The organism is Streptomyces sp. 130 (assembly GCF_007096885.1).
Classification (GTDB): domain Bacteria; phylum Actinomycetota; class Actinomycetes; order Streptomycetales; family Streptomycetaceae; genus Streptomyces.
The window spans coordinates 1-57,671 of sequence record NZ_VJNO01000003.1; the positions used below are offsets into that span (position 1 = coordinate 1).

The window sequence follows — 57,671 nt, forward strand, 5'->3', positions numbered from 1 at the left end:
GTTCCTCTTCCCCACGAACAGAGCAACGAGCATCTGAGCTGACAGTCACACCATCAGCCGACTTCTGTTAGGACCTCTTAGCCGTCCACCCCGTTGGCGTGCGCGTCAGAGCGCGCCGAGTGCCTGACTGATGGCATCGGCGGCCTCGATGACCTCGCGCACGAGGGCGGGGCGCTGCCCCTCGGTGCCGGAACCGTCCCCGAGCACCGAGGTCGGGCCCCAGAGCGAGATGGCGGCGACGATCTCCCCCGAAGCGTCACGGACCGGCGCGGCAAGGGACGCGCGGCCCAGGGCACGCTCCTCGGCCTCGACGGCGTATCCGGTGCGCCGGACGGTCTCGATCTCGGCGTCGAGGAGGTCGTGGCTGGTGGTCGTGTACTCGGTGTGTGCGTCGAGCGGGTCCCCCAGGAGCCTGCGGCGCTCCTTGGGGGCGATGCCGCCGAGCAGGCATTTGCCGATGCTCGTGGCATGCAGCGGGGCAGTATGTCCGGCCTGCGTATAGGACTTCGGGGCGCGCGTGCCCTCGAAATTGCACAAGAACATCAGCTCGCCGCCGCGGCGTACGGCCACATTGGCCCCCAGACCGGTGCGGGTGGCGAGGCCCTGGAGCACCATGCGCGCGGCCCGGTGCACGGGGTGGCGGTTGGTGGCGGTGGCGGCCAGCGGGAGAAGGCCGAGGCTGAGGCGGTAGAGGTTGCTGACCGGATCGCGTTCGACCATGTCGAGGCGTTCCAGGGTGGACAGCAGGCGGGAGGTGGTCGAAGAGCCCAGACCTGTGAGCTCGGCGACGTCGGAGACCCGGAGTTCGGGCCGGCCGCCGTCGAGTGCGCGCAGCACCGAGACCGCTCGTTCGACGCTCTGGTTCGTCGCTGCATCAGTCCCACGCGTAGCCATGCCCCTCCTTGCTCTGCAAATGCCTTGCACATTCTGCATCAGCATATCGCGCGTGATTGGCGCCCGTACCTGGAATCAGCGATCGTGGCGGTTCCTGCCCTGCGGGTCGGAGACATCGGCGGCATCACGGAACCGCCAGGTCACAGAGCGGGAGCCCGCGAGCGCCTCGGCCCGGCGGATTCGGCCGTACGGCAGGCGGTCAAACGGTGGGGCCAGGCACCACGGGGTCCACCCGCGACAGGAACTGTCGCTGGGCCTCCTCGAGAGCCGCCGTCTCGGCCGGCTCGCCCGGGTGGTCGAAGTGCCCCGCTCGCAGAACCAGGAGTTCGCGCGGCCCGGCCAGCGCGTTGTGCACCGCGAACTGTCCGGGCGGGGGCACATGGGGATCGAACACGGCTGCGCCCACGTGTACGGGGATCTCGATGTGCCGGGCCGCCGTCGCGGCGTCGAAGTACGCAAGGACATCCAGCACCGAGGGGTCCTCGGCGAACCGCGTTCGGACCGACTCGCCGCTGCCCGTGCACGGAAGTGTCACCCGCAGCGGATGATTGCCGAAGGTGGGCACCGTCAGGCCGGCGGCCCGGAAGCGGTCGTCCCACGGGAGCGCCAGCGCTCCGATGCCGCCGCCGAAACTCGTGCCCAGGTACGTCATCCGTCCAGCGGTCTCGGGCACCAGAAGCCGCAGCGCGGTGGCCGCGCACCAGACGTCCGCCACGCACCCGCCGATGAGGTACGACTCCCGGGCGCCGATGCCGTGCAGGACGTGCCCCGCCGAATGCGAGGGAACGCCGGGCAGCAGGCTCCGCGTTCCGAGCCCGCGCAGGCAGGGCCAGATGGTCGCGGTCCCGGGCGGGGACTGCCAGGAGTCCGGGGCCGTCCGGCCGCCGTATCCGTGCGTCGAGACACAGCCCTGGGTGACCCGGCCGTCGACGGGGACGGTCAGCCACCCACCGATACGGACGCCGTCGGTGGACGTGTACGAAACGTCGGCGACCCGCACGCCGTCCACCGTGGTCCAGGGGCCCTCGATCCGGGGCGCCGTGTCGACGCGCAGCGCGCTCGCGTGGCGCTCCCGCCAGAAGTCGGCGAAGTCATCCGGTCCTGACGGCGCCTTCACCGCGAGGAGGCGCGGCAGGGCGTAGCCGTGGGTGGGGTCGAAGGGGAAATCGTGGGGCAGCGAGCCGAGTTCGTCAGTATGCGTCGGAAGTGGAGGGGTGGACACGTTCTCTCCTGATTCGGTGTGCGAAGTGAGCAGTGCGTCTGCCCGGACGGGTTCTCGGCGCGACGTACCCCGCTGTGTCGACGCCCAGCACCTGCTACGGACCCCCCGCCCGTCGGCTCGACGGTCACGTTCCGCTGGGCGAGGTGGTCACGGGCAGCTGTTTCGATGCTTCGGAGACCGGGACGCCAACGGCCCGTCGTTCGATCTCCTGGCTCGGGCCGGACGGGCGCATCGCGGCTCCGTCGCCGGACATCAGCACGAGGATTTCCCGGTGCCCGTCGGCTGAGTCCCCCTCGCGATCATCGTCGCCCGCGCGACCATACGGTGATCGGCCTGCGCCTTGCAACAGGCTGCGGCTCGGTGCTCAGGCCGGTTCCGGGCCGGGTCCTCGCTGTCGGGTGGGTCCACGAGCGGGTTGGTGAACGTGGGGGCCCGCAGAGGCCGCCGCGCGCGAGGGACCGGTCAGGACGGACATGAGCAGGCTCACCAGCAGGGCTGACAGCAGCGCCGCGGCTCTTCGCCGGAAGCTGCTGGGACGGCCTGCCCGCATGGAAGCCTCCCTGACGTCGGGGCAGCGGGCGGGCGGTCACCGCTGGTAGAAGGTGGCGTCGGCCCGGTCCGGGGTGGTGGCCGGCGGCTGGGTGCGGAGCAGGATGTGGGCATGCCGGATGTAGCGGCCGGGGGTGGCGGAGGACTCGTAGGAGACGCCGGCCGGATCGGCGAGGCCGAGGCGTTGGTGGAAGCTCGCGTCGTTCCTGAAGGCGGCGCTTCCATCGTTGCGGTCGACCCACACCTCGCCGTTGCCGCGGGTGTGCAGGTAGTAGCCGGGGAAGTTCACCGACTCCAGCGAGACGGTGCCCGAGCCCGCGAGGCCGGAGACGGTGCGGAACTGGGAGTCGGCGAGGTCGGTCACGTCCGGTTCGAGCCTGGCCCGGTAGTCGTAGTGCCGGACGTAGTGGTCGAGGTAGTTGTACGAGGACAGCCGAACAGGGGCGACGCCGTCGGCGACCGGGATGCCGAAGTTCGGTGTGCCGTCGGCGTTCCAGTACAGCTCTTGGACACGGGTCCGGCGGTTGGGGTCGTTCAGCGGGGCGCCGGTGATGTCCTTGTAGGAACGATCGTGGTAAACGAGGATGTCGCTCCTGCCGTCCTCGGAAACCGTGAACTGGTTGTGGCCGGGGTCGTATTGCGAGGTGGCGACGTTGCTGGTGAAGACCGGTGTGGGGCTCGCTGGTCCAGGAAGCCGGGTTCAGCAGGTCGGTGGAAGCGGACGCGGAGAGCAGCGCGAGGCAGTATCGGGAGTCGGTGGCGGAAGCTGAGTAGCTGAGGAACACCTTGCCCCCGTACTGGATCACGGCCGGGCCTTCGTTGGCCTTGTACCCGGCCGTCTCCCAGCCGTCTGCCAGTCGTAGATGGACCGGGACAACCGGACGGGGGTTCCCGTGATGGTCCACCAGCCCCTCACCACCGTCGACGCTGCCCTGCTCCGGCACAGCGAAGAACACGAGATAGGCCTGATGTACGGCTGCAGCGGCGACCTCGGACTGGACGGCCTCGACATGTACGCCCGCCCCGCCAGAGCCGGCGACACCGTCATCAGCGAAGCCCGCTTCTGCCGGAAGGACTGGGAGAACCACGGCTGGAGATTCTCTGAGCCCCGGGGTCGTGCTGGCCGCCCGATCGTGTGGACGTCCCCGTCGCTGCTGTTCAGCGTCAGAAAGCTCAGCGGCGCTGCTGCAGGCATCTTCGTCCGTGCTCAGCCGTGTCCGCGCGGTATGAAACCCCTATGGGCCAGCGGGCTGGACGAGGCCTCGGGCTGCGGGGCGCGAGACCAGCCATGGGCGTGCATCGTTTCGGTCTCACAGTCCTCGACCAGCTGGGGCAGTGCCCCGGGGTCGCGGCCGGCGTCCCGGTACCACCGGACAGACGCGCGAGCGGCAGAGCGGCCGGCGTCACAGGCCGAGCGGAACTTCAGCCAGTCGACTTGGCAACCCAAAACACTCTGACCTGCCACGAACCTCGGCCGCACGAGTCATGCTTTCCGGCCTTCTCGGAGAGATGCGCGGCTGAGGCCGGCGGCTGTGAGGGAGAGAGCCACTGCTGCCACGGCCGTGGTCATCGCTGTTGTGCTGCCGCGCTGTTCCACCAGGGTGCCGACGACGACCGGGGCTAGCGAGGCGGCCCCTGTGGCGGCGAGTACCACGACGCTGATGACGCGTCCCTGGATATGGGCCGGGGGGGTGGTCGAGGCGAGGCGGCCGAAGAGGAGGGAGTTGACGGCCGGAGCCAGGAAGAGGCCTGCCGCGAGCGGGGCCACCATCAGGAGGGAACCGTTCAGCACGGAGCTCGCCACGAGCAGGGCCAGCAGCGTGCTGATGGCCGTCAGCAGCAGGTGGTGGAAGGGCAGCAGCCGCTGTATGCGGACCGCGCAGAGTGCGCCCAGCAGGCCACCGATCGCGATGCAGCCCCGGGCCAGACCGAGCTCCTTCGGGCTGTGGCCGGCGTCGGCGAGGGTCAGTACGGCCGAGAACTGCGCGCCGGTCAGCGCAAAGTTCACCGGCGCCGCCACGAGGATGACCGAGTGGAGGTAGGGACTCGTCAAGATCTGGCGCAGGCCCTCGATCGTGTCGTGGCGGAGCGACGTCTCGGCGCTTTCAGTCTGGTTCGGGTGGGAGGGCTTACGGATGCAGGAGACCGCCAGGAGCAAGAGCAGGTAGCTCAGGGCGTCGAAGGTCCGCCAGCCGCTGGACTGCGTCCCCGTGTCCGTCCAGCGCGGCGTAGGCACGCAGCTCCTCGACTCGGCCGCCTGCCGCACCATGGGCCGTCGCGGCGGTGGTCGGCCCGGATCCGGCCGGCGAGGAGCACGGCGGCCTCCTCGTCGCGGCCGGCAAGGGTGGCGACATCGACCAGTGCGGTGGCGAGCTCCCAGTTGTCGACGTGGGGCACGGGAAGTCGGAATGCCTCCTCGGCGCGGCCGTGCCGGGCGAGTAGCCGTGTGTAGGACTCCGGAGCCATCGGAAGCCCGGCTTCCATGCGGGTCCGAACGATGTCGATCGCCTCGTCGGCGCGGCCTCAGCTCTCCAGCAGTTCGGCGGTCGCTTCGACGCCTGTCCACCATCCCGTGGCGGTGTATGGGGCGAGCACCTCCAGCGCGTCGGCCTGCCGGCCCCGCTCCCCAGCCGCCGCGCCCACTCAAGCGCGCAGAATCGCTCCCCCGTCCGGCCCATTCCTCGACCACAGTCGCATGGCCGTGGTCGAGAAGGCGGAAGGCCAGTTCCGGCGGCATGCAGCCGGACCGCGTCCGGGTCCGGGTCCGGGCCCGGGTCGGGTAGTCCAGATCAGCAAAGTCCACGGCCGCGAACCATAACGGTCGCGTCTGTACCCGGCGTAGACGTCGATCCCGGAGCGGTCCGTTGCTCAGGTGCGAGCCGAGACGAACTTCACGAGAGCGTCCGCTGCGGGACCGGAGGAGGCGGGGTTCTGGCCGGTGATGAGGAGGCCGTCCTGGACGACGTAAGGCTGCCAGTCCGCCTGCTTGGTGTAGTGGCCGCCGAGCTTTCTCAGTTCGTCCTCGACGAGGAAGGGAACGACTTCGGTGAGCTGGACGCCTTCCTCTTCCGTGTTCGTGAAGCCGGTGACCTTCCTGCCCTGTACGGCGCACGTGCCGTCCTCGTTTCGGGTGTGGCGCAGTACGCCGGGAGCGTGGCAGACCAGGGCGATTGGCTTGCCGGCGCGCAGGGTGGTCTCGATCAGGCGGGCGGAGTCCGCGTCCTCGGCGAGGTCCCACAGGGGGCCGTGGCCTCCTGGGTAGAAAAGGGTGTCGTAGTCGTCGGCGTTGACGGAGCCGAGGCGGATGGTGTTTGCCAGGGCTGTCATGGCTTCGGTGTCCGCTTCGAATCGGCGCGTCTGGTCGGTCTGGGCGTCGGGCTCGTTGCTCTTGGGGTCCAGCGGCGGTTGGCCGCCCTTCGGGGAAGCGAGGGTGATCTTCCACCCTGCCTCCTTGAAGCGGTAGTAGGGGGCGGCGAGTTCTTCCAGCCAGAAGCCGGTGGCACGGCCGGTGTCGCCGAGCCGGTCGTGTGAGGTGAGGACGACGAGGACCTTCATGATGATGTTCTCCTCAAGAGGATGCGAGTCTGAGTAGGCGAGCCGTGTTCGCGTCGTCGCGAAGAACTCGGTCACGGCCCGGTACCGGGCAGCACGAGCCGCCCGTGTTCGGAGAAGCCGAGGGAAGCCAAGGGGCAACTGGCTGCCCTCGACACTGTGGGGAGGGGGCATGCCTTGAGCGCGCTCTGGATCCCCGCGTTACGGGCTGTGGGCAGCGCCGGACATTCCCATGCACTCCGTTGCCCGTACCTACCAGGGCGCGTTCCATGACCTTCGGTCTTCCAGCAGTACACGCCTCGCTGTACCCGTCTTCGCCGCGCTCGACACCTTGCACTACGCGACTGGTCTACTCAGGTAGCGGGCGCGCCCGCAGGGCCACGGGGGCGAGCTGAGTATGGCAACGCCCATAACCGCCGCACATTCCCAGTGCTCGGCGCAGCCAGAGTCCACGGCCACCGATACAGTCCGACTTGTCACTCAAAGCAACGATCGAGCCTTGACACCTGGTTTCTCACGGCCGGAGGCGCGGGGCCCATGGGTCGTCGCAATCCTCAGGAGCGGGCTGGTCGGGGTGGAGCGGCTTTCGTGCGCAGTGGTGCAGTCCGGCTTCGCCGGATCTGCTGGCGGCGGCTATTCAGGGCAGGGCGTCCATGGTGTGAGCGCGCCCGTAGGTGCTGAGGTCGTCGGACGGTGCGCAGGTCGTCAGGTACGGGTTCGTGGGTGAGGCAGAGCCAGCCGATTGCGGCGGCCAGCTGGAATTCGGGCGCCTGCACCCGATCGCGCCAGTGTTCGCGCAGCCATCCGATGGCCGGGGGACGGGGGTTGGTTCGGGCGGCTTCGGCGGTGGCCAGGAGCAGGGCGGCACCCTGACGATGGGATGGTGCTCGGCCGCGAGCCGGGCGTGGAAGGAGGAGCGGACCGCGGGGTTGAGGTTTTGGGCGGTGGCCAGTGTGTAGGCGGCGTGGATGCGTATCGAGGGGTCGGGGTCGCCGAGGAGGGGCTGGAGGAGAGGAATGTCGGCGGTGATCGCGGCCCGGGCTGCGGTGATGGACCAGCCGGCAGGGTAGCCGGTCACCTCGACGCCGTAGCCGTCGTACGGGTTGCTGTCCTGGGTGTCGGCGCGGTGGAGCAGCGGTTCGTCGCGGGAGGCGACGCCGAAGTGGCCGGCGCCTGCCGGGGCGGAGGCTTCCGCGAGCACGTCGGCGCGGTAGGGGTGGCGGGCACCGGCGGCGATGCGAATCAGGAACGGCATCGCGAGAACGGCCGCAGCCCGCACGTCATTGGCGCACATGCCAGCCACAACGCCTCTGCTGGTACGACCACGGCAGTGGTTGCTGTGCATCAGGTGAATGGCTTCCCTGATACGAGGACCCTCCGGGAAATGCTCCCAGGGAACCTGGCATCGGGTCCGAACACGACGTGCGGCGGCGCCCAGCATGGCCCGGACCGCGCACCGCCCTCTTGCTCGCAAGGCGGTGAAGCAGGCCGTCTCTGTAGACCCCGCCGCACCTTCACCCGGTACGCCCTGTGCGCTCCTGGCCCTCGGGCGCCGCGGGATCAGTTCAGAGGCGCGGGAGGCGGGGTGCCGTAGAAAGTGAGCGGCGGCCAGCCCTTGGACTGGGCGAGCGCGGACAACGCCTGGGCCACCTCGAGGGGGGTGATGTCCTGGGCGGACGGGTAACCGTTCGGCTTGTCCACGCGGACCTTGAAGCTCATCTCCATCATCAGGTCGCTTTCGGCCATGGAGTGGTCGGCCCGGAACTCGGTGCCGTCCATGAACTCGACGGGAGCCGTGCCGGACTCGGACGCCGACGCCTGTGTGGCCTTCGCCGCCGTGGCGGTTTCGTCCCGGCCGGCGGCCTCTGCCGTACCGGCGGTCGCAAACACCGCACCGGCCGCGGCTGTCCCCGTATATCCCAGCAGTGACCGTCTGGACATCTGCGACATGATCCCCTCCTCCTGTCCGGTTCCCGGCGGTCGGGAACCGAAGTCGATCATAAGAACGAATGTCATGCGGTGGAAGGGACTTCGCATTCTTTGGGACCAAGGATGCGGGCGACGGCCTCCCGCGATGCCACCTGCGGCCCCCGCACACCAGACGCCAACCTGACCGGCCTCCCCACGGCCTCGAACAACCGCTCATCCGGCTGGGAGACGCCGGACGGAAGGCGGGCAGGCCTGGAGGCGATCGGGGAGCCGTACTCCGGTGAAGACATCCACCAGGCGACGGGGCCGGCCGGCCTTGCTGCCCCGACGCTTCAGCCAGCCACCGACGGCGGCGTAGCCGACCGCGCAACAGAACTCCACGGCGATATATGCGGCCCCGAGAATCAGTAGAGGAGCAGCGATAATCTCGGCGTCACTCGGCAGGAACTGAGGACGAAAAACCGCAAAGAGAATAAAAGCTTCGGGGTTGGACGCAGCTACCAGGAACTCCTGCCGAGCAAGAGCCCACGCCCCACGCGCTTTCCCTCCGGGTCCGATCGACCGGGCCGGCCGTCCTCGTCTGGTCGGGCAGGCGCGGGTCGCCCGCGTAAGGCAGTGACGATCGTGCGCAGCCCGAGCCAGAGCAGGCAGGCCACGCAACACCACTTCACCACGTTGAAGGCCACGGCGGACGCGGTGAGCACAGCGCAAAGGCCCGCCGCCACCGCCACCACCGTCAGGACGAACGCAGCGAAACGGCCTGCGCGGAAAGCTGACCAAGCTCGCCGACCGCGGCTGGCTGCACAAACTGCCCGACGGCCGGTTCACCGTCCGCCCATTGACCCTGGCGGGAGCGCGAAAGGCGGCGCCTGGGAGCGTAACTGCAACGCCCCGGCGGCCGTTGGGATTATGTGACGAAAACCAAAGACCGGGCCGGGGGCGCCGTGTCCCTGGTTTACCAGTGCCGCCTGCCGCTGTCCACGCGCACCCTCATGGCCGGCGGTAACGACATCTCCGCCACCACCGTGCGCCGCTGGCGGACGAGCTGATCGGCCTGCTGGCCGCGAAGGCCCCACGCCTGGACCTCGCCCTGAAGAAGATCGCCCGGCGGGGCGGCGAGGTCGTCCTGATCGACGGCACCCTCATCCCCACCCAGCGCCGCACCGGGAAGGCGAACCCGCCGAACTACTCCGGCAAGCACCACCGTCACGGCCTGCACGTCCTCGCCCTGACCGACGAGGAGGGCCGGCTGATCGGATATCCGCTGCCCGGCCCGGCCGCACCCACGACGTCACCGCCGCCCGCCGCGACCACCTGCTGGCCCACTTGCGCGCCGCCGGACGCGTCCCCGTCGAACGCGGCTTTGCCCACCTGAAGAACTGGCGGACCCTCACCAAGCTCCGTACTGACCCCGCCCGCGCCACCCACCTGTTTCGCGCGCTGCTCGTCCTGACGAACATCGAGGCCACTACGGACCGTTGATGACTACCGCAGGTAGCCCACGATCAGCACATGCCCCCGGATCAGCGTCACCGGGCTGGGATCGGCTGAGTGAGATTCACCGGGTTGCCGTCAGGGTCCTTGATGTGGGCGACGCGCTGTCCCCACGGCATGTCGTTGGGGCCTCCGTTGACCGAGCCGCCGAGCGCTTCAACCCGGGCGAGCGTCTCGTCGATGTCGTCGACACCGATGCTGAGCAGGATCCGCGACGCCGCCCCGGTCCCCGGGTTCGCCTTGGCCACCAGCCCGAGGTCGGTGTCACCGATGCGCAGGCCGAGGTAGAAGGCGGCGCCTTCCTCCGGTACCCGGAAGATCTCCTCAGCGCCGAACAATTTCGTATAGAAGCCGAGCAGAACGTTCTGGTCGGCAGTCAGGATCACGGGCTGGATGGTGGACATGGCACTCCTGTCGAGAACGGTCGTGTCGCTGGGTAGACCATTCGAGGACGGTGAACTCATCGGCAGAACCACCCCGCCGGACGATCTACAACACAGACTGCCGCCCACGATCAGCACGAGCACCCCGAAATGAGGTCACGCCACCCCGCTGACCAGCCACTTCAAGATGGCGGAGCTTCAGTGATTATGTACATACACGTAGCCGTCAGAGCCCGTGGTTCCCGCCTCGAACCGCCGTCCGACTGCTTCCTGCCACGATCCAGCCGAAAACATCGACATCGTCGAAATTGGCGTGCTCGGCGAGCACGACACGCCCCGCACCCCGGGCGGGAGGACATGCCCCGGCTGCCTCCGAGGTGACCGGCACGCGGCTCATGCCAGCTCGCAAGGCAGCCTGCACACCCGCTGGGGCATCCTCCACGACCGTGCACACTTCCGAAGAAACTGACAAACTACGGCCGGCCTCTGGAACACCGCTGGATCCGGCTTCCCTCGTGCCACGTCCTCCGCCGAAACTCGCACGGGAAAGAGGTCGGACAGTCCGGCTGTAGCGACCATCGCGTCGATCACCGTACGAGAGGAGCCGGACGCCACGGCCAGCTCGAATCCGGCACGCCGCAAGCGCTCGGCGAGTGCCACCATGTGCGGATGCACCTTGACCGACTCACGCACCGCTTGGAGATAAAGCGGTTGCTCAGTTCCAGCAAGTGCCCAGCGGAAGCTTGCACGTCCCGCTCGGCGACGAACGTTTCCCACATGTCCTTCATGCTGGTGCCGATGAAACGTGCATGATCGGCAGCGGTGAAGCCTTCATATCCCATACAGGTGAGCGCTTCTCGCTCTGCGAAAAAGTAGGCGTGACTGCTGTCGATCAAGGTCCCGTCCAGATCAAATAACACAGCACGTTTCATGTCCGCAGCATGCCGCCCGCGCGCAAGTTCGAAAGGGAGTGGACTGGCACCACTCGTCGGCCTTGCCGGAGCCCTCCACGAGGGCCGATATGCCGTCGCTCAGGACATCACGACCTCACACAACCCCGGAGTCAACGAAGGCCGCATAACCGACGTCAAACAGCAGGAACGCATCATGGCCGGACGAGCCAGCAGACCGCTCGAACCAGCATCCGTCCATCTTGACCAAAGGGGTAGGCTCCCGACACCGCCCGGCGCGGTCAGTTGTGTGCGGTGCCAGCCATTCGCGCCGAAGCTCCGTCGCGCGGAGGCCCTCGCAGAGCCTCGGGCCACTGGCCGTTCCGCGTCCCTGAACAACCCGCGAGCCGCCGTCATCGCAGCAGCAATTCCGCGAGGGCCGTGGCGGTGGCGTCGTCGAGGGGCGCGTGGCCGAGCAGGAAGCGGTACCAGAAGACTCCGTAGATCTGGTCGACCATCAGGTCGAGGTCCCGCCCGGGGTCCAGTTGGCCGCGCTCCCGCCCCCGCTCCAGCACTTCCCGTAGGGCCGCGCGACGGCACTCGGTGAACTCCCGCATGAGCGCAGCCAGTTGAGGGTCGCGCGCCGCCTCCCGGGCCAATGTCCGCAGCGCCGGGCCCACGGGGGGGCGCTGGGCCCCGGCGAAGGTGGCGGCGACGACCACCTGGAGGTCGCTCCGCAGGTCCCCGCGGTCAGGGGCGGATACGGCCTGCTGGGCGCTTTCCGCCAGAGCCTCCAGGAGCACGGCACCCTTGGAGGGCCACCAGCGGTAGAGCGTCTGCTTGCCGACCCCGGCCGCCCGCGCGATGGTCTCGACGGTGACGGGGGCGCCGTCGCCCTCGCCGAGCAGCCGCAGCGCGGCGTCGAGGATGGCCCGTCGCGCCGCTTCGTTGCGCCGGCGCCCGGTGTGGGGCCGCACCTTGCCCGTGCCCGCATTCGTGTTCTTGTCCGCTTCCGTTTCCGCCATGACGCACATCCTTTCCGAGTTCCCGAGCTCGAACCACTTGACGAGACTGACGGTCTCGACAAGAATCACCTTACCGAGACCGACGGTCTCGTCAACCCTTACGGAAGACCGAAGACAGGCATGAACGACAACCGCGCACAGCGCTTACGGAGGACCGCCATCATGGCCACGGACCACACGCCCGCCCCCCGCGTCGTCGTCATGGGGGGCAGCTCCGGCATCGGCGAGGCCACAGCACTCTTCGCCGCGACAGGGGCGGAGGTGACGATCACCGGCCGCTCGCAGACCCGCTTGGACGAGGCGGCGACCCGTATCGGCGGCAAGACGCTCACCCACCGGATGGACGCCACGTCACAGGAGGACACGGCGGCGTTCTTCGCAGCATCCGGCCCCATCGACCATCTGGTCATCGCGGTCAGCGGCGCCGCTGGTAGCGGCCCCTTCGCGGAACTGGACCTCGCGGACCTGGCCACGGGCTTTGACGCGAAATTCTGGCCCCAGGTCCGCATCCTCCAGGCCGCGCTCCCCCGCCTCGACCGCCGGCGCGGCTCCGTCACTCTGATCACGGCCGCCTCGGCTCGTGCCGCCTTCCCGGGCACGTCCGGCCTCGCAGCGATCAACGGGGCCCTGGAGGCGATGGTGCCGCCCCTCGCGGTCGAACTGGCCCCTCTCCGCGTCAACGCCGTCTCCCCCGGCGTGATCGACACCCCGTGGTGGGACCGGGTCCCGGCGGAACAGCGCACGGCACTCTTCGACGGCCTCGCGAAGACGACCCCAGCGGGCCGGGTCGGCTGCGCCACCGATGTGGCGAGAGCCATCCACTCCCTGGCGACGAACGGATTCATCACCGGCGTCGTACTCGACTGCACAGGCGGCGCGAACCTCCCGATGGGCGCCCAGGCGTAGGGCGTTCACTCCCCCGGGGCACGGTGAGGAGCCTGTCCACGTCGCCCCCGCCCGCCGAGACTGCCAGGCCCGGGCGCCACGACCCGAATCCCCACGCCGCTGAGCGACCGCCCCCGGTCAGCAGAAGCGTGCATAGCGGTGAAGGCGGGTGCCGGTCTCGGACTCGGTGAGTCCGAGACCGTTGGCAATCGTGGCCCAGGACTGGTTGTCGGCCCGGACCGTGTGTACGGCAACCACCCCGGCTTCGGCAGCCAAGGATTCCAGGGCGGCGATGATGCGGAGAGCGGCCAGGAGTACGTCGTCGGCCAGGGCGTCCAGGCGCTCTCGCGGCTGGTCGAAAAGAGCCGTGACGCCCTCGGGGACGGGCACGACGCGTGAGTGCCGCTTCGCAGTGACGACGGCATCGGGGTCGATGTCGACTTCGCACCCGACGGGAGCGAGATCTTCGACATCTGGCGGCTGCGCTGGTACGGGCTGAGCCTGCCTGGACCTCTTGACGTCACGGATCAGGACCTGCGGACCGCCGTGCGGTCCCTTCAACCGCTGCTGACTGAGGTGCGACCGGGGTGGTTCACTGTCGCCAGCTGATCGCTTCTGGACGAGGTGCGCAGGGGGCGCAGGCATATGAGGCTGCAGGCAGGTTCGGGCAGGCCCTGGTGGAGATTGGTGCGTCGTTCGTAGCGGGTGTGGAGCCGTTTGGACTGTGCAGCCAGGCGAAGGCACGCTTGAGGCCCCAGCGCACCTTGCCCAGTCCGGAGCCGTGAGCGATGCCGCGTCGGGCGATCATCGGCTTGATGCCGCGTTTCCACGGCAGGCGGCGGTACTTGTCGAAGTCGTGGGCTCCGGTCGACATACAGGCGGCGGGGACGCCCCCGCAGACCCCGTATCGACGGAACAGCGTCGAGCAGAGGCAGGAGCTGGGTGACGTCGTGCCGGTTGCCGCCGGTGAGCGTGACGGCGAGCGGGGTTCCGTGACGGTCGACGATCAGGTGGTGCTTCGAGCCAGAGCGGGCCCGATCGACGGGCGAGGGTGCGGCGCGGTCCCCCCTTTTCAGCGCCCGGATGTGCGGTCCGTCCACCGAGCAGTCATCCAGGTCCAGCAGGCTGGCGTGACGAAGCTCGGTCGACAAGGCGGCATGCAGGCGCGGCCAGACACCAGCCTCGGTGCAGTGCCACTGTCGGCGCCAGGCCGTCACCCCAGAACAGCCCACTGCCTTGGCGGGGACGTCACGCCACGCGACACCGGTCCGCAGCACATACATGCCGCCGGCGAGCGCCACTCGATCGGGAACACACAGCCGCCCCGGGTAGCGATGGCACCGTTCGGGGGCGGGGTGGCAGCAGCGGAGCCACCCGCCCCCACAGGTCACCCGGAACAAGATCAGCACGCACGCCGGACACCCCGCCGACCAAGATCGCCGAGCGCAACACCCGCGGCTCAACTCATTCCGAAACGATCAGTAAGCCGTCGACGCGGCCCTCTGCCGCCAACCATGCGCGAGCGCGTAGGCGATGTGGGCGTCGCCTACGCGCTCGTCGTACTTCGACAGGGTCCTGCCCGTCATGTTCGCCAATCTGTGGAGCTGCGCCCTGCTGCCGAAGGGCCCGCCCATGCCGGTGGGCCCTTCGGCAGTAGAGAGTGCCTCACAGGATGCTGGTGAACACCTCGGCTCCTGTTCCCTGTGCCTGCTTGAGGCCCCCGGGGGCCGCGCATGCCGTCGGGTTGGCGAGCAGGGTGGTGGCGAGGACGTTGGGCAGGGCCACGAGGTTGCCTTGGAAGAGGCCGCTTTGAACCGTGCCGACGAGGACGTTGCCGACTACGCCCACTGAGGGGCCGCTGAATGTGACCGTGCTGCTCTGACCGTTGTTCCAGGTGATTTCCTGGGTGAGGGTGATGGTACCGAGCAGGCAGGTTCCGTTGACCGTTCCCGACAGCGTGTAGTTCGCGGTCAGTCCGGAGGCGCCTGCCTGGGAGAGGCAGCCGGTGAGGCTTCCGGTTCCCGTGATCGAGACGGCCTGGGGCTGGGCGATGTTCAGGCCGGGGTTGAAGTTCAGGGTGCTGGTGCTCACGCAGGACTGGGAGAGTGTCTCGGCCTGCAAGTGCGAAGGCGGCTGCTGCTGCAGCGGCTTTGCGTATGAGGGACATTGTTGCTCCTTGGGTGAGGGTGTTGAGGGGGCGGGGGCCGCCCCGGGCCCGTTTGAGAGGAACGGAAGGGGGCTTCCTTACCGCCGCCTGCGTGCCGAGTGGCGAGTGAGAAGGACGGTTGCTGTCGTGGCTGGGCGCTGCGGTGCCGCTTCTGGGCGTGGGTCTGTTCCGCAGCACTGTGGCTCCTCGTGTCAGATGGAAGCGGGGCACGAGCGTGCGACCGCGCGGTGCTTGTGGCAAGGCATGTTTGCGGTGCGAGAGGCGTATGCGACGGGGTGTCCCTGTTGAGGAGTGAGAGCCGAGGCAAAAGGTGGTATTCGGGGGGCGTGCGAAAAATCCGCGCGCCCGTTTTTCGCTCTGTCAGCTTCCGTGCGATGCCGCAGGAGGGTTCTGCGCCCGGTTGGAAGTGCAGGGCAAAGGCATGAGCGTGCAGGTGCCGTGCCACGAGTGCCGGCTCATGTACGGGGCCTGTTCGGAGGACTCGGAACTCGCGTCGCGCATCATTGCCGCCGGTTACGCATCGCTGGATGCCGACGATGCTTTTGGCCATGGGCTCGTCCCGGGAGGTTTCGCGGCCTACAAGCGTCAGCGCGCGGTGGATCGCCGGTCCGTCGCAGGCGCCGCGCCGGCACTGGTGGCTCTTTCTTCCCCGGCCTCCGGCCTCCCCTTCTCACCTCGCCGGCGTGCAATTCGCGGCCCTCCTGCTGCGCTGGGCCGTCTTCCGGAACGTGCTGGGTGCGACGCCTCGGAACGCGCTTCGCGCCTGGATCGCCCAGTTCGCCCTCGACCATGTGAGCTGGACAGCCGATGGGTATGGGGCTGCTCCTGTCCGCACTCAAGGCCCTGGCTGCCCCGGTGGCCGCGCTGTACGCCGACCGGTTCCTGGCGTCTTCGCCGACGGCCCGCGCTGTCTTTTCCTCTCCTCGCTCCCGGTTCGACAGAGCTGGTCCCGTAAGCGGTGCTCGCCGTGAGCGTGCCCGCAGCTGCAGGCGTCGACGGTGATCAGGCGGCATGGGCCCCACCCCCTGGCTCTTGCCAGGTGCCGGACGGCCTCGTCGTGCGGTACGGGCCGGGGCGGCAGAGACTCGGAGTGTGACGACCAACGATGACGACTCCGAGGCCTTGAATACCGGATCCGCTGACGAGGCACCGGGCCACGAGGGGCTGCCAGAGCCGTGCGATGGTTCCGGCCCGCCCCATGTGGATGTGGCCGGGCCGCTGCCGCTGGGCGGGCCGCTGCCACCGGACTACGGCCACGAGCTGAGCGGGCTGCGCATCGTCGTGGCCGACCAGGACGCTGCGGCTGGCGGCCACCTCGCTGCGGGGTTGCGGGAGCGGGGTGCCGAGTGGGTGGGTGAGACCACCGGTATGGAGGATTTCCTGCGGATGCTCAGGGACCATCCGGCGGATGTGCACGTGGCGTTGTGGCACGAGGCACTGGAGCCGGACCCGGCTCGTCGGGTGGCGCTGCTGGACACCTGGCTGAGGGAGTTTCCCGATACGGCGATCGTGCTCACCGCGGACCGGCTCACCTCCGCCAGTACTCTGACCGCGCTGCGAGGAGGTGCCGCCGAAGTGTTGCGCCGCGGGGCGCAGGGGGCCGAGGTCGCCGCAGTGGTGCGGCATGCCTACCGCACGCACGCGGCCCGGCACGGCGGTGCCGGCGGTGAGCGTCCGCGGATGCTCGTGGTGGGGGCGCACCCGGATGACGCGGAGATCGGGGCCGGTGCGCTCATTCACCGGCGGGTGCGTGACGGCTGGGACATCACGGTCCTGGTCATGTCGCGCGGCTCCTTCGGCGGGGATCCGGACCGGCGCTCGCAGGAGGCGCGGCATGCCGCGGAGGTGCTGGGCGCTTCGTTCGATATGGCGGATTTTCCGGACGGGCACATCACCGATGCCACGGAGACCGTGCAGGCCATCGAGCAGGTGGTGGCGCGGGTGGCACCCGATCTGTTGCTCGTCCATTCGGAGCACGACACGCATCAGGATCACCGGGCTGTGCACCGGGCCGCTCTGGTGGCCGGCCGGCGTGTGCCGCGCGTCGCCTGTTATCAGTCGCCGTCGGCGACCGTGAATTTCAGTCCCAACCGGTTCATCGGCGTCCGCGAAGAGGATGTCGAGGCGAAATTGGAGGCGATTCGCGCTCACCGCTCCCAGTCGGACACCCGCGCCTACCTGGACGAGGGCCTGATCCGGTCCACGGCACGGTACTGGGGGCGGTTCACCGGCGACGCCTACGCCGAGCCGCTGGAAGTCGTCCGCTACAGCGCGGAGCTGGGGAGGTCGTTGGTATGAGTGCGGTTTCCGGCGCCGCGGGCGCCGGCGTGTCGGATGTACCGGTGCCCGACCTTTCCGTGCCGCTGGGCCGGCCGCCGCGGGTTCTGGTGACCGGGGCGGGTGGTCCGTCCGGGGTCTGTTTCCTGCGGGCGCTGGCCGGCAGCTGTGAGCTTTGGGCCGGGGACATCGACCCGAACGCCGCCGGCCTCTACCTGGTTGAGCATGCTCGGCGCTGGCTGCTCCCCCGCGGTGACGACGCCGCGTACGCCGGTCGTCTGCAGGAGCTGTGCGCCCGGCTGCGGATCGATGTCCTGGTTCCCACTGTCGACACCGAGCTGCTGCCCCTGGCCCGTGCTTCGCACGAGTTCACCGCGGCGGGGACACGGGTGCTCGTACCGCGGGCGGCGGCGCTTGCGCGGTGTCTGGACAAGTGGACGCTCATCGAGGCCTGCCGAGGCACGGTCCGGGTGCCCTGCACCGTGCTGCTCGAGCCAGGAGTCGCCGAGTCCTTCGAGGCCGGGTTCCCGGCCGTCGCCAAGCCGAGGCGCGGAAGCGGATCACGTGGTGTCGTTCTCGCGGACACGCCCGCCGACCTGGCGGCGCTGCCCCTGGACGGCTCGTACCTTCTGCAGGAGCTGCTGCCCGGTGCCGAGTACTCGCTCGATGTCCTCGTCGCCCTCGACGGCACGGTTCGCGCGGCCGTGCCCCGGGTCCGGGACAAGACCGACTCCGGGATCATCGTCGCCGGCCGCGTCCTGCACCGGCCCGCGCTGTCCGACGATGCCGCCAAGGTCGCTGCCGTGACGGGACTCCACGGCATCTGCAACGTGCAGGTCCGTGAGGACCGGGAAGGCCGGCCGGCGCTCCTGGAAGTCAATCCCAGACCGCCGGGCGGCATGTCCCTCACGGTCGCCGCGGGTGTGCACATGCCGGCCTGGGCCGTGGCCTCGCTCCTCGGCATGGACGTCCCCGGCCACATCCCGCACCGGGAGCTGTCCGTCGTACGGCACTGGCAGGACGTGGTGATGGACCTCGGGGAGCTGGGCGATGTGGCAGGGCGGGCGTGAAGGGCCCGGGCCCGCACACGGCGGGAGGCACCGCGCCGGGTTCCGGCGTGCTGCGCGTCGACCACCACACCCACTCCACGTTCTCCGACGGCCGCAGCACCGTGCTGGACATGGTCCGTGCGGCCGCCGCGGCAGGGCTGCGCACGCTGTACGTCACCGACCACGTCCGCCGGGACACCGACTGGCTGCCCGAGTACACCGCCGCGGTACGGGCGGCTGCCGCGCAGGCCGGCCCTCTGACTGTCGTGTGCGGGGTTGAGGCGAAAATCCTGGACACGGAGGGCCGGCTCGACCTGCCTGCCGATCTCACCGGCGTCGAACACGTCGCGATCGCCGACCACCGCTTCCCGACACCTGAGGGCCCCGTCGCCCCCGCGGAGATCGCCGACCTGCTCGCCGGCTCCCGGATCAGGTCCGATGACGCCCTCGATGCTGTCACCGAGGCGATCGTGGCCGCCGTTCACCAGGTCCCGACGGGCCTGAGCGCCCACCTGGCTCACCTGTTCAGCGTCCTGCCGAAGGCCGGGCTCGACGAACGCGCGGTCGGCGCCGCGCGGCTGGGCCGGATCGCCGCGGCATGCCGGCGGACGGACACCGCTGTGGAGATCAACGAGAAGTGGCGCTGTCCGTCCGCGGCGACCGCCGGCGTCCTGCGGGATCTGGGTGTCCGGCTGGTGGCGGGCAGCGACGCCCACATCGCCGCCGACATCGGCGCGTGGGACTTCGCCGCCCAGGTGCTGCGCGCGCAGCGGGCCGCCCACCCGCCCTTCGGGACGAGCGACGCACCCCGCGTGCCGGGAGAACGCTGATGAGGACTCTGACCGTCGTCGCGCACACCATCGCCTTCGTCTGCGTCTTCTTCGGAGCGCTCCCACTGGTGACCGCCGTCGTCCAGTTCCTCCTGGTTGGTCTGCAGCGCTACCGCGGCATCTACCACGACGTACGGCCGTATCTGCCACGCACCACTGTTCTCGTCCCCGCCAGGAACGAGAGCGCGGTGCTGGAAACGTCCATCGGCGCGCTCCTGACCTCGCACTACCCGCCGGAACGGCTGCGCGTGGTCGTCATCGACGACGCCAGCACTGACGACACACCGCAGGCCCTGGCCCGACTGCAGGCCGCCGCACCCCGGCGCGTCGTCCACCTGCGCCGGGAAAGAGGCGGACAGGGCAAGGCCGACACCCTCAACCACGGCCTGCGGCACGTCCTCGCCGACGACTGGGCCCAAGCGGTCCTGATCATGGACGCCGACGTCGTCTTCGCCCCGGACACCCTGTGGCGCATGACCCGCCATCTCGCCGACCCCGGGACCGGCGCGGTCACCGCCTACATCCAGGAGGGCAGCGGACACCGCGGCAACTACCTCACCCGCTACATCGCGTACGAGTACATCACCGCCCAGGCCGCCGCCCGCCGCACCCAGAACGTCCTCGGTGTCCTTGCCTGCCTCGCCGGCGGAGCCCAGATGCACAGCAGAGCCAACCTCACCGCGCTCGGCGGGCAGATCGACACCTCCACGCTCGCCGAGGACACCGTCACCACCTTCGACACCCAGCTGACCGGCCGCCACGTCGTCTTCGACGGCTACGCACTCGTCCTCGCCGAAGAACCCGACACCCCCGCCGGGCTGTGGCGCCAGCGCCTGCGCTGGGCCCGCGGCAACTTCCAGGTCACCCGGCGCTACCACAACCTGTGGTTCCGCGGCCACCGCACAGGAAACAACCGCCTCGGCTCCTGGCTCTTCGCACTGATGTGGTTCGCCGTACTGCTCACCCCCTTCCTGATGCTCCTGAGCGCGGCGGCACTGATCTTCCTCTTCTACACCGAGACCAGCAGCGCCTGGTTCGCCTTCAAGGCCCTGTGGGTGGTCAACCTCGCCAGCTACCTCTTCGTGACCCTGCTCAGCCTCGCCGTCGACCCGGCAACCGCCCGCCGCTGCTGGCGCGAAGCACTCGCCTTTCCCGGCCTCGTCTCCTGCTTCTTCCTCGCCGTCACCGCCGCCCCCTCCCTCACCCTCCCCTGGCTCGAGAACCTCGGACTCGGTACGACCAGAGACTCCCCCCACCCCCTGATGCTGTTCGCGTACTGCTGGCTCGCCCTGTGCATGCCTCTCGCCTGGCTCGCCACACGTCTGACCGGCACGTGGGCCAACCGGCTCGCCGCGCCCATGATCCACCTCGTCGGCTACGGCTCGCTGCTCTCCGCGTGCACCCTCGCCGCCTTCGCCCTCCAAGTCCGCGGTGCGCGACAGTCCTGGGACCGAACAGTGAAAACAGGCAAGATGCAGCCGGCCCCCACCTCACCCGCTGTAAACGACCGTCCTCAGACACAGCCTCGTCACCGGTCTCCCAGCACCGCGCAAACCGCCTCCATCGAGGAGTTCCACACACGCTGTGCCCGCCTCACGGCCCAGGATGCCCAGCGTGACCGGGCACTGCTGTGGTGGCAGATCGCAGTCCTCGCCCTCATCGCAGCACTGATGATCTGCAGGCAGATCTGGCTCGTGTGATCCGCAGCCTCGGTCGCCCACGGCCCACAGGCTCGCATCGAGCGCCGCCGCCGGGCCGACGCCTCGCTCTGGGGCCCTGCGCCGGGCTTGGGCTGAACGCGTTGCTGCCGGGGGGCGGGTGGTGGCGATGGCGGCTGCCGTGGTGTTGGCCGTCATCGCCCTGCTCGCCGTCGGTCTCAACCGGCCGGTGCCCTGAGCGGGCGCCGGCTCGTGGTGCCGGTCAGCGGCCGCATCCGACGCGTTTCGTGGACAGCGCCAGGTCGTCCAGGCGCAGGTCGTAGGAGTCCGGGGTGGGGTTGCCTTGGTAGAGCTGCCAGCCGATGCGGACGGTGTCGAAGGCGGGAAGGACGAAGTCCACCGGATTGCCGCCGTGCCGAGTGGTGGTGACGGTCATGTCGGGCTGGGGCTCGCCGTCGATCCATACCGCCACGCGGTTGTCCGAGGCGTCCACCTCCCATTCCAGGCACGTCCACTTGCCCGCTTCGGCCGGGGCGGACTCGCGCCAGTCGGTCCAGTCGCCCGTGGGGCCGCCGTCCGAGCCGATCCCCCACAGCTGCACCCCGTTGCCGACGGTGGGGACGTACTGGCCACCGATCGGTCGAACCACACTGCCATCGCCCTGGCCGGTGGCTTCCACGAGGGTGAAGTGGGCCCAGTCCGGAGCGGTGGGGAAATCGTCGACCTTCACCCGCATCCGGCCGAAGAAGCTGTTGTCCGGGGCCGAGAAATCGTCGACCTCCAAGAACGCGTATCCGTTGCCCTCGGTGCGCACCCGGAGCACTCGGTCCGCGCCGCGCTTCGCACCGTGTCCGCTGCCCCGCACGCGTTCGACGGACAGTGCGCCGTTCCGGGTGTCCACGCCCCAGCGCAGGCTGGTGCCCGCGCCGGGCGGCAGCTCCTCGAAGTCCTCGCAGAACAGTAACGCCGGGTCGGGAGCACAGCCGCCGACGGGTCGGCCGTCGTGGCGGTCGTGCGCCGGAGCGCCGCCGGTGGCGGCCACCACCGTGACGCCGGCCAGGGCGACGGCGACGAGCACCCGCCGTACGGCGGGAAGGGAGTAGCGCATGCGGAGTTCTCCAGTCGGGGGAGGTCGGAGGGATTGATGGGAGCGCTCCCATCAATCGTCCGGCACCCTACGGCAACAGCTTCCCCCCGCACCAGACGCTTGCCGTTATTGCGCCGGCACCTCGCGAGACGAATGAGGCAGTGCCGCCTTCGAGGCGTTCTCGGGAAGCGTGGCCCCCGGGTCCCCGTCCGGTCCCACCAGCCGGCCCCGGCCCGGAGCCCCGGCTCGACTGATCCCGCGCGGCGTCAGCACCACAAGTGCCTTCGGTCGCCGTCAGAAGTAGCTGGGCGGGGTCGGGCATGAGGAAGGGCAGGGCGCCGGGGCAGGGCTCCCCGGCGGCCATCGGCGGCCTTGTCACTGTGGGGAGCAAGGACCGTACAGGGCTGCCGGTTGGCTGGTCATCAACGCCCAGTACCTGTCGCCGTAGCTCCAGTGCCACCACTCGGTGCCGTAATTGATCAGCCCGCCGGCGGACAGGGCGTCGCTCAGCAGCGCCCTGTTCGCGCCGGCCTGGGGGCTGATCGAGGCGGCGTCCGTGTAGCAGGCGCCGTCGCTCTCCTCCGGGCCGGCGTTCATGCGCGTGCCCATGTCGAGCTCGGTGCCGTCGGCGTCGACGAGGGTGAGGTCGACGGCGGCGCCGGCGCTGTGGGGGGCGATCTCCGGCGGGGACACGTACCGGCTGGTGGCCTGGTGGACCCGCTCGTCGGACCAGGTCGGATTGGTCGCGCGGAGCTCGCCGGCGTACTCCTCGAAGTAGGTCCGTTGCAGTTCGGGCGGACGGTAGCCCTCGACGAAGAGCAGGCGCAGCCCGTCGGGCAGAAGCGACTGGGCGTGGACGAGCCGGTCGAGCACGCCGCTGCGCAGGTGGGCGTACGAGCCGGTGGCATCGGCTCGGCGGTCGTCGACCAGCAGGGTCCCGCGCACGTCGACGAGCGGCTCTCCGCAGTCGGTGACGGGGACGGCCGCCACTCGCGGGTCGGACATCAGGACGATGGGGCCGGGCGCGAGGGTGACGTGCATCCAGGGCGCGGCGTTCTCGCGGTAGGAGTGGCCGAGGGGCTCGATGCCCCTCTGGTCGGTGAGGCTGAACCCGGTCACCATGACCGTACTGGAGCCGTCGGCCACGGACACGAGGTGTGTTCCGCAGTCGGGGCAGAAGCCGCGCCGGAGGGTTGGGTAGGTCGCGAACCACTTCGGCTGTCCCCCGGGCCCTGTCCAGATCAGGGAGTCGAGGGGGAAGCCGACCCACAGCACTGCGGGCCCGCCGGAGATGCGGGTCTCATGGGGGCATGAACACACATGCGGATCGTCCGGTACGCCGGTGACCTGGTAGGAGATCCGGCCGCACTGGCAGTGTCCTGTTCGCACCGGCGTCGGCGCCTGTGATGCGGCTCGTGCGGTCGGCAGGGGGTGAGCGGGGACGGCTGGGGTGTTGGGGGTGGTGGGTGAGGTGTTGCTCATGTGAGGCCTCGTTTCGGAGGGGGCCGGGGCTACAGAGTGCTGAGGTCGGTGGCGTCGGGCAGTTCGGTGAGGGGCTGCCGCGTGGCGCGGGGCAGTGCGAACCGCGCTCGGGCGTGGTGGACGGCGGTGAGCTGATCGGCGCCGGTGGGGCCCCAGTTGAACAGTTCGATGACCTGTTCGGGGGTGGCCAGCGCGCGCAGATAGGTCTGGCCCGTGGCGGGGTCGGGCCGGGAGGGGCCGATGTCCGTCAGGACGGCTGCCATACGGAGGCGGGTGCATGGCCCGGCGCTGTGCTCCGGGTCCGGCAGGTTGCCGAGGAGAACCGGAGGGCTGATGCGGGCGGAGGCCTCTTCAAGGGCCTCGCGGATGAGGGTTGCCGCGGGGCTCCGGTCGTTTTCGGGCTCGGGAGTGCCGCCGGGGAGGCAGGCGGCGCCGTTCGCAGGATCGAGGAGTACGAGGACGCGGCCGTCGGGGGCGAAGAGCCACCCCCAGCTCTGGCGGACGGGAAGCCCGGCCGCGGCGGGCCCTTCGTGCCAGGGCAAGTGGTGGACGGCGCGGTGCCGGGTGAACGTGTTCACGCGGTCGAGCAGGGTGGGGGCGAGGGGGAGGCCGTCCTCGAGGATCGCGGGGCCGGTGCCATTGACGCGGGCGCGCAGGGCGGACAGCGCGCGGCGGGCATCGTCCGGAGCCATGAGCGCGGGCAGGTCGGCAGGTTCGACGAAGTCGACGCCCTCGATCTCGCCCGGTGCCGGGCGGATGGACGCGATCCGGTCCTCATTCCAGACGCCGCCGTCGAAGACGTGCAGCAGTTCACCGGGGAACCGTACGGCCGGAGACGTCCTGCGGCCTGCCGGGGACACCCAGTCGACGGCCAGCCCACGCGTGAGGGGCACCGCGAGCCCCAGCTCCTCCCGCAGCTCACGGGCGGCGCCCTGCGCGGGGGACTCACCCGGGTCCAGCGCGCCGCCGGGCAGGAGACGGGTAGGACGGTAGCCGACGCGCTGGACCAGGACCCGACCGTGCTGGTCGGTGATCAGGACCGACGTGCCGGCCCACAACGCGTGGGAGGCGCGCAGTGCACCGTACGCCTCGTCGGTCATCGTCACGCCGGAACGTTCGCCGGGTGTGGAAGTCGTGGTCATCTCTCTCCGATCGGTGGGGTACGCCTGTGGTGGCAGGTCAGGTGGTCGGCTCGGCCGGGTAACCGGGCGACGGGCTGGGGGGTGGTCACGGCGTGGTGGTCTCCTGCCGTGTTGGCGGTCGGGGTCAGGCGGTTGCGTGCAGGTGGGCGGGAGCGGCCCGGAGGGTCTGTCCGGCGGTGCGGGCGGTGGTGTCGATGACGTGGCCCTGGGCGTGCGGCCGGGAAGCGGCGGCTTCCCGGTGGCCGGCGGCGCGGCGCCGGCGGCGGCAGGCACGTGCGGCTTCGCCGTGTTCAGGATCGCCGGGACACTCGCGACTGGCCTCGATGCGCTCGTGGAATGCGGCTGATTCGGCGTGCGGGACGAGGTGGCGGAATCGGCCGGCCTGGCGCGGGCGGGTGGACCTCTCCTCGGCGTGGGCGGGGTTGAGGGGGCCGTCGGCACGATGACCGGGCCGCCCGGGTGCCGGGTCAGGCCGGCGGGGAAGGCCCCGGTCAGCTGCCGCCACAGGGGAAGGTCCTGGTAGTCCCTGGGTTCGAGAGCGTGGCCGGCGAGTGCGCTGCGCAACAGGTCGCCGACGCGCTCCGGGTCGGCGACCGTCGCGCCGGGCAGCGCATGGGACAGTCCGGCGGCGAGGGTCGTCCTGCCGCCGTCGAAAGGCCCGTTCACCCAGGTGATCATGCTGTTCCCGTGGCGGTGGCGGCCGTGCCGGTGGGCCGGGTGGGGGCGGGGAGGTGCCCGTCGCGACCGGGCCATCGGAACACCAGCCGGGAGGACGCCTTGTCCAGTACGTCGCCCAGGGGCAGTCGGTGGTCCGGGGTGCCTGCCGGGTGGACGGTCAGAACGGGATCGGCGTGCTCGTTGTTGTCGTCGGCGCGGATGTGGCGGTCCCATGCCCGGACCGTGGCCGCGAGCTGCTCGGCGAGCTGCGGGCCCTGCTCGCCGAAGGCGTGCACGACCCACTCCCATGCCCGGTCATGGGCGTCGTCGCCGGGCCGTACCTGAACATGAGCCAGGTAGGCGAGCGAGGCATCGCCGATGACGGCGGGTGCGTCACGGCCGTTCGGGATGACGGTGATCCCGGGGTCCTGGTGGGCGTGCAGCCGGCAGAAGGCGGGCAGGGTGGTCGCCGCGTACAGCTGAAGGGACCCGAAGTAGGCGTTCGCCCCCATGGTGATGCGTGTGGCGATCTCGTGCCGCGGCCCGCGCAGGGCCTCCTCCAGACCGTGTGTGCCGGCGGCGGCGCCCTCGTCGAAGCGGAGGCTCAGCCGGCCGTCGAGAAGGGGGACGGCCGGGGCGGTGCGGGCCTGCTGCCCTTGGTCGCGGACGAAGCCGCAGTACGTGAAGTGGCGGGCGTGCAGGACGTCTCCGCGCCGCTCGAAGGTGACCGACCGGGTGTAGCCGCCCATCTCCAGCGGCATCACGAGGCGCCCTCCTTCGGCCAGTTGCTCGACCCAGGCGGGGCTGATGTCCCAGCAGTTGTAGGTGATCACGGTGCCGTCGAAGCCGCCGCGCGGTACGAGGCCGGCGGGGGCGCCGAGTGCCGCGTCCCCCTCCACGGCGGTGACGCGGCCACTGCCGGCCTCCGCGAGGAACGCCCGGGTGCGGCGTACGACCCAGGGGTCGATGTCCACGCTGACTACTCGCCCTTGGGTGACGTGGGCGATCAGCTCGGCGTTGTAGCCACCGGACCCCGCCTCGAACACGATCGCGCCCGGAGCGGGACGCAACTGCTCGATCATGTCGGCCTGGAGCCAGGCCGCGGACACCGAACTGATCGCCCTCCCGTTTTCGTCGCGGCGGGTGATGACCGCCCGGTCGCCACCGTCGTACGCGTCCGCCGGACTCGCCTCCGGGGCATAGCGGTGCCGGGGCACGGTCTCCAGCGCGCTGCGTACGGCACCGGACGGCGCCCAGCCGCCCTCGATCACCGTCCGGGCCATCGCCCGGCGGAGCCGGACGGCTTCGGCCGGCTCGCCCGGCACGGGCGGCCGAGCAGCGGCGAGCGGGTAGGAGACGACCGGCGGCAGGGCCGGGATGACGCCGGGCCACACGCTGTCGATCGCGAGTGCGGCCGGGACGAAGACGTCCCCGGCACAGGCGAGGGCGTACAGGTCGAAGAATTCCCAGCGGTCGAACTTGTCCGTCTCCGGATTGGTCAGGGGTCCCGTCCACGCGGTGATGCGGACGACGGCCGTGAGCCGCGGGATGCCGTGGCTGTCGTCGACGAGCATCGTCACCACGTACGCGTCCGCCGGGTCCACGGCCAGGCCCGTTTCCTCGGCGAGCTCGCGCACTGCCGCGGCGGCGAAGTCCTCCCGGCCGCTCGTTCTGCCGCCGGGCAGTTCGAGCATGCCGCGGCGGGAGCGGCCGAGCAGGACCCGGCCGGAGTCGTCGGTGACGACCGCGAGGGCGCCGGTCAGGGCATGGGCGGTGGTCGGCCGCTTCTCGACGGCCCGCGTGCCGGTGTGGCAGGGGCCGCGCAGGACCAGAACGGCCAGGCCGTCCGCGTCCAGGCGTTCCACCGCTTCCCAGCCGGCGGCGAGCACGTTGATCTCGTCCTCGTCCAGGGCGATGCCGCGCCGCTCCTCGGGCGTGTTCTGAGCCACTGGGGTGATGACGACGAGAGCACCGCCGGCCCGGAGCCGCTTGCCCAGCCCGTGCAGGACGCGCACCCTGTCCTGCACGAATGCGTACATCAGGCGGAGCGTGATCAGGTCGTACCCCTCTTCGTGCAGCGGGGCAGGGTCGTCGCGCTCGATGTCCAGGTGCAGCCAGCGCACGCCCTCGACGTCGGCATGCTCCTCGCGGGCCCGGGCGAGCGCGCTGCCGGCGAAGTCGACGGCGTCCACGGTGTAGCCGAGCGAGGCGAGGCAGGCGGCCAGGCCGCCCGTCCCGCAGCCCACGTCGAGCGCGCGACCGCCGCCCGGGGCGGGGGCGTACTCGGCGAGGATCTCCCGCTCCCGGTCACCGACCTGCCGGAAGTTCCTGCCGTCGCTGAAGTGCTTCTCCCACTCGTCGCGGGCCGTGTACGTCAACGTGCTGCTCCTCGTGTGCGTGCGGTGGGGGTTCAGGGGCGTTGCGCGGCGCGGAGCCGGGCCAGCGTGCGCCGGCCGCGCTCGACGAGCTCGGGATCGTCGTGGGTTGTGCCGTAGGAGATGCCGGAGATGGCGTCCAGGGCGGACAGGACCGTGAGGTGGGCCTCTTCGTCCTGGGTGAATGGGCGGCCGTATCCCTCCGTCACGGCGGCCAGGAGGTCCGGGCGGCCGTGCCAGGCATCGGACAGCCTCACGAAGTCCCTGATCGCCGGGCCTTCCTCCGATCGCTCGAAGTCGATGACGTACAGGGCATCGGCGGCCTCGTCCCAGCGCAGATTGCGCAGTTGGAAGTCGCCGTGGGTGGGCAGCGTGTCCGGGGCGGGCAGGCCGGTGGCCTTGGCGACGGTGGTGCGGACGAACTCCTCGTCTCCGGCCGTGAGGTGGGGCCGGGCGCCGTTCAGGTGCCGCTCCGCCTTCGCCAGGGGCAGGGCGTAGGCGGCCGGGCGCGGCGGTGCACTGGTATGGATGGCGGCTGCGAGTTGCCCGATGCGGTGGAAGATGCGGCGCTGCTGCTGGGGCGGGTACGAGGCGCCGTGCAGGGGCCGGCCTCCCACGGCGGTGAGCACCACAGCCCGCAGCAGTGCGTCGGCGGCCACCAGTCGCGGCGCAGCGGGACCGATGCCCTGCACCCAGCCGCGGAGCGCGGCCACTTCACGCCGGTGGAAACGGTCACTCTGGTGGACCTTGACGTACCAGGTGCCTCCCTCGGCTCCGCCGGCCCGCCATACGCGGCTCTCCTGACGTGCCCAGGACACGTCCGTCCAGGTCGTGATCCGGCCTACCGCACGCTCGGTGAACTCCCGCACCGCGCTTTCAGGCCACCGCTCTTCGCAGACCGGGGCGGGCACGAGGCGAATCCGGTCGACAGCCGGGTCATGACCGACCGTGTCGCCCGGTTCCTGGAAGTGCAGCGCCACGGGAACACCGGCCCGGTAGGCATCCAGCCCCGCGCGGCAGTACGCGACCATCGGCTCGGGCAGAGCATCGAGCGGGAACCAGCCCATGGCATCGCACACCTCGGGCTCCATAACTTCGGGCGCCCCGGACCAGCGGCGGACCTCGAAGAAGAACCCGACCCGCGCGCGCCCGGCCGGTGCCCGGTGGTGGAGGGTGACCGCGGCCCGCACGTCGTCGGGAGCCACCACCAGCCCCGTCTCCTCGTACGCCTCGCGCACGAGCGCGGTGACGGCGTCCTCGAAGGGCCCGTCGACATGCCCGGAGGGGAAGTGCCAGTACCCCGCGGCGTAGACGGTGCCGGCCCGCCGCGACAGCAGCACCTCCGCCCCCTTCTCCCCTTCGCGGACGGCGATCAAGTGCACGTCCACCGCCACCGTGTGCCGCTCGCCGCCGCTCACCGGCCACCTCCCGGCCGCCGGGCGAGCAGAACATCGCACACCGCGTCCTCGGACGGGGGTTTGGCCAGGTCGTCTTCGTATCGGCGGCCCGGATCGATCGGAGCCGGACAGCGGATGCCGCGCACCGTGTCGCCGAGCAGCTGGACGACTTCGTCGGTGAGGCCGGGGCGGTGCCGGCCGTTGGCGTCCGCCGAGACGTGGAAGAGGCTCACAGGGCTTTCTCCGTGCGGTGCGTGGGGTGCTCGGCCGGGCCGGGGGCGGCGGGTTGGCGGGGCACCTGCGCGAGCGGAGGCAGGACCCACTGCAGGGCCCGTGCGCCGGTGCCGGAGGAGACGTGCTGGGGGCCGCCGCCTTCCGGCACGGTCACCCGATAGGCATCGGGCCTTCCGGCCAGGACCCAGCGGACGTGCACGTCCTCCAGTTCGGCCCACACGTCCCGGGGGCCGTGGACCCGGACGGTCGCCTCGTCGGGCCCGGCGACCGCCCAGGAGTCCTCGCCGGGAGCGACGATCGTGAGCGTCTCTGCCTGGAAGTCACGGACCAGCCCGGGCGCCAGATAGGCAGCCGCGAGCCAGAAGCCGTACGCGTCGTCCGGTGGCGCGAGCCGGGTCGGGCGCGGTACGCCGGGGGCGGCCTTGATTCCGGGCCGCATCGGCACCGCGTCAAGCCATTGGTGGCCGAACATGGGCCGGTATCCCCGCGGTCGCCCTCGCAGGACCGCCTCGACCCCGCCGGCCCCGGTACGCGTGGCCAGAAGCTGTCCGGGCCAGCTCGGTGTGCGGGTCACGAGCGTCGTGAGCAGCCGGCCACCGGGCGCGAGCTGGTGCACCCATGCCTCGGGGACACGGGGGACGCCGATGCCGGAGTGGATCCGGTCGTACGGAGCCCGCGCCTCCTGGCCGTCGAGGGCGTCGCCCACCGCAACGGCCGCGCCGCTGCCCAGGCAGTCCAGGTTCTGCTGGGCGAAGGCGGCCATGTGCCCGTCCCGCTCCACCCCGAAGGCGAGTCCGGGACCCGTGATGGCGGCGGCCAGCGCGAGGGAGATGCCCGGCCCGGTCCCGAGCTCCAGATACCGCTGTCCGGTGCTGAGTTCGAGGGCTTGGAGGGCTTCGACGGTGGCGGGGAGGTACGTGGACATGGACGTCATGTGTCCGCCGGTCACCGGCCCGCGGGCAAGAGCGTCAAGGGGCTCGCCGTCGCGTTGGAGCAGAACCGACTCGCCGCTGTGGATCAGGTCGAGCCACTCCTGGCGATCCTCGGGATGGGAGCCGTCGAGGAGGCGCCAGTCGATCGGTTCCGTACCGGGGCCGCTGACCCGCACGTACGCGTGAGGAAGCAGGACTTCACGCGGCAGACGAAGCAGCGCGTCGCGCAGCGGCATGTCGCTCAGGACACCGTCCGTCGAGAGCCGGTCGACCATGGCGGAGCGGGCGCGGTACGCACCCTCCGGCCCGGTCACCGCTCCCACCCCAGCTCGCTGTAGGCCCGGCCGGCCGTGATGCCCTCGATCGCGGTCCGTGCGTAGGGAACGATCGGCTCGGGCAGGTCCTTGGCGCTCCACCACTGCCAGGCCATGCACTTGTCCGGCTCTCTCAGTTCGGGCGTGCCCTCCCAATTCCGGGCGCGGAAGAACAGACCGATCCGGGGCTGGGCGCCTGGCCGGTTGACCATGTGGACGGTGTGCACGAGTTCCACGTCCGCCGGGTCGATCACGAGCCCCGCCTCCTCGTACGCCTCCCGCACAAGGCAGGCGGTCGCCGATTCCGCCTCGCAGTGGCCCGCGAGCAGGTGCCAGATGCTGCCTGCGAAGGCGGAGTCCGGGTGGCGCAGCCCCAGCAGGACCTGGCCGTCGCGTTCCAGGTAGAGGTGGACGCCGACCACGTTCAAAACGGTCCCCGGTGGCGCCCCGGCCCGGGCGGCCCCCGCCGCGCCCGCCGGGGGGACCACCGCCGCCGGGGGATGTTCGGCGGCGTGCCGCTGCAGGAGTTTCCTGGTCGAGGACGTCATCGTCATGTACGGGAACTTCTCGGGGCGCACCCAGGCGACCATCACGCCCTCGGTGAGCGGCAGACGGGCCGGCTCCCCGTTCCACCGGCCGGTGAAGACCTGTACGGGCACGGGCGTCCCGTGCATGCCGGTGACCCACTCGATCGCGTACGGCTCCAGGCCGGCGACGGTGAGCTCGGCCTCCTCGCGCAACTCCCTGCGAACGGTGTCGAGCAGGGTCCGGTCCTGCCGCTCCCGGCCTCCGCCGAGGAGCGACCAGCACCCCGGCTCCCAGATCCACGGCTTGTTGGCGTCCCTCAGGTGCAGCAGGTACCGGCCGTGGCCGTCGTGGATGATCGCGGACGCGTTCAACGGTTCCGGCCGCCCGTCGAGGCCGTCTGCCTCGGCGGCCAGCAGCTTGGCCCGCAGCGTCGGGGAGCGCACGTCGGCGTACGGGAGCCACTGGGCTCCGGCGACCTCCTCGTCCTGCAGAGTGAGCGCAGGCGGTTGTCCGGTGGTGAGGTAGAACGCGAAGCGGACATCGAAGTGCTGGTGAGCGGGCTCGCCCTTGGCCGGGTCGGGATCGATGTCGTGCACGTCGACATCGATCGGCTCGTCGACGAACTGCGGGGTCAGGCACAGGTCGCCGGGGTGCAGCCCAGCCTCTTCACACACCTCCCGCACGGCCGCGGCCAGGAGCGCACGGTCACCCGCCTCGATGTGGCCGCCGGGGCAAAGGAGCAGCCCCGTCGCCCGATGGCCGATGTGGAGCACCCGGCGGTCGCGGTCGATGACTACGGCGCTGCAGGTCAGGTGGCCGGGCAGCGTGGCTCGGCTGGTCGGTTCCTCGGTGCTGTCGAGGACAGCCAGCAGCCCTTCGAGGGAGGGGCGTTCCCCGGCATGCCGGCTGAGGTAGGTCTGGATGGTGTCTCGGATATCAGAGCGGGAGGGCGGCACGGGATCACCTCGGGACGTGTGGGAGCGGGGTGTACGGGCTGGGAGGGAGGGGCGTGTCTGCCGGCGGGCTCGCCGATGTCATCGCGTTGTGGGCGCGTGCCGCGACCGGCACCGGCATTCCGCCAGCGGCCTCGACGAGGTCACCGTCCAGGGTCCGCCGCGCCACCGGCACCGGAAGCGGCCGAGCCGCGCGATCTGGGCGGGCTCCAGCGCCCGGCGCTGCGGTCCGGATCGGTGCGGGGCGGGCGGGCCTTCGCGAACCGCCGTCCGTCGTAGGCGTCCCGGGCCAGGTTGTTGCGGGGCGCGGCTCCTGCAGGGCCTTCGTCGACCGCGGCCGGGATGGTCCGGGGGAACAGCGGCATCATCCCCGCCACGCCCGTCACGTCCGACTCGGCGCCGTTCATCGCCGCACCCCCGGCCGGCCGTCCGCGTCGGCCGGCAAGTGGCGCGGAGCCCGGGTGTCCGACTGCAGTCGCTTCTCGTTCCGGCGCCCGAGATCGGGCGCGCCGAGGGGCAGCGGCCCGCCCGGGTCCGGGCGTGCTTCGCGACGTGGAACGCAGCGCCGCCGGTGGACGTGCGGGCTCTGGTCCCCCGGCAGCGGGTTTTCCGTCTTCAGCGGCGCGTGGAACGCCTCCGCTGCGGGGCCCAGGGGCACGATGTCGTGCCGGGGCGAGGCCGCCGCTCCATCGTCCGGCCCGGTGGGCTCGGCGCCATGGCATCCGGTGCGGGACACGGCGGCGTCCCCGAGGCCCCGGCCGCGCATCGGGCAGCCGGTGCCCCGGCGGTGGCTGGTGAGGTTCTCCGGCCGGGCTCCGTGCGGCGCGGGCGCGGGACGGGGGTGCGCGGGGGCGGGCATCACGCTGCCTCCCCGGCCTCGGCGCGGTACCCGGCGGCCTGGAGGGTGAACATGGCGGCGTACTCGCCGCCGAGGGCCATCAGCTCCTGGTGGGTGCCGCTCTCGATGATCCGGCCGCCGTCGAAGACGAAGATGCGGTCGCAGGCGACGACGCTCGCCAGGCGATGGGAGATCAGCACCGTGATCCGGTCGGGGCGCGAGTTGTCCCGCAGGACCGCCTCGTACACGGCGTGCTCGGCGCGGGGGTCCATGCTGGCGGTCGGTTCATCCAGCAGCAGGACGGGAGCGTTCTTGTACAGGCCGCGGGCGACGGCGACCTTCGCCCACTGGCCGGCCGACAGTTCCTGGCCGCCGCGGAACCGCTTGGACAGCAGCGCCTCCCATCGGCCGGGCAGCCCGGCGATGACCTGCTCGGCACCGGAGGCCCGCGCGGCGTCCAGCGCCCGCCGGGGGTCCGCCTCGGTGAGGGTGCCTCGCGAGACCGTCAGATTGGCCAGCGCGCTGAACGGAAACCGCACCGGGTCCTGGAGCACGCAGCCCACCCGGGCCTGCAACGACTCGGCGTCCATGTCGAGCACGTTCACGCCGTCCCAGGTGACTGTGCCGCCTGCCCGGGGTTCGTACAGCCCTGCGAGCAGCCGCGCGCAGGTGGACTTCCCGCTGCCGTTGGCGCCGACGAACGCGACTGTCTGTCCGGCGTGCAGCGTCATGGAGATGCCGTTCAGCGCCGGGGTGTCCTTGCCCGGGTAGGCGAAGGACACGTCGCGCAGCGAGATGGTCTTCACCGTATCGGGGGCGGGCGGCCCGCTGCGGCGCGGCTGGAGGGTGCGGCAGCGTTCCTGGAAGGCGAGCAGGTCGTCCACCCACATGGCGTGCTCGTAGACCAGGTGCGAGACGTCGACGAGCCGGGTCAGCGAGGACTGGGCGGTCTGGATGGCGAGGACCGCGCCCGCGCCCGCGGCCAGCGGCAGCCAGCCCGCGATCAGCATGGCGCCGAGCGCCACGTAGGTGATGCCTGTCCCGATCCCCCCGACGGCCCGGCCCGCCAGGGCCAACCGGGCCGAGCTCACGCCCAGGCGGGTGTCCTCCTCGGCGATCCGTGTCGTCAGCCGGTAGTGCTCCTCGAGCAGCGCGCCCTGGGCGGTGTCCGAGCGGAGTTCGGCGGCGGCGTCGCGCTCCAGCAGGAGCCAGGAGAAGATGCGCACCCTGCGCTGCAGGGTGTTCCACCGCTTGAAGGAGTGGAAGCGCGCGCGGGCGCTGCGAACGGCCGCCGCGCCGACCGGCAGCACCGACAGCAGGAGCAGCGGCAGCAGGGCCGGGTGGAGGACGCCCAGGACGCCGGCGGTACCCACGAGTCCGAGCAGTGCCGCGGCCAGGGAGACGACCTGGCCGACGATCTGCCGGGCGTAGAACAGGCCGCGATCGTTGGCCCGGTACGCCTCGTCGTGCCAGTCGGCGTCGTCGACGACCTCCAGCCGCACATGAGCGGTCAGGGTGAGGAACTCCCTCTCCAGCGCGGTGCGGATCTTCGGGGTCACCCGGGCCTGCGCGACGGCGACCCCCGCTTCCAACAGCGCCCGGGCGGACAGAAGGGCGACGACGACCAGGAGTTGGGGGATGGCCCCGCGCACCCGGTCCGGGGTGGGCCCCTCGGCGAACAGCTCCCTCAGCACCGCGACCGAGGCCATGAGCCCGAAGGCCGTCATGGCGACCGACGCCAGCTGCAGGACCACGACCGAGATGGTTGCGGTCCGGTCCGCAGCCCAGGCCAGCCGGCCGATCTGGTGCACGATCCGCGGCAGCCGAGCGAGGATCTGCCCCACCGTGGCCTTGGACGCGGCGCCGTCGTACACGGACCAGTACGCCTCCTCCAGGCCGTCCGCGATGTCACCGTCGTGCGGCCCGCCGGGCACGGCGGCGGGCGGCAGCGGAAGCTCCGCACCGCGCGGGCCGGGCACCGCACCCTGGCCGGTGCTGTCCGCGTCACTTCCGCTGATCACGCCCCGCACCTCGTATCCGGTCGTTCCGAGCGGCGCGTACGGACGTCGGACGGCCGGGTTCCGGAGGCCGGCGTGGTGAGCGGGGACCGCAGCCGCTGTTCGAATCCGGAGCGATGGGCGGGAGTGGGAGCAGGTTGCACGGTGTCCTCCGTCTGGTCGGTTGGTTGGCACTGGTGCTCTAAGAACGCGCGGGACCCGTAGCCGTAACGGCCCCGGACGGGCGAATGTCTCGAACGTGAATGCGGTCTCGGCGTCCCGGGCAAGGGCCGCCTGCCTGGTCGGTCTTTAATCCACACGTTCGAGTGATTGGCGATGTGCGGCACCCGATCAGGGGCTTGCGCGGTCCCTCCGCGGAATTCATGCGGAAAGCGCGCGGCCGGGTGGTCCAGCGGCCGGTGCCGTCGCCCCGGCTGTCCGTACCCGAGCGTGTTCCCCGGCCCGGAGAGTCACCGTCGGGAGCCGCGCCGGCCGGGGCGAGGCCCGCCGCGCCGTGCCGTTTCAACCCGCTGACCTGGGCAGTCGTCACCCAATTGGCGTTGACCCGCGCCCCGGCCACCCGCGATAGTTGCGCGTCCGGCCGTCGCCGGTCGCTTCACAGGGTGGGGGTTTCCATGCAGGACACCGGGCACACGAACACGCCCGACACGGCACAGCCGGCAGGGCCGGAGGCAAAGCAGCGGTCACCGGAGGCCGCCGCCGCGCTGGAAGCCGTACGGGACGCGCTCACGGCGAAGCGCCGGGGCGAGGCACGCGAGCGGGCCACCGCCGCACTGGAGCAGTACGGCCCCGACCCGGACCTCTACGCACTGCTGGGGCGGGCGCACGTCGCCGAGGACGAGGACGACCACGACGACGAGGCCGAGCGCGTCTACCGCCGGGGCCTCGACGTCTTCCCCGACCATCTGGACCTGCTCGCCGCGTACGCCGAACTCTGCCGGGCCGCCGACGGACTGGAGCGCCCCGGCCGCGCCGCCCGCGCCGCCCAGCTCATCGCGCGGATCGAGGAACTGGCCCCCGGCTCGCCGCAGGCCCAGCGCCTCCGCGACCCGGTTCCGCTCTGGGCGGCACAGGGCCAGGCACCCCAGCCCTCCCCCACCCACACCCAGCGCCACGACGTCCGGCAGGCCCTCGCCACCGCCCCCGGCCTGGCCGAGGCGGCCCGCCTCGCCGAGGAGGAGGCGGGGCAGCACCCGCACAGCCTGCGCCTGGCCATCCGCGCCGAGACGCTCACCGCTTTCACCCGGCCCGGCCGGCCGCTCCTCCTGTGGCTGATCAGGGCGCCCTGTCTGAGTGTGCTCGCCGTCCTGGCGGCGGGCGCCCTGACACTGCTCCTCGACGCGTCGGCACGCTGGTCGGTATGGGCGGCTGCCGGCGCCGTGCTGGCCCTCCTCCCGTACCGGCTGCTCACCGTGCTGGAGAGCGGCGCCCGCATCCGTGCCACGGACCGCGTCCTGCCGCTCCCGGCGAACACACCGGAACCTCCGAGCCCGCTCTCCCCGCCCGCCGCGCCGGGGCTGCGCGACTTCGCGGTGCTCGGCGCGGCGCTCACCCTCGCTGTGTTCGCGCTGGTCTCGCCGATGGCCCTCAAGTCCCTGCCGGCCGAGCCCGAGGACTACCCGCACTACACGGTCGCGCCGCCGCAGGAGTTCCGGGGTGAGCCGCTGGCCTCCGCCGTACCGGTGGTGGCCGGGGTCGGCTCCGATCTGGCGTCGCTGTGGACGGAGTCCCTGGACGTCGAGGGCGCGTTCGCCTACCTCTACGGCGACCTGTCGGTCCTGGGCAACATGAGTGGCCCGGACGCCATCATCGTCGGTGCGACGGGTGACTTCCGGGGCACCCCCGACGAGGCCCTCAAGGGATACGAGTTGGGGCTGTCGGAGTCGGACTCGACGATCAACGAGATCTGGCAGCCGGACGCCGGTCCGGGCGGGGGCAGGCTCCGCTGCGTCTCGTACGCGGACGACAGGGAGGCTCCCGGCGCACGTGTGGCGTGCAGTTGGGTGGACGACGGCAGTTACGGAACGGTCGTCATGAACGAACGCCTCGACCACGACGCCGCCGCGGAGGCCGCCCGCACGGCGCGGGACGCGGTGCTGCACGGCGGCGTACGTATCCGGGGTGTGTCCGCACTGTCAGTCGGGGAGCCCTGGTCGCAGGCAGGCGATGGCGACCAGGGCCCGGTGGTGACGGGCTCGTCCTGAAGCAGCGTTCGGTGACGTTGCGGCGCCGGTAGACCTCAGGGTCGGGACGGCAGTGGGCCCGCGCGCTCGCCGAGCCGACGCAGACGATCGGCCAGTCGACTTCGCCGATCGCCTCCGAGTGCTGCTGGACGTGATCGGTGCCCGGCCTCTCACAGGCCGGTGACCCGCACCGGCACGGTGAGGACCCGGTCGAAGCCCAGGACCCGCTCAGGGCCTTCGAGGACGAAGGACCCGCGCAGCGGGAGGTCCGCACTCGACCGTCCGACCTCGGCGTGGATCAGGCCGGGCTCCACCCTGCGGCGCAGGTCCTGTCCGGTGAAGGAGACCCGGTCGGCGTGGACGGTGAACCGGACCCTCGCGGCGTGTCCCGGTTCGAGCCGTACCCGCGCCCAGCCGGCCAGCCAGCGTATGGGCCGCGCTGCCGAGGCCACCGGGTCGGAGAGGTACAGCTGGACCAGTTCGGTGCCGGCCCGGAGCCCTGCGTTGCGCACGGTCACGGCGATGCGCACCGTTCCGTCGGTGGGGATGATGTCAGCGTCCACCGCCAAGTCCTCGTAGGCGAAGGTGGTCCACGTCAGGCCGTGCCCGAACGGGTACAGCGGGGTGGGATCGGCGCCGCTGACCTCGGTGGGGCCGCCCGGCTGCGGATGCAGATAGGTCCCCAGCGCGGCGCCTGTGTTGCCCGGCATGCTCACCGGGAGCCGGCCCGACGGCTCCACCCGGCCGGACAGCACCCCCGCGATGGCCGTGGCCCCTTCCTCGCCGGGGAAGAACGCCTGGACGACGGCTGCCGCGCGCCCGGCCAGGTCGCCCAAGGCGTAGGGGCGTCCGGAGACCAGCACGACAACCGTGGGCGTGCCGGTGTCCAGGACCGCCCGGGCGAGTTCCGCCTGCCGGCCGGGCAGTGCCAGGGTCTGCGCGTCGCACCCCTCGCCGGAGGTGCCCAGACCGAACAGCCCGGCCCGGTCGCCGATCGCCAGCACGCACACGTCGGCGTCGCGCGCGGCGGCCACGGCGGCAGCGATGTCCGCGTCCTCCAGCGCGTCGACCCGCCCGGCGGGGGCGACCCGGATCTTCGCGTCGGGCAGCTCCGCGGCCAGCGCGGCGGACAGGGTGGGCACCGCCACGCCGAGTTCCAGGCCGACGCGCGCCGCCATCTCCTCCATGTGGTCGAGGGAGTTGTGGTTGGCGAACGCGTAGCAGCCGAGCATGGCCAGTGGGTCGTCCGCCAGGGGGCCGGTCAGCGCGACGGAGCCGCCGTCGAGGGGCAGTGTGCCGTCGTTGGCCAGCAGCACCACCGACTCCTCGGCCAGCCTGCGCGCCAGTGCCCGGTGCTCGGGCGAATCCAACGCGTCGGGCGCGGGGATCGGCAGTGCGGCGAGCTCGCTCTCCCACGTCTCGTCCAGCAGCCCGAGCTCGCATTTGAGGGTCAGCACGCGGGATGCCGCCCGGTCCACCTGTTCCTCGGGCACCGTGCCCTGGCGCACCTGCTCGATCAGCGGCTGCCCGAAGCAGTGCGTCGTCGGCAGTTCCGTGTCGACGCCGGCCCGGAGCGCCAAGGCGGCGGCGTGGCCGGCCGAATCTGCCGCCCGCTGCATGTACTTGAGGTTCCAGACCGCGAAGTAGTCGGCCACCGCGAGGCCGGTGAAGCCCAGTTGGTGGCGGAGAACATCCGTCAGCAGGTACGGGTCCGCGGTGGTGGGGAGACCGTCCACGGCGGTCTGCGCGACCATGACGGCACGGGCCCCGCCGTCGCGGAGCACCGCCACGAAGGGTTCCAGGATGACGTCGGCGAACTCGCGGGGACCGCAGGTGACGGGAGCCATGTTCCGCCCGGCCACCGATGCGGAGTACCCGGCGAAGTGCTTCACCGTGGCCACCACGCCCGCTTTCTCCAGACCGCGGACGTAGGCGGTGCCCACGGTGGCGACCAGGTGGGGGTCGTCGCCGATGGTCTCCTCGGTGCACCCCCACCGGTAGTCGCGCGTCACGTCGAGGACCGGGGCCAGACCCATGTGGATACCGGACCTGCGCATGCTCTCCCCGATGGCCGTCGCCATCTCCTCCACCAGCTCGGGATCGAAGGACGCGCCCCAGGCCAGCGGGGTGGGGAAGACGGTGGCCGTCCACGACAGCAGCCCGGTGAGGCACTCCTCGTGCACCAGCGCCGGTATGCCGAACCGGTTCGCCGCGACGACGGTTCGCTGCAGCAGGCGCAGCCGTTCGAGTCCGGCCGCCGGCGTCACGGGTTCGGTGCCGTAGACCCGCGTGAGCTGTCCCAGGCCGGCCGTCGCCGCCTCCGCGAGCTGTGGGGGCATCGGGTCCGTGGCCCAGTCCGGCAGGGGCAGTACCGGCTCCCCGGGGCGCAGCGGCGCCGACCAGTACGAGCCGAGCTGCCCGATCTTCTCTTCCAGGGTCATCCGGCGCAGCAGGTCGGCCACCCGGTCGCTCACCGGCGAGGACGGATTCCGCCATATCTGCTGATCCAGCCCGTCGGCCCCGCTCTGTGCGATCCGTTCGGTCATTGGTCTCTTCCTCTCATTCAGTACACGCCGAGTTCTCCTTGCGGCACGGGGCGAGCCGGGTGCCGCAACGTGCCGCGTACGGGTCTCGGCCCGGGTGTCGCCGTGGCTGCTATCGGCGGCGACGGCTGAGGGGCTCCTCGGCGAGAAGCAGAACGAGACCGGCGGCGGCGAGAACCGCACCGGTGACGACGGTGGAGTGCGGGCCGTGTGCGTCCAGGAGGCGGCCTCCGAGGAAGGAGCCGGCGGCGATGCCGGCTTGGAAAGCAGCGGAACCGGCCGCGGAGGCTACGTCCACGTTGCCCGGGGCGATGCGCAGGATGCGGCTGGTGAGAGCGGTGATCATGCCGGACAGGGACAGGGAGAGCAGGGCGACCGCTGTTACGGCGGCGACGGGATGGGAACCGGCGGCCACCAGCAGCGCAAGGGCGGCGGTCACGAGTGTCACCGACCCGGTCATGGTGGCGCGGGTACTGCGGTCCGCCAGCACACCGGACCCGCTCGTGCCGATCACGCCCGCCACCCCGCCCACCGCGAGCACGGCGCCGACGGAGTGCGAGGACATCCCGGCCACGCGCGTGAGGAAGACGGTGACGTACGTGTAGAAGGTGAAGAACCCCGCGACGACGACCGCTGTCACCGTCACCAGCAGGGCGAAACGGATGCCGCTGGGCTCGGGGGCGGTGGCAGCCGGATTGTCTTCGGCCGAGGCCGACGGCAACAGGGTCACCACGACGGTCCCCGCGATCAGACCCAGGACGCTCATCACCAGGAACGGCACCCGCCAGTCGGTCTGCTGTCCGAGCCAGGTCCCGGTCGGCACACCCGCCACCTGGGCCAGCGAGGACCCACTGAACAGTGCGGCCACCACCTTCGCCCGCACCCGTTCGGGAAACATGCCCGCGGCGGCCGAGGCGACCACCGACCACATCACCGCATGGGTCAGCGCGATCAGAATGCGCGCCCCCAGCAGGATGCCGTACCCGGGGGTCACACCGCCCAGGAGCGTGGCCGCGGTGAAGACGCTCAGCAGCACGGCCAGCAGACGCCGGCGCGGAACCCGCCGGGTCAGGGCGGTCAACGGCACGGCTGTCGCCATCACCACCAGCCCGTAACCGGTCACCAGGAGTCCCACCGACGACAGCGACACCCCCAGCCCGTGCGCGATCTGGGGCAGCAGCCCCACCGGCAGGGTCTCCACCGTGGCGAACGCGAACAGCGCGACCGACAGCGCCGCCACCGCGACGACCGCTCGCCCCCGGGTGACCTCCCCGGACTCCTTCGCCACTGATTCCGGCAAAGTCACATCCATTGTCGCAACAGGCCCTTTCGCAAGTTTTCGCTCGATGCCGTCGCGAATCCCGACGGCGCGGAAGCCTCGTACGCCGCTTCCGCCCGGCTCCGGATCTCCATGCTCTGCGCGGGGGCGGACCCCGGGGCGCGGGCAGCGGCCGGCCGGCCCCGTCTCAGCTCAGCGCGACGTACTTCACCTTGCCCGAGGGTGTCCTCGGCAGGCGGTGCACCGCGTGCAGCTTCAGGCAGCCCCGAGGAACGCCCAGGCCGGCCGAGCCCAGCGAACGCAGCCGGCCGAGGCGGTCCGCGTCTCCCTCGACGTAGATGTGGACCTCGTCGGGCTTGGCGAGCACCGCGGCCACGGTGGTGCCGTCGAGGGCGGTCATCGCCGCGGCTTCGACGGCGTCGAGGCCGACCCGCTCGCCCAGGACCTTGACCTGCCGGTCCAGCCGGCCTTCGAGGTACAGGACGCCGTCCTCCATCCGACCCACGTCGCCGGTCCGCAGTTCGCCTCCCGTGAGGTCGGGCAGCGCCAGATCATCACGGGCGCGCGCGTAGCCGAGCATCACGTTGGGGCCCGTGTAGTGGACCTCGCCGCGCTGCCCGGGGGCGAGTTCGGCACCGTCCCTGCCGCGGATCTCGATCCGTCCGCCCGGTATGGCAGCCCCCACGCTCCCCTCGCGTACGGCGGCCAGCGCCGGGTCCAGGCAGGTCATCCGTGCGGTCGCCTCGGTCTGCCCGTACATGTAGAACACCGGCGTCCGCGGGCCCGCCGCAGCCCGCAGCCGCCGCAGGGAGGGGGCGGACAGAGGACCGCCCGCAACGAGGACGGCGCGCAGCGAGGACAGCCTCGCCCGCGCCTGCGGGTCCCCCAGCACGAACGGGACCGTGGAGGGGACCATGCCGATGGTGGTCACTCCGAGGCGCCGGGCGTCCGTCCAGAAGCGGCCGGTCGTGGGTGACGCCGTGGTGAGGGCGACGGCGGCGCCGGCCGCCAGGTGGGAGTTGAACACGGACAGCCCGAAGCTGTAGTCCAGGCGCAGGGACGTCGCCGCGACGTCGGTCGGGCGGATGCCTGTCGCCCGGCCGATGCTGTGGGCGTTGCTCGACAGGTTGCCGTAGGAGAGCCGCACCAGCTTGCCCTCCGACATGGAGCCGGACGTCCGTGCCACCAGGGCGAGTTCGGGCGAGGGCTCGGTCGCGCGGGCCGGGGCCACGCGGCGCGCGGGCCCGATGTGCGGGACGTTCTCGGCCTCGCGCCGGTAGTCCGCGGACGTTTCCGTGGCCCGTACGCAGGACGGGCCGAGGACGACGTCGGGCCGCATCCGCTCGATGGACGCCGGCAGGTCGCCGAGTCCTGCGGTCTCCACGAGCATCACAGCGTGGCCGGCCCGGAGAGCGGCCAGGTAGGCGAGCGCCCCCGCCGCGGAGCGGGGGTTCTCGACCATCACGAGTTTCTTCGCGTCGTCGCCCAGGAACCGGGCGATGTCGTCGCAGATCTCGCGGGCCCGGCCACGCGTGAGAGTCCGGGCGCCGTCGAGGAGGGCCGGCGCGTCCTTGCCGCCGGCCAGCAGGTCGAAGGCGCTCGGCGTCATCGTTCCGCCTCGATGTCGTCGGCGAGCTGCGCCATGGATTTGGCGCGGAAGATGTCCACGGGATCGATCTCCACGCCCCACATGTCTGCGATGGCCTCGCTCAGCTCCAGGCAGAGCAACGAGTCTCCGCCCAGGTCCCAGATGCTGTCGGTCGTGCTGAGCACCACGTCCTCGGGCAGGGTGAGCGCGATCCGCTCCAACAACCCCGATTCCACGGTCCCCTCGGGGGCCCTGGTCCGGTGGAAGGCACCAGCCGCGACCGCGTCGTCGCTGATCGCCTCGGCGTTGGTGGCCTTGCCCGTGTGGAGGACGGTGAACACCAGCCGGCGCGCGTCCGTCGCCAGGAGCGCGCTGAGCCGCGCCCGTACCTCGGGAACGGAAATGAAGGAGCTCGTGGTCACGGCTGCGACATGGTCGCCCTCCGGGGTGACACGGTAGATCCCCGCACAGTCCGGGCTGTCAGGGATGTGCTGCGTGGTCATTGCCCCTCCTGGAAGTGTTTGTGCACCATGTCCGCGAGCAGGGTGCGGTTGACCTTTCCGGCCGCTGATCGGGGGATCGCGTCGACTGTCACGATCCGGCGCGGAACGGCGGCGGGCGGCAGGACCCCGCGCAGGTGCCTGGCGAGCCCGGTCAGCCGGTCCTCGGCCCCCTGGCCGTCGGCCACCACGAAGCACACGACACGGTGCCCGGTCACCCGGTTGGGGATGCCGGCCGCTGCCGCGTCCCGGACCCAGGGGACGTCCATCAGCGCGTCCTCGACGTCGGTCGCCAGGACGGTCGTTCCGCCGACGGTGATCCGCAGCTGCGACCGGGGTTCGAGGTAGAGGTATCCGTCCGCGTCCAGGCGGCCCCGGTCCCCGATGCTGACGTATCCGGAGCCGCTCCACCGAACGGAGTCGCGGTGGCCCAGGTGCAGCGGACGCGCGCTCGTTCCGCACTGGAAGTAGACGTCGCCCGCCTCCCCCGGTGCGACGGCTGTGCCCGAGGGGTCCAGGACGGCCACGGACGTGTAGAAACCCCTGCCCACTGTTCCCGGCCGCGCCTCCCACTCGTCACCGCGGGCCACCGTGGTTCCGATCCCCTCGGACGCGCCGAACACCTCGTAGACGTGCTCGGGGCCGAGCGTCGCGTGCCAGAACCGCTTGACCGGCTCGGCACAGACCGCGCTCATGTGGACGAGGGTCCTGAGGTCGGGTGCGCCTCCGTCGCTCAGCCACTGGCGCTGCATCATGCGCATGTGCAGAGGTGTGACGAGGAGCCAGTTCACGCGGTGCCGCCGGACCTCGTGCAGCACGTGCGCCGGGTCGGGTTTCTCGAAGAGGTGGATCTCCGCCCGCTGGTTCAGCGCGTCCAGCAGCATGCTCAGGGTGGCCGCATGGCGGACGGACCCGGCCAGGCAGACGCGGAGTCCGGCCTTGAGCCCCACCGAGGAGGCCAGGCTCAGCCTGGGGTCCCGGCCCAGGGCCCCGCGCATGCTGGTGTTCACCGCGTACCGGGCGCGCCCGCTGGTGCCGCCGGTGCGCAGCAGCAGGGTGGACGGGGGCAGTGCGGCGCGGCCCTCGGACCCGCTCCAGGGCTGCCGCGGGTGCCCGAGCGTGTGGGAGGCCAGCCCCAGAGCGGCCAGTCGCTCGGCGGTCGACGGCGCACCGGTCTCGCCGTCCGGCACGACCACCGGATTCGGCAGCCCGAGCGCCGCGAGCAGTTCCGTCAGGTAGCGCCGGAACGGTGCCTGCCCGTCGGGGACGAGGCACAGGGTGTCGTCGCGGCCCACGGCCTGCCGGTATTCCTCGCGGAGCCGTGACACGTGTGCCCGCAGGCGCTCCGGCGACAGTGTCTGCGTACTGCCGTCGGCCAGGTGCAGGACGAGGCCGGCGGTCGGCAGCCACTCGGCGGCGGACGGTCGCGCGGTCCTGATGGCGGTCACTGCCGTCACCTCGCTTCCGGTTCGAGCATGAGCCGGTCGCGGTAGAAGGTGATGATTCCGACGGCCACGACGCCGATGACGATCGCGCAGGAGCCGAAGATGTGCCAGGACGTGTGTGACATCAGCAGGCCGGCAAGGGCCGCCCCGAGCGCCCGGCCGGTGCGTGTCACCATCCGGTACGCGGCGGTCGTGCGTCCCAGCAGATGCCCCGAGGTGACCAGTTGCCGGGCCGTGATCGAGATGGTGTTCCACATGAGTCCCACGCCGCCGCCGAGGACGAGGCAGCAGACGATGGGCAGCCAGTGGGACGTGAGCGCGGGCACGAGGAACCACACGGCCCAGCCCGCCAGGCTCATCGCCAGCGTGGTGCGCAGCGGGAACCTGCGGGTGATGGGCTGCACCACCTGGCTGCCGACGAGCGCCCCGGCCGCCCCGGCCAGGAGGAGGAACGAGTAGGTGAGGCTGGAGGCGCCCAGGCCGCTGTCGGAGAGCGCGAAGGCCGTGAAGGACGTCTCCCAGACGTACCAGACGGTGGAGACCGTGAAACTCAGCGAGGCCAGGGTCAGGAGCATGCGGTGGTGGTAGATCTGGTGGAATCCGCCCAGCCCTGCCGTCATCATCGTCCGCATCCGCATGGGCTCGTCCCGCAGCGCCGGGGTCCCCGGCAGTCCGAGGGTGACGAGCAGCGTGATCGCGGCGAAGACGGCCAGCGAAGCGGTGGCGAGGGACTGGCTCCACAGGAGCAGCCATCCGCCCACCAGCGGTCCGACGAAACCTCCGTAGAGCTGGGAGACTTTGGCGATCTCCGTGTTGGCGGAGACGAGCCGGCTGGAATCCGCCACGAGCTGCGGTACGAGCGCCTGGCGGGCGATCTCCGAGGCGACGCCACAACTGCTCAGCCCGAACGCCAGGACGGCGATGAGCTCGGGCATGGGGTTCCCGAACGCGCACAACACGGCGAGTACCGCGGCGAGTCCGGTCCGCGCGAACGCCGTGATCCTCAGCAGCCGCGTCCGGGACATGTGGTCCGCGAGGTATCCGACCGGCAGCGAGACCAGCGCCCACGGGGCTGTCACCGCGACGAAGACCGCAGCCACGCCGAGGTCGCCGGTGGACTGCTGGGCGAGGACGGGCAATACCAGGGTGAAGGCGCCGTCCTCCAGGCTCGATGCCGTGCTGATCCTGCGCAGAAGTCCGATGGGCGACTCCCGCTCAGCGGAGAAACTCATCACCATCCCCCTCGAGGGCCGATCGACGGTCCGACAGCCGGCGGGCGAGTGCCGCCAGTGCGGGCCGGTGGGTTTCGTGCTGGGGCGGATGCCGTTTCGCCCACGTCAGCGGGTCGTCGATGCGGCAGTCGTACGGCGGGCGGCCCCAGGGCGAGCGCCGCGTCAGGGGTTCGCTGGTGGCCAGCCGGGTCCTCAGCCTCAGGGCCGCACCGCGCCAGTGGGCGGACGGCACCCCGCCCTCCTCGACGACGTCTTCGAGCGCCTGGTGGACCAGCGCCAGGTTCATCCGCTCCGACGCCTCGGACGAGGTGAACGTGAGGGCCAGGACGCCGCTGCCGCGGAGGCCGGGCAGCAGGGCCAGCCGGACCCGGAACAGCGTCCCGGTGAGCCGGCCCGCGCGCATGAGGGGACTGGTGAAGTTGCCCGCGACGTACTCGCACAGGCACAGCCACGCGCACACGTCGTCCGCACAGACCACGTTCACCGGCGTGGTCGCGCTGACGTGGGACGGGCGGGAGACGAGGTCCATGGTCGTTCCCCAGCGGTTCACCCGAGTGGTGGGACGCGTCACCGGGGCCCCCCGGGAAGCACGGCCGTTTCGAGGCTCCGGGTGACGAGTGCGGCGTCGACGTCGGTGAAAGGGACGCCCATCCGTGCTCCGAGGAGCATCCACGCCGTCAGCCGGGAGCCTGCCGAGGGGGTGCCGATGCGTCTCTTCCATTCGTCCGACAGCTGTTCGCAGGCCCGGGCCAGGGTGTGGGGCTCGGTGGCGGAGCGGAGGGCGTTCCCGACGGACTGTTCCAGCGCGTCGGAGTCGGACCCCGGCGGCATGGGAACGGTGAGCACGGTCGGGGCGTCCTCGCTGAACCACTCGTCGAACAGGCCGTAGTGCGCGTTGACGCTCGGGTACCCGGTCGCCGCGGCAAGCGCCTCGCCGATCAGCCTGGCGGCGACCAGAGCGGCGCTCTGGCCGGGCAGACCGCCGTCCAGGACGGGGAGGACGACTTCCTTTCGCGGCGCCGGCCGGCCATCCCCTGCGGCAGTGGCGAAGGAGGCAGGCGCGACGGCGGGCCTGGTAGGCGGCAGCGGCCTGGGGCCCAGCAGCGACTGCACGTCCTCGGGGCGGACCAGCGCGGGGTCGGCGGCCACGGCGGCGGCGCATTGTTCCAGGCGGACGTGATCGGCGGCGAAGCCCTGCCAGACGTCCGCGTAGACGGCCAGACCGGCCAGTGCGGGGGCGACGACGGGGTCGTGGTCCGCGCCGATCGCCCCGCCCGGCACCGCGACGCACCAGCGCCACCGGTCGGACGCGGGGTCGAGACCGGTCTTCTCCAGCACCTCGTTGTGGATGATCTCTGCCTGCTGCCGGGCGGCGCCGCCCGGCCGGCGCCGGTCGACAAGGTGGGTGACGAGGATGTCAACGGCGCCCAGCAGGTGCTTCTGCGGCCCGCTGAGGCTCACGGTGAGGTGGTCGCGCCGCGTCTGCGCCTCCAGCAGGAATCCGCGCTCCTCCAACTGCGCGTACGGGTGGGCGCTTTCGTCCCTGGGCGCCATGAGCAGGTGTTCGGTGAAGTGGGCGAGGCCCGGCCGGCCGGCGCCTTCGGCGCGGAATCCCGCCGGGAAGCCCAGCGCGAATGCCCCGACGTCGCCTTTCTCCTCGTACCAGCCCAGCCCCGGCGCCGCCTCGTACACGCGGTTCATCTCAGCGCTCCGACAGGCTGATCAGGCCCCGCTGCGCGAGTTCGCACACCACTTCCAGGGCCTTGTCGACGCCGCTGGCGGAGACGAGTTCTCCGACGGCCATCGGCTCGGTCGCGCTCAGGCACTCCAGCACCCGGGCGTGCTGGTCCGCTCCGTCGGGCAGGACGGCGGCGAAGGACCGCCGGGCGAACAGCACGGGGGCGTCCGGCACCTCGGTGGCACCTTGTCCGGCGTAGGGGAGGTTCACGAACGACGGAGCCATCCCGCTGTGCAGCCGCTCCTCGACGAACGAGTGCACTTCGGCGTCGGTGAGTGCCTCTGCCTGCCCGGTGAGCGCCGCCGTCCGGGCCGCCGTATCGCCGGTGTCGACGGGGGCGAGCAGGCGCGCGTCGCGTGAGCCGTCGAGCGCCCACGCCAGCAGCTCGCGCAGGTTCGGCCGCGGGACGGCGAAGGTGATGTCCAGGGAGCCCTCGGCGTCGGTGGCGACGTCGTGCCGGGTCCCTTCGGGCAGGTACAGCACGTCGCCCCGGCACATGGTCAGGTCGGTGGCCCCGGTCCCGGTCCCCACCGTCCAGTGCTTCTTGCCGCTGCCCTGGACCACGAAGACGTCGTGGGTGTCCTGGTGCGCGCCGAACCCGGGGGCCCGGCGGAGCGACGCGTACAGGTTCGCCTGCACCCTGGCGGTGAAGATGCCGGAAAGGGCACGGGCGATCTGGTCGGCCCACGGGTCGATCAGGTCCAGCTGGTCGATGACGAGCGTCGCGCCGGTCGCGAGGGCGCGGTGTGCCGCCTCCGGGACGATCCGGTGGAAGGCACGGCCGCCGCCGGCCACGGCGACGCGGAAGAGGTCGCCGACCGGTACCTCGCCGCCGACGAGCCGGATCTGGTCGGGTCCCAGGTTGCCGTACTGCAGGGCCCTGTTGAGGTCGGCCCAGGTGCATGCGCCGGCCGAGGGCAGCGCGCCGGGCCTGTGGAACCACCGGCGCCCCATCGCCTCCGTCAGCTCGGTCCTGGAGAGGCCGAGAACCGGCTCGACTGCGTCGTCAGTGACGATCATTTCGGTGGCCCTCCTCGATGCGGCTGAAGGCGATGGTGGCGACGGGTATCTCGGATTCCGGTGTGCAGAGGAGGAGTTGGCTCATCGGGACGTCGGCGAACCCGCCGAGCACACAGGAGCCGATGGACGCGGCGCCGGCCACCAGACAGGCCGTCTGCGCGGCGGCACCGGACTCCACCAGGCCGTAGCGGAACCCCCGGGGGCCGTACTTGATCTGCAGCCGGTCCAGGGAGACCGTGAGGGCGAGCACCGCGCATGTGCGCGTCACCCAGCCGTCGCCGAAGAGGAGGCTCATGGTTTCCTCGGTCACAGCGGGGCGCAGCCGCGTCAGCTGGTGGCGGGCCACGCCGTAGCTGTAGACGCCCGGTTCCAGGCCGACGACGTTCCGCGCGATGACGTAGAACTCGCATCCCAGGCGTCCGCCGGCCGAGGGGTACGGCCGGTGCCAGTTGCCGGGGGTGTGCTGCTCCGGTGGCACGGAGTGCGTCGTGTACCAGAGGACCTGGGAGAGGTCGGCCAGCGGCATCTCCGCGAGGGGGCCGCGGCTGCTGACGCGGTGGGCGAGCCACTGTGAGCCGGGGCCCGCGGGCGGCTCCCCCGGGTCCGGAAGCACCAGGCTCTCCAGCCGAGGGAACGTCTTCTGGTTGTACGTGAACCACTCGTCGGGCCACTGGTCGACGGGCAGCATCACCCAGTCGGAGAGCATCGCCGCGTCGGCGTAGGTGGTCCGGTGAAAGTCGAGCGCCGAAGGAGCCGCTCCCTTGTCTGCCCTCATACTCACTTCCGTCAGGCATAGGGGTGCGGATCGGGTGACAGCGCACCCTGATCCGGAGCACCCAGAATCAGCTTCTGGTTCTCGTTGAAGAACATGGGTTGCAGGCGCGGGTGGACTACCTTGACGACGAAGACGCCGGCTTCGCGCAGGAGCGGTGTCGTGATGTCCGCCGCGTACCCCTGGTCCAGACAGCCGCTGGTGTAGGCGCCGTCGAGCGGGGTCGCGTCCCCGAAGAGGTAGTCGAGCTTCCGCGCGGTCTGCGGCTGCCCCCAGTAGACGACGCGGTCCTCGATCGTTTCGAGGCCGGCGATGTCCATCGCCGGCACATTCGTGAGGAAGTCCCGGGCCTGCCTGCGGGCGTGCAGCGCCTCGCTGATCGCTCCGCCGACGGCCTGCGCGAGCGTCTCGCCGCACGCGCTGCCCGTGGTGAGCGAGGGAAACCTGTCGGACGGGTCAACGGCGCAGCAGACCACGACCGGGAAGGGGTGCTCGGTCAGGCACGCGACCCGCAGCCGCAGCCCCAGCGCCCGTGCCTCCAGGCCCATCGACACGGCTCCCGGGTCGAGCGGCAGGCCGAGCCAGTCGACCTCCCGGCCGCCGAGCCGCAGGTAGTGGGAGAGCATCAGGGCGTGGCGCTCGAACGCCTCCCGTGTCGCGCGTGCCACCGCGTCGTCGAAGGAGAAGCCGGCAGCCGCGCCGTTGCTGCTCGGGTCCCACAGCATGGCCCGGTCGTCGGGCTCGTGGAACGGGCAGTAGACGAGTTGCGCCGGCACCAGGACGGCCTCGGCGGAGGGGGAGCCGATCCTGGTGGCGCTGCACCAGTGCATCGGCGACTGCCAGACCGGGGAGTCCTGCCACGGCGGGGGGAAGTCCTCGGCGGCGACGCAGGTGCCGAGCTCCGATGCGGTCCCGTACAGGAGGCCGTCGCTCGGCACCGTGCTCAGGCAGACCCGCTCGGCCGCCTCCATCAGCGCCTTGAGGCGGGCGAGTTCCCCTCGTCCGCGGCCACCGGTGGCCCGCGGGTTGGGGGCCGATCCCCAGGGGAGGTGGGCGTTGGGCGGCAGTTGGGCGACCCAGCCCTGTCCCCGCGGCTCGTCGTTGTAGAAGTCGTCGAGGGGGTCCAGCGTGGAGACGTGGCCGGCCCGCCCGAGGAGCAGCTCCTCCAACTGCCGCACCCGCTGCGGCAGGGGCACGTGGACGCCGCTCACCGCGCGCTTCCCTGGAAAACCGACTCCAGCAGCGCCGAGCACGTCTCGCAGCCGTCGATCTGGCCGACATTCCGGAAGCCGACGGTCCCGGAGGCGTGGTCGATACGGGCCAGCGCGCCCAGGGTCATGGGCAGGGCCTTGGTGTCGCGCGTGATCCGGTGCACCTCCCGGGCGACGGTGACGGCGACGAGCTTCGCCACGAGCCAGGGGACGTCGGCCGGATCGCCGGGCCCCTCCGCGCCGGCGGGCGCCGGCTCCGGGTCGAGAAGACCGCTGTAGCAGGCGCACTGCGGGCAGGCGGAGAATCCCGGGTTGGTCAGCGGGCCGACCGACGTGTGCCGCGCGTCGACGACGACGGGGAGCTGGAGGCCACCGCGCCGCGTCCAGTCGAGAGCATGCGGCAGGAGGTCGTCGACGCCGTCGGCGCCGACGACGGCCACGCACAGTGTCTTGCGTGCCGTGGCCGCGTCGTGCTCCGCCGTGCCGGGGCCCCCGCCGTCGAACAGCAGCGTCGTCAGCTCCGCCGCGATGGACGGATACGACGAGGAGGGGTGGAGACAGACGGTAGAGATCTCAACGGGAGGGAACGTCATCGGAGTACTCCATCGGCCTGACGTGCGCCCGGGGGGCGCCCGTGACGGTCTTCACCACACGAATCGAGGAGGTCGCGCAGCAGCTGACGCGGGCCGGCGGATACCTCTGGCCGGTGCTGCTCCGGGTCGAGGCGGGCGTTCACGATCTCGGCTTTCCGTCGCAGCGCCCCGAGGGCGGCTCCGGGCTCCTGCCGTTGCGCTGCCCGCGCGGTCACGGCGGCGTCGTCCGTCACCGCCGTCACGGTCACCGCCGCGTCGTCGGGCACGGGGTGCAGCGTGATGGCCTCGGCGATCCGCCGGACGGCCTCGACGGGAAGCTCTGCCAGCGGGGTCCAGTAGTTCCTGTCCAGCGCCCAGCAGATGGCGAGGTTGTGCACGAGGTCGAACGGCTCGAGCCAGGCGGCACTCCCGGAGGCGCGGTGTGCGGCGAGGACGTACTCCGGGACGTCGACGTGCAGGTGGCGCAGGCCGTCGCCGGGGACTCGCCGGCGCACGCTCGCCACCGTCTCCAGTGTCTCGAAGAAGTACGCGCAGCACGGCACGGACTTCAGCGAGGTGTGGCCCAGTGCCGAGAGCCACTCCTGCGAGGAGGCGGCGGGTGTGTCCATCGGGACACCCATCGCGGAGAAGGGCCGCCACCACTCCCGCGCGGCCCGCTGGTCGATCCTGGTGTGCGTACCGCCCTCGTCCACGGCCGCGAACACCTGGCTGAGAGCCTGACCCATCTGGTACAGACGTCCGTCGCTGCTCAGAAGTCCGTAGTCCGAGCGGTACGTCGAAAGGAACAGGCGCAGGCACCACCTGACGCGTTCGGCGGGCAGCCCGCGCCGCCAGGCCAGGGCGCAGACGGTGGCCAGGCCCCCGATCACCGGGGTGACGTGGAAGCCGTTGGCCCGGGCGGGGTCCTTGACCGCCTGTCCCAGGCGTACGGCGAATTCCGTTGCCAGCACCTGGGTGCGCAGAGCGGTGTCCAGGGGGACATCAGGCCGCGCGAAGAGCACGGGAGTCAGGAAGGCGGAAAGGTGCCCTCCGGCGAGGTAGTGCACCGAGTCGAAATCGGCGGAGATCCCGGCGAGCAGGTTCGCACGGGCCGCATGCGCGGCGGTTGAGCTTCTCCCGGTCCACCAGAGAGGGAACCCCACGGCGCCCGGCCGTACCGGAGGGCTTCCGGGGTGCCGGTCGGCTCCGCCGAGCAGTGTCCGGCCGATCAAGGCGCACAGCATGAAGTCGGCGGAAGCCGCCGCCGCGTCGGTCGTCAAGGCGGCAGGAACGTCGCAGCCGTCGGCGACGACGTCGATCCATGCGTCGACGGCCTCGCCGAAGTTCTCTCCATCAGGCGGCACGGTGTCCTCGTGATCAGGGTGTCGCGGTCGCACGTGAGCGTCGACCGTCCATTGCTGACGTCCAGGGGATGACGCAAGGCTTCGGCGCCGGAATTCCCGGCGCCGAAGCCTTGCGCGGCGAATGCCGCTTTTCGTGGGCCGATCAAACCGTGTGGCCTACAGATATGCCGGAGCGAAATCCGTGCACACCTGATGTCCGAAACGGTTTCCTTCGGCGCATTCAGCGCCCATTGTCACTGGACGCCGGAACCATCGCTTGCTGCACCATGCCGGGCCTACCTCTCGTAGAAAGAGCTTGCGCAAAGTGACGTCCCGAAAAAGACCTCCATACGGTCCAGTTCCGCGAACAGGTTTGTCAAGCACATTGACAAATCTGGCCAGGGTCACGCGACGACGATCAACCAACCCGTCATATCCGACATCTCAGGAGCTTCTCAGGAGATGTGGCCCTGCAAGTCACAGAATTTGACCAGCTTTCGGACTTCGGCATCAAAAAGAACTTCACCTCAAAAATGAAGTTATGCGCTGAAGACCGACCAGAACGCCGGTATGCCCGATGAAATACCCTCATCGAAACGGAAGCGCCCCCAGCCTCTCGGCCGGCCTCCGCCCACCGTCGGCACCGGTTCACGGAACGCATGCCGACGGCACGTAATCACGCGTCAAGATCAGCCACTGGGTCTGGACAGACCCAGCCCGGGCGGGTACAAATTCCCCTGGCGTTCCGGCGGAGGCAGTCCTTTTCGTCGGGAATCCGCTTACCACAGCCGCCTCCCCGGGCCGGTCGAACGAGCTGATGCACCAGGTCCGAAAAGGCTCTGAACCGTGTCCGGCCTTCACCCGAATCCACCGCATGACGGGCGAACACACTCACATGACATCGGGTGCAGGATGCCGGAAGACGATTAGGAAAAACGCTGCCAGGCAGGCTGGCGCCCGTTGGGTTTATGCACTCCGATTCGTGGTTTTCTGTGCTCTGCCGGTACGGAGGCCGGCATGCGCAGGCGCCATCCGCCTGGCACGAGGCCCTTGGCATGCGCCTGCGCGAGGAGGGGGCGGTGGGTTGTTCCGTGCTGGAGAGACAGGGAGCGTGATGACCGAGGCCCACACCGTCATAGAAGCGTCCGGACCGGACAGTGAGACCAGGAGCTACCCGCTCACCTGGGCGCAGGCGACCATGTGGGAATACGTGCTGGCGCTCGGGACACAGGCGCGGGACCTGAACCTGCCGCGGCGGCGGCTGCTCCGGACGCCGCGCGGCATCAGCCAGGTGCTCGCCTCGCTGACCGGGTTCTTCGCCGAGTGCGACGTGGCCCGTACGACCTCCGACGTAGCCCGGCGCGCCCAGGTGATCCGGCCGGCGGCCGCAGCGCCGGTCCGGGTTCTCCACTCCAGCGGGGCCCCGCGGCGGCGGCTGCGGACCTCGCCTCGGAGCTGGCCGGGGCCGCCTTTTCTCCCGGCACCGACCTGCCGGTCCGCTTCGGTCTGGTGGTCGACGGCGACGAGGTCCGCTCGCTGGCCGTCGCCTACTCCCATCTGGTGTTCGATGCCTTCAGCCACTCCCTGGTCTCCGGCTTCCTGGAACGCAGCCTGGAGGGGGCCGCCGTGGAGACCCCGCACGTTCGCGACCTGGTGCGCCGAGAGGCCACGGACCGCATGCGGGAACGCAGTGAAGCCGCGCTGTCCCAATGGTCGAGCGCCTTGTCCGCGCTGCCGCCGGGACGCGGTTTCCGGCTGCCCTCCGCGGGGTCGTACACGGAGTGGGCCCTGCACTCGCGGGAGGCCGCCGTGGCCGCTCAGACCGTCGCCACCCGCCACCGCGTGAACACGTCGAGCGTCCTGCTCGCGGCGCTGGGGGCCGCTCTGCGTTCGGTTCTCGCCGACCCCCCTGCCGCCCTGCTGCTGGTCGCCAGCAACCGGCACCACCCGGACCTCGCCGGGTTCCCCGGGATCGCCCTGCAGATCGGTCTGCACGTGATCCCGCCGGCGGGCGGGGAAGGCACCGTCCACGAGTACCTGCGGTCCACTCAGGACTCGGCGATCCGTGGCTACGCCAAAGCCCGGTACGACACCACACGTTGGCGCGAAACGCTTGTCGCGATGACGGAGCGGGGCACGGCTCCCGACCTCTCCTTCTACTTCAACGATGCGCGGAGGTCACGCGGCTGGGACGGTCTGGAGCACCGGGCCGAGGAGCTGGCCTCGTGGCAGCCCGGCGACGCGAACGTGACAGCCGTCGCCTCACACCGCATCAGGGACGCGACGATGTTCGCCTACGTGCTGGACGGCGGGCCCACCGCGCGCATCCATCTGGTCTGCGACGACGCCGTCATCCCTCCCGCACAGGCCGATGCGGTCCTGCGCGGCCTGGCGGAATACCTGGTCAGACGCGCTCTGGCCGGCTGACGCCGCAGCGGTGGCGTCCGAACCGGCTCCACCGCCCTCCCCCAGACACCCGCACGACAGCCCTTGACACCACTTCGGGAGAGAAGAACATGGCAAACGACGGAAGCAGGCACGCCGAGGCCCCGCTGGAGCCGTCTGGCGAAACGGTGGGCGTGGTCTTCGTCGGTTGCGGATACGCCGCCGACTTCTACGGCGCGACGATGCCCAACTACCAGCATGTGGAGGTCAAGGGCGCCTTCGATGTGGACGAGCAGCGCGCCGCCACGTTCGTCGCGGAGTACGGCGGGCGCGCCTTCAGCGACTTCGACGAAGTGCTGGGCGACCCGGACGTCGCGATCGTCGTCAACCTGACCCCGGTGTCACAGCACTACACCGTGAGCAAGGCGGCGCTGCTGGCCGGCAAGCACGTCTACTCGGAGAAGCCACTCGCCTCCAGCCTCCCGGAGGCGACGGAGCTCGTCGAGCTGGCCAGGGAGCGGGGGCTCCTGCTGTCGAGCGCCCCCTCGACCATTTTCAGCCAGGCCGCACAGACGCTGCTGCGAGCTGTTGGCGACGGCCTGATCGGCAAGCCGCTCCTCGCGCACGCTTCGCTCGACATGGGTGCTCTCGCCTTCATGCCCTACACCGAATGGCGCAGCCGACGGGGTGTGCCGTGGCCGTACCTGGACGAGGTCGCCAACGGCTGCGTGATGGAGCACGCGGGGTACCAACTCAGCTGGCTGGTCGCCATGTTCGGCCCGGTGGTGCGGATGGCAGCCCACACTTCCCTGCAACTCGCGGACAAGTGGCCGGGGAAGACCGAACTCGCACCTGATATCTCTTTGGGGTTCCTGGAGTTCGCGAGCGGCACCGTCTGCCGGCTCAGCATAGGCTGGGTCGCGCCGGCCGACTTGTCGCTCACCGTCGTCGGCGACCAAGGGGTCCTCACCGTGAGTGACGTGTGGCAGGCCTCCGCGCCGGTCATGCTGCAGCGCCACGCCAGGACGAGCGGCAAGACCAACGCGTATCTGCAGGAGGCGGAGCAGCTGCCCTTCGTCGTGCCGCCCGCGCAGCACCGGTACGACGACACCCATGACCTCACGGTCGGCGCGGGGGTCGCCGACATGGCCGCCGCGGCCCTCAAGGGCGAACAGCCCTTCCTGTCCGCGGATTTCTCCCTCCACGTGCTGGACGTCAGCCTCCGGCTCTCCGAGGGCCGCGGAGTCATGGAAGACGTGGCGCTGCCCGCCTGCGACGACAAGAAACTGACCCTCACCCCCGCCGTCCCGCGGACGGCGGCCAGGTGAGTGGGGAACCGTCCGCCGGTTCCTCGACTTCGGATGACCACACAGGAGGAGACGACATGGTCGGCCCGTTGGGGATCGGCGTGGTGGGTGCAGGCAACATCAGCGGCGAGTACCTGGAAACGCTGTCGAGGATGCCGAACGTGCGTCCCCTGCAGGTGGCCACGCGCAACCCGGAACACGCTCGGGCCGCGGTCGCACAGTTCCCGGGGGCACGTGCGACGAGCCTGACGGAGCTCTACGCCTCGGACGAGCTGGACCTCGTCCTCAACCTCACCACCCCTGAGGCTCACTTGGAGGTCTCCCTGGCCGCGATCGCCGCGGGCAAGCACGTGTACGGGGAGAAACCGCTCGCCATGACCACCGCCGAGGCCCGCTCGATCCTCGCCGCGGCCTCGGCGCAGGGCGTACGGGTGGGCTGCGCACCGGACACGGTCCTGGGCACCGGTATTCAGACGGCGCGGGTCTGCGTGGACAAGGGTGAGATCGGCACCCCGATCGCGGCGAGCGCCTTCATGACCACCCCGGGGCACGAACGCTGGCACCCGGACCCGGAGTTCTACTACCGGCCCGGGGGCGGACCGATCCTCGACATGGGCCCGTACTACCTGACCGCGCTGGTCCTCATCCTCGGCCCGGTGCGGCGCGTCACCGGCCTGTCCGTCACCCCGCGCCGGACTCGCACGATCGGCAGCGGCCCCCGAGCGGGCACCACGTTCCCCGTGGACGTGGCGACGCACGTCACCGGGGTGCTGGAGCACGAGGGCGGGGCACTGTCCACGCTCATGATGAGCTTCGACGTGTGGCAGAGCACGCTGCCCAAGATCGAGGTGTACGGCACGGAGGGCACGCTGTCGGTGCCCGACCCGAACAGCTTCACCGGGGACGTCCGCGTCTCCCACGACGGGGACTCCGCCTGGCGGACCCTGCCGGTGCTCGGCGGTTACGCGGGCGGGGCGCGGGGCATCGGCATCGCGGACATGGCGTACGCCATCGCGACGGACGGAGCGCATCGGGCGAGTGCCGATCTCGCCTATCACGTCCTCGACGTCATGGAGTCCCTGCTCGCGGCGACCGAGTCGGGAACCGCCCGCCGGGTGGACAGCGGCTTCCGGCGACCCGAAGCGGTCCCGGCGAACGCACAGCCGGAGATACCGCAGCCGGAGATACCGCAGCCGCGATGATGCCCGTGCCGCCCGGGCCTGGCGGGCCGAGCAGGGGTGAGCGCGCGGGGCCGTAGCCGGTTGGCCGGCCCCCCTGGGGTGCTGACGAACCGTCGGCACCCCAGGGGCGGTGGTCAGGCGACCGCGGTGAGCTGCCGCACCCACCGGTCGTCAACGGGGCTGAACAGCCGCATGGTCAGTACCCGCCCCGCCTCCGGCTCGGCGGCGTGCACCACGACGATGCGGCGGGGCGCGGTGCCCAGGTGGCCGAAGGTGCCCGGGCCCCATCCCGCGCCCAGAATGCCCTTGGGCAGGTCCCGCTGGAAGCCGAGGCCCCAGCTGCGCTCGCCGAGGTCGTACAGCTGTACCGGCGGTCCGGCGGCCACCAGCCGGCGGGCCGTCGCCTGCGACAACAGGGTGCCCCGGCCGCCGAGGGACGCCAGGAGATCCGCGTACAGCAGCCCCGCGTCCGCGGCCGTGGACACACCTGCCTGCCCGGGGTTCAGCTCGCCCAGACCACGCGCCTCGTCTTCGACCGGGACGAACCGCAGGTGTCCGTCGCGGCGGTGCAGCGCACCGTACGGCCGGCCCGGACGCGCCACGAGTGCCAG

At 71.2% G+C, this 57,671-nt stretch carries 49 protein-coding genes and 3 pseudogenes (1 of these 52 running past the window's edge); 13 read left to right on the top strand and 39 right to left on the bottom strand.

The annotated features are described in order from the left end of the window. Positions 1 to 105: 105 nt before the first annotated feature. The 4 genes and pseudogenes from FKN01_RS03935 to FKN01_RS03950 form a co-directional block, all read right to left on the bottom strand. On the bottom strand, positions 106 to 894 hold the full coding sequence (locus FKN01_RS03935; protein ID WP_143616392.1) for an IclR family transcriptional regulator: 789 nt from the start codon (positions 892 to 894) through the stop codon (positions 106 to 108). Positions 895 to 1,093: 199 nt separating this feature from the next. Then, the gene (locus tag FKN01_RS03940; protein WP_143616394.1) at positions 1,094 to 2,116 is read right to left on the bottom strand and encodes an acetylxylan esterase; all 1,023 of its coding nucleotides are present in this window, start codon (positions 2,114 to 2,116) and stop codon (positions 1,094 to 1,096) included. A gap of 586 nt (positions 2,117 to 2,702) precedes the next feature. Continuing rightward, positions 2,703 to 3,569 (bottom strand): annotated as a pseudogene (locus tag FKN01_RS03945) (AbfB domain-containing protein); the annotation flags it as partial. A 579-nt stretch (positions 3,570 to 4,148) separates the two neighbouring features. Beyond that, positions 4,149 to 4,901, bottom strand: a complete 753-nt coding sequence (locus tag FKN01_RS03950; RefSeq protein WP_185992728.1) for an MFS transporter — start codon at positions 4,899 to 4,901, stop codon at positions 4,149 to 4,151. 47 nt (positions 4,902 to 4,948) lie between these two features. Here FKN01_RS03950 and FKN01_RS32425 point away from each other — a divergent pair, with 47 nt between their 5' ends. Continuing rightward, positions 4,949 to 5,107 carry a hypothetical protein gene (locus FKN01_RS32425; protein ID WP_185992729.1) on the top strand — a complete coding sequence of 53 codons (159 nt, stop codon included), beginning with the start codon at positions 4,949 to 4,951 and terminating at the stop codon, positions 5,105 to 5,107. Between the two features lie 426 nt (positions 5,108 to 5,533). Here FKN01_RS32425 and FKN01_RS03955 read toward each other — a convergent pair whose 3' ends face one another. From FKN01_RS03955 to FKN01_RS33670, 4 genes and pseudogenes are all read right to left on the bottom strand, one after another. Then, on the bottom strand, positions 5,534 to 6,220 hold the full coding sequence (locus FKN01_RS03955) for a type 1 glutamine amidotransferase domain-containing protein (protein ID WP_143616800.1): 687 nt from the start codon (positions 6,218 to 6,220) through the stop codon (positions 5,534 to 5,536). 634 nt (positions 6,221 to 6,854) lie between these two features. After that, positions 6,855 to 7,511, bottom strand: coding sequence for a hypothetical protein (locus tag FKN01_RS03960; RefSeq protein WP_143616398.1), 657 nt, complete (start codon positions 7,509 to 7,511; stop codon positions 6,855 to 6,857). A gap of 266 nt (positions 7,512 to 7,777) precedes the next feature. Then, positions 7,778 to 8,167, bottom strand: coding sequence for a hypothetical protein (locus FKN01_RS03965; protein WP_143616400.1), 390 nt, complete (start codon positions 8,165 to 8,167; stop codon positions 7,778 to 7,780). Positions 8,168 to 8,643: 476 nt separating this feature from the next. Beyond that, positions 8,644 to 8,889, bottom strand: a pseudogene (locus tag FKN01_RS33670) (LysE family transporter); the annotation flags it as partial. A gap of 168 nt (positions 8,890 to 9,057) precedes the next feature. On the opposite strand from FKN01_RS33670, the gene FKN01_RS32975 reads away from it, so the two are divergent. After that, positions 9,058 to 9,195 (top strand): hypothetical protein, encoded by a 138-nt coding sequence (locus FKN01_RS32975; RefSeq protein WP_260696760.1) that lies wholly within the window; start codon positions 9,058 to 9,060, stop codon positions 9,193 to 9,195. 95 nt (positions 9,196 to 9,290) lie between these two features. Then, a complete protein-coding gene (locus tag FKN01_RS32980) occupies positions 9,291 to 9,521 on the top strand; it encodes a hypothetical protein (RefSeq protein ID WP_260696770.1) in 231 nt (76 codons plus the stop codon). Between the two features lie 154 nt (positions 9,522 to 9,675). Here FKN01_RS32980 and FKN01_RS03980 read toward each other — a convergent pair whose 3' ends face one another. The 4 genes from FKN01_RS03980 to FKN01_RS04000 form a co-directional block, all read right to left on the bottom strand. Further along, on the bottom strand, positions 9,676 to 10,044 hold the full coding sequence (locus tag FKN01_RS03980) for a VOC family protein (RefSeq protein ID WP_143616402.1): 369 nt from the start codon (positions 10,042 to 10,044) through the stop codon (positions 9,676 to 9,678). Positions 10,045 to 10,416: 372 nt separating this feature from the next. Beyond that, positions 10,417 to 10,716 carry an HAD family hydrolase gene (locus FKN01_RS33675; protein ID WP_398930941.1) on the bottom strand — a complete coding sequence of 100 codons (300 nt, stop codon included), beginning with the start codon at positions 10,714 to 10,716 and terminating at the stop codon, positions 10,417 to 10,419. Next, positions 10,611 to 10,955: an HAD hydrolase-like protein gene (locus FKN01_RS03990; protein ID WP_143616406.1), complete on the bottom strand. Its 345-nt coding sequence runs from the start codon at positions 10,953 to 10,955 to the stop codon at positions 10,611 to 10,613. Before FKN01_RS03990 ends, FKN01_RS33675 begins: the two co-directional genes overlap by 106 nt. A gap of 371 nt (positions 10,956 to 11,326) precedes the next feature. Further along, a complete protein-coding gene (locus FKN01_RS04000) occupies positions 11,327 to 11,938 on the bottom strand; it encodes a TetR/AcrR family transcriptional regulator (protein ID WP_143616408.1) in 612 nt (203 codons plus the stop codon). A gap of 162 nt (positions 11,939 to 12,100) precedes the next feature. Here FKN01_RS04000 and FKN01_RS04005 point away from each other — a divergent pair, with 162 nt between their 5' ends. Further along, positions 12,101 to 12,844 (top strand): SDR family oxidoreductase, encoded by a 744-nt coding sequence (locus tag FKN01_RS04005; protein WP_143616410.1) that lies wholly within the window; start codon positions 12,101 to 12,103, stop codon positions 12,842 to 12,844. A 117-nt stretch (positions 12,845 to 12,961) separates the two neighbouring features. Here FKN01_RS04005 and FKN01_RS04010 read toward each other — a convergent pair whose 3' ends face one another. After that, a complete protein-coding gene (locus tag FKN01_RS04010) occupies positions 12,962 to 13,213 on the bottom strand; it encodes a hypothetical protein (RefSeq protein ID WP_143616412.1) in 252 nt (83 codons plus the stop codon). A 9-nt stretch (positions 13,214 to 13,222) separates the two neighbouring features. Here FKN01_RS04010 and FKN01_RS04015 point away from each other — a divergent pair, with 9 nt between their 5' ends. Further along, the gene (locus tag FKN01_RS04015; protein WP_260696777.1) at positions 13,223 to 13,432 is read left to right on the top strand and encodes a hypothetical protein; all 210 of its coding nucleotides are present in this window, start codon (positions 13,223 to 13,225) and stop codon (positions 13,430 to 13,432) included. On the opposite strand, the pseudogene FKN01_RS04020 reads toward FKN01_RS04015, so the two are convergent. Both FKN01_RS04020 and FKN01_RS04025 read right to left on the bottom strand, forming a co-directional pair. Next, positions 13,381 to 14,236 (bottom strand): annotated as a pseudogene (locus FKN01_RS04020) (IS5 family transposase). The gene FKN01_RS04015 and the pseudogene FKN01_RS04020 overlap by 52 nt on opposite strands. A gap of 252 nt (positions 14,237 to 14,488) precedes the next feature. Next, positions 14,489 to 14,914, bottom strand: a complete 426-nt coding sequence (locus FKN01_RS04025) for a hypothetical protein (protein WP_143616414.1) — start codon at positions 14,912 to 14,914, stop codon at positions 14,489 to 14,491. A gap of 1,168 nt (positions 14,915 to 16,082) precedes the next feature. Here FKN01_RS04025 and FKN01_RS04030 point away from each other — a divergent pair. Genes FKN01_RS04030 through FKN01_RS04045 form a run of 4 tightly spaced genes read left to right on the top strand, consistent with a single transcriptional unit; the run spans position 16,083 to position 20,846 of the window. Continuing rightward, positions 16,083 to 17,288: a PIG-L deacetylase family protein gene (locus FKN01_RS04030; RefSeq protein ID WP_185992731.1), complete on the top strand. Its 1,206-nt coding sequence runs from the start codon at positions 16,083 to 16,085 to the stop codon at positions 17,286 to 17,288. Between the two features lie 44 nt (positions 17,289 to 17,332). Next, positions 17,333 to 18,337, top strand: coding sequence for an ATP-grasp domain-containing protein (locus tag FKN01_RS04035; protein ID WP_185992732.1), 1,005 nt, complete (start codon positions 17,333 to 17,335; stop codon positions 18,335 to 18,337). 47 nt (positions 18,338 to 18,384) lie between these two features. Then, a complete protein-coding gene (locus FKN01_RS04040) occupies positions 18,385 to 19,146 on the top strand; it encodes a PHP domain-containing protein (protein WP_185992733.1) in 762 nt (253 codons plus the stop codon). After that, a complete protein-coding gene (locus tag FKN01_RS04045; RefSeq protein ID WP_143616423.1) occupies positions 19,146 to 20,846 on the top strand; it encodes a glycosyltransferase in 1,701 nt (566 codons plus the stop codon). The genes FKN01_RS04040 and FKN01_RS04045 overlap by 1 nt, the downstream gene beginning before the upstream one ends. Before the next feature lie 220 nt (positions 20,847 to 21,066). Here the strand turns inward: FKN01_RS04045 and FKN01_RS04050 are convergent, their stop codons facing one another. The 10 genes from FKN01_RS04050 to FKN01_RS04100 form a co-directional block, all read right to left on the bottom strand. Further along, entirely contained in the window at positions 21,067 to 21,912 is an 846-nt protein-coding gene (locus FKN01_RS04050; RefSeq protein ID WP_143616425.1) for a hypothetical protein, read from the bottom strand. Between the two features lie 354 nt (positions 21,913 to 22,266). Beyond that, complete coding sequence (locus tag FKN01_RS32430) at positions 22,267 to 22,896, bottom strand: M15 family metallopeptidase (RefSeq protein ID WP_185992745.1); 630 nt, start codon at positions 22,894 to 22,896, stop codon at positions 22,267 to 22,269. A 506-nt stretch (positions 22,897 to 23,402) separates the two neighbouring features. Then, complete coding sequence (locus FKN01_RS04060) at positions 23,403 to 24,515, bottom strand: NUDIX domain-containing protein (RefSeq protein ID WP_143616429.1); 1,113 nt, start codon at positions 24,513 to 24,515, stop codon at positions 23,403 to 23,405. Between the two features lie 674 nt (positions 24,516 to 25,189). Next, positions 25,190 to 27,550: a methyltransferase, FxLD system gene (gene fxlM / locus FKN01_RS04070; protein WP_143616431.1), complete on the bottom strand. Its 2,361-nt coding sequence runs from the start codon at positions 27,548 to 27,550 to the stop codon at positions 25,190 to 25,192. A gap of 32 nt (positions 27,551 to 27,582) precedes the next feature. Then, on the bottom strand, positions 27,583 to 28,965 hold the full coding sequence (locus FKN01_RS04075) for a phosphotransferase (RefSeq protein WP_143616433.1): 1,383 nt from the start codon (positions 28,963 to 28,965) through the stop codon (positions 27,583 to 27,585). Beyond that, positions 28,962 to 29,177 carry a hypothetical protein gene (locus FKN01_RS04080; protein ID WP_143616435.1) on the bottom strand — a complete coding sequence of 72 codons (216 nt, stop codon included), beginning with the start codon at positions 29,175 to 29,177 and terminating at the stop codon, positions 28,962 to 28,964. The genes FKN01_RS04075 and FKN01_RS04080 overlap by 4 nt, the downstream gene beginning before the upstream one ends. Then, positions 29,174 to 30,424, bottom strand: coding sequence for a methyltransferase (locus FKN01_RS04085; protein WP_260696761.1), 1,251 nt, complete (start codon positions 30,422 to 30,424; stop codon positions 29,174 to 29,176). Before FKN01_RS04085 ends, FKN01_RS04080 begins: the two co-directional genes overlap by 4 nt. After that, on the bottom strand, positions 30,421 to 31,908 hold the full coding sequence (locus FKN01_RS04090) for an NUDIX domain-containing protein (RefSeq protein ID WP_143616438.1): 1,488 nt from the start codon (positions 31,906 to 31,908) through the stop codon (positions 30,421 to 30,423). Before FKN01_RS04090 ends, FKN01_RS04085 begins: the two co-directional genes overlap by 4 nt. A gap of 140 nt (positions 31,909 to 32,048) precedes the next feature. Further along, positions 32,049 to 32,312, bottom strand: coding sequence for a hypothetical protein (locus FKN01_RS04095; RefSeq protein ID WP_143616440.1), 264 nt, complete (start codon positions 32,310 to 32,312; stop codon positions 32,049 to 32,051). Between the two features lie 451 nt (positions 32,313 to 32,763). After that, entirely contained in the window at positions 32,764 to 34,764 is a 2,001-nt protein-coding gene (locus tag FKN01_RS04100) for an ABC transporter ATP-binding protein (RefSeq protein ID WP_143616442.1), read from the bottom strand. A gap of 611 nt (positions 34,765 to 35,375) precedes the next feature. Between FKN01_RS04100 and FKN01_RS04105 the strand changes: the two genes are divergently transcribed. Next, positions 35,376 to 36,965: an iron-containing alcohol dehydrogenase gene (locus FKN01_RS04105; protein WP_143616444.1), complete on the top strand. Its 1,590-nt coding sequence runs from the start codon at positions 35,376 to 35,378 to the stop codon at positions 36,963 to 36,965. Between the two features lie 149 nt (positions 36,966 to 37,114). Here FKN01_RS04105 and FKN01_RS04110 read toward each other — a convergent pair whose 3' ends face one another. The 13 genes from FKN01_RS04110 to FKN01_RS04170 all read right to left on the bottom strand — a co-directional run bounded on the left by FKN01_RS04110 (position 37,115) and on the right by FKN01_RS04170 (position 52,208). Continuing rightward, complete coding sequence (locus FKN01_RS04110) at positions 37,115 to 39,490, bottom strand: glycoside hydrolase family 3 N-terminal domain-containing protein (RefSeq protein ID WP_143616446.1); 2,376 nt, start codon at positions 39,488 to 39,490, stop codon at positions 37,115 to 37,117. Between the two features lie 109 nt (positions 39,491 to 39,599). Continuing rightward, the gene (locus FKN01_RS04115) at positions 39,600 to 40,787 is read right to left on the bottom strand and encodes an MFS transporter (RefSeq protein WP_185992734.1); all 1,188 of its coding nucleotides are present in this window, start codon (positions 40,785 to 40,787) and stop codon (positions 39,600 to 39,602) included. Between the two features lie 166 nt (positions 40,788 to 40,953). Further along, positions 40,954 to 42,375, bottom strand: a complete 1,422-nt coding sequence (locus tag FKN01_RS04120; protein ID WP_143616450.1) for an AMP-binding protein — start codon at positions 42,373 to 42,375, stop codon at positions 40,954 to 40,956. Then, complete coding sequence (locus tag FKN01_RS04125; RefSeq protein WP_143616452.1) at positions 42,372 to 42,857, bottom strand: acyl carrier protein; 486 nt, start codon at positions 42,855 to 42,857, stop codon at positions 42,372 to 42,374. The genes FKN01_RS04120 and FKN01_RS04125 overlap by 4 nt, the downstream gene beginning before the upstream one ends. Beyond that, positions 42,854 to 44,302, bottom strand: coding sequence for an AMP-binding protein (locus FKN01_RS04130; RefSeq protein WP_143616454.1), 1,449 nt, complete (start codon positions 44,300 to 44,302; stop codon positions 42,854 to 42,856). Before FKN01_RS04130 ends, FKN01_RS04125 begins: the two co-directional genes overlap by 4 nt. Positions 44,303 to 44,307: 5 nt before the next feature. Further along, the gene (locus FKN01_RS04135) at positions 44,308 to 45,531 is read right to left on the bottom strand and encodes an MFS transporter (protein WP_185992735.1); all 1,224 of its coding nucleotides are present in this window, start codon (positions 45,529 to 45,531) and stop codon (positions 44,308 to 44,310) included. Beyond that, the gene (locus tag FKN01_RS04140; protein ID WP_143616458.1) at positions 45,515 to 46,060 is read right to left on the bottom strand and encodes a hypothetical protein; all 546 of its coding nucleotides are present in this window, start codon (positions 46,058 to 46,060) and stop codon (positions 45,515 to 45,517) included. The genes FKN01_RS04135 and FKN01_RS04140 overlap by 17 nt, the downstream gene beginning before the upstream one ends. Before the next feature lie 38 nt (positions 46,061 to 46,098). After that, positions 46,099 to 47,232, bottom strand: a complete 1,134-nt coding sequence (locus FKN01_RS04145) for an insulinase family protein (protein WP_143616460.1) — start codon at positions 47,230 to 47,232, stop codon at positions 46,099 to 46,101. 1 nt (position 47,233) lies between these two features. Next, positions 47,234 to 48,289, bottom strand: coding sequence for a JmjC domain-containing protein (locus tag FKN01_RS04150; protein WP_143616462.1), 1,056 nt, complete (start codon positions 48,287 to 48,289; stop codon positions 47,234 to 47,236). Continuing rightward, entirely contained in the window at positions 48,276 to 49,064 is a 789-nt protein-coding gene (locus FKN01_RS04155) for a SagB/ThcOx family dehydrogenase (RefSeq protein ID WP_143616464.1), read from the bottom strand. The genes FKN01_RS04150 and FKN01_RS04155 overlap by 14 nt, the downstream gene beginning before the upstream one ends. 11 nt (positions 49,065 to 49,075) lie before the next feature. Further along, positions 49,076 to 50,272, bottom strand: coding sequence for a YcaO-like family protein (locus tag FKN01_RS04160; protein ID WP_143616466.1), 1,197 nt, complete (start codon positions 50,270 to 50,272; stop codon positions 49,076 to 49,078). Further along, on the bottom strand, positions 50,269 to 50,865 hold the full coding sequence (locus FKN01_RS04165) for a hypothetical protein (protein ID WP_143616468.1): 597 nt from the start codon (positions 50,863 to 50,865) through the stop codon (positions 50,269 to 50,271). Before FKN01_RS04165 ends, FKN01_RS04160 begins: the two co-directional genes overlap by 4 nt. After that, a complete protein-coding gene (locus tag FKN01_RS04170) occupies positions 50,862 to 52,208 on the bottom strand; it encodes an MmgE/PrpD family protein (protein ID WP_185992736.1) in 1,347 nt (448 codons plus the stop codon). The genes FKN01_RS04165 and FKN01_RS04170 overlap by 4 nt, the downstream gene beginning before the upstream one ends. A 1,488-nt stretch (positions 52,209 to 53,696) precedes the next feature. Between FKN01_RS04170 and FKN01_RS04175 the strand changes: the two genes are divergently transcribed. From FKN01_RS04175 to FKN01_RS04185, 3 genes are all read left to right on the top strand, one after another. Continuing rightward, entirely contained in the window at positions 53,697 to 54,614 is a 918-nt protein-coding gene (locus tag FKN01_RS04175) for a hypothetical protein (protein ID WP_185992737.1), read from the top strand. A gap of 89 nt (positions 54,615 to 54,703) precedes the next feature. Further along, a complete protein-coding gene (locus FKN01_RS04180) occupies positions 54,704 to 55,900 on the top strand; it encodes a Gfo/Idh/MocA family protein (RefSeq protein WP_143616474.1) in 1,197 nt (398 codons plus the stop codon). A 56-nt stretch (positions 55,901 to 55,956) separates the two neighbouring features. Continuing rightward, the gene (locus FKN01_RS04185) at positions 55,957 to 57,081 is read left to right on the top strand and encodes a Gfo/Idh/MocA family protein (RefSeq protein WP_143616476.1); all 1,125 of its coding nucleotides are present in this window, start codon (positions 55,957 to 55,959) and stop codon (positions 57,079 to 57,081) included. 113 nt (positions 57,082 to 57,194) lie between these two features. Here the strand turns inward: FKN01_RS04185 and FKN01_RS04190 are convergent, their stop codons facing one another. Then, on the bottom strand, positions 57,195 to 57,671 hold the end of the coding sequence (locus tag FKN01_RS04190; RefSeq protein WP_143616478.1) for a serine hydrolase. It continues 534 nt past the right edge of the window; 477 of the gene's 1,011 nt are visible here — the last part of the coding sequence; its start codon lies beyond the right edge, outside the window; the stop codon is at positions 57,195 to 57,197.

Bases quoted from the DNA above. Each gene is read 5' to 3' on its own strand.
- FKN01_RS03935 (WP_143616392.1), bottom strand. From the start codon at position 894: ATGGCTACGCGTGGGACTGATGCAGCGACGAACCAGAGCGTCGAACGA.
- FKN01_RS03955 (WP_143616800.1), bottom strand. From the start codon at position 6,220: ATGAAGGTCCTCGTCGTCCTCACCTCACACGACCGGCTCGGCGACACC.
- FKN01_RS03960 (WP_143616398.1), bottom strand. From the start codon at position 7,511: ATGTGCGCCAATGACGTGCGGGCTGCGGCCGTTCTCGCGATGCCGTTC.
- FKN01_RS03965 (WP_143616400.1), bottom strand. From the start codon at position 8,167: ATGTCGCAGATGTCCAGACGGTCACTGCTGGGATATACGGGGACAGCC.
- FKN01_RS03980 (WP_143616402.1), bottom strand. From the start codon at position 10,044: ATGTCCACCATCCAGCCCGTGATCCTGACTGCCGACCAGAACGTTCTG.
- FKN01_RS03990 (WP_143616406.1), bottom strand. From the start codon at position 10,955: ATGAAACGTGCTGTGTTATTTGATCTGGACGGGACCTTGATCGACAGC.
- FKN01_RS04000 (WP_143616408.1), bottom strand. From the start codon at position 11,938: ATGGCGGAAACGGAAGCGGACAAGAACACGAATGCGGGCACGGGCAAG.
- FKN01_RS04005 (WP_143616410.1), top strand. From the start codon at position 12,101: ATGGCCACGGACCACACGCCCGCCCCCCGCGTCGTCGTCATGGGGGGC.
- FKN01_RS04045 (WP_143616423.1), top strand. From the start codon at position 19,146: ATGAGGACTCTGACCGTCGTCGCGCACACCATCGCCTTCGTCTGCGTC.
- FKN01_RS04050 (WP_143616425.1), bottom strand. From the start codon at position 21,912: ATGCGCTACTCCCTTCCCGCCGTACGGCGGGTGCTCGTCGCCGTCGCC.
- FKN01_RS32430 (WP_185992745.1), bottom strand. From the start codon at position 22,896: ATGTCCGACCCGCGAGTGGCGGCCGTCCCCGTCACCGACTGCGGAGAG.
- FKN01_RS04060 (WP_143616429.1), bottom strand. From the start codon at position 24,515: ATGACCACGACTTCCACACCCGGCGAACGTTCCGGCGTGACGATGACC.
- FKN01_RS04095 (WP_143616440.1), bottom strand. From the start codon at position 32,312: ATGAACGGCGCCGAGTCGGACGTGACGGGCGTGGCGGGGATGATGCCG.
- FKN01_RS04105 (WP_143616444.1), top strand. From the start codon at position 35,376: ATGCAGGACACCGGGCACACGAACACGCCCGACACGGCACAGCCGGCA.
- FKN01_RS04110 (WP_143616446.1), bottom strand. From the start codon at position 39,490: ATGACCGAACGGATCGCACAGAGCGGGGCCGACGGGCTGGATCAGCAG.
- FKN01_RS04120 (WP_143616450.1), bottom strand. From the start codon at position 42,375: ATGACGCCGAGCGCCTTCGACCTGCTGGCCGGCGGCAAGGACGCGCCG.
- FKN01_RS04125 (WP_143616452.1), bottom strand. From the start codon at position 42,857: ATGACCACGCAGCACATCCCTGACAGCCCGGACTGTGCGGGGATCTAC.
- FKN01_RS04135 (WP_185992735.1), bottom strand. From the start codon at position 45,531: ATGAGTTTCTCCGCTGAGCGGGAGTCGCCCATCGGACTTCTGCGCAGG.
- FKN01_RS04140 (WP_143616458.1), bottom strand. From the start codon at position 46,060: ATGGACCTCGTCTCCCGCCCGTCCCACGTCAGCGCGACCACGCCGGTG.
- FKN01_RS04145 (WP_143616460.1), bottom strand. From the start codon at position 47,232: ATGAACCGCGTGTACGAGGCGGCGCCGGGGCTGGGCTGGTACGAGGAG.
- FKN01_RS04150 (WP_143616462.1), bottom strand. From the start codon at position 48,289: ATGATCGTCACTGACGACGCAGTCGAGCCGGTTCTCGGCCTCTCCAGG.
- FKN01_RS04155 (WP_143616464.1), bottom strand. From the start codon at position 49,064: ATGAGGGCAGACAAGGGAGCGGCTCCTTCGGCGCTCGACTTTCACCGG.
- FKN01_RS04165 (WP_143616468.1), bottom strand. From the start codon at position 50,865: ATGACGTTCCCTCCCGTTGAGATCTCTACCGTCTGTCTCCACCCCTCC.
- FKN01_RS04180 (WP_143616474.1), top strand. From the start codon at position 54,704: ATGGCAAACGACGGAAGCAGGCACGCCGAGGCCCCGCTGGAGCCGTCT.
- FKN01_RS04185 (WP_143616476.1), top strand. From the start codon at position 55,957: ATGGTCGGCCCGTTGGGGATCGGCGTGGTGGGTGCAGGCAACATCAGC.